The sequence below is a fragment of the Streptomyces avicenniae genome, from assembly GCF_000719135.1.
GTDB lineage: Bacteria > Actinomycetota > Actinomycetes > Streptomycetales > Streptomycetaceae > Streptomyces > Streptomyces avicenniae.
This window is the reverse complement of sequence record NZ_JOEK01000007.1, coordinates 1-56,749: the sequence shown is the minus strand read 5'-3', so window position 1 is coordinate 56,749 and position 56,749 is coordinate 1. Positions and strand designations below refer to the sequence as shown.

Here is a 56,749-nt window from a genome sequence, read left to right as displayed (position 1 = left end):
AGCGCCTCGGCCACCAGCCGCCTGTCGTCCACCACCACCACGCGTACGTTCATGGCCTCCACCCCGCCCCGGTCGTCGCGCTCAGCTCTCCGGCCGGTACGGCGGGAGAGCGCCGGCGCCCGTGCGCGGGCCGCGCGGAGCACGCCGTCCGCGCGTGTGGGCGTGCGGACGGGCCGCGGCGGGTGCCGGTCGTGCGGGAGACGGACGCTCGGCGGTCCCGACTCCTTCTCGCGCCCCCTCCGGCCGGACGCCGCCGCCACGGTCGGCTCGACGCCGCCCGGGACCCGGTGTCACGACCGGCCCCTCCGGATCGCGAGTGACGTACAGATAGGCCATGATCCCCCCGCGCGCCACCCCGGACGGCCGGTTCAGGCCATCCCCCGGGCGGGCCCTGTGAAGACGGGCCCTAGCGGTAGACGAGCAGCGCGGGCGTGCCCTCCGCCGCGTCGGTCGCGGAGAACGACTGGCCGAGGAGCAGCAGCGTGCCCTCGTGCCACACGGGGATGTGGTCCATGACGAACAGGCCGGACATGAGGGTCCACTCCGCCTCGCGGGCCGCGGGGTCGAGGGTCATCACCGTGGACACCTCCTCGGTCTCCGGGTCGATCGCCACCACCGTCCCGCCCGTCCGTTCTGTGGGCGGCTGGTAGGCGAGGACACGGCCGTCCACGACGCCGAACGGCTGGACGGTCCCGCCGCCCACCGCCGGTATCTCGTACTCGCCCTGACCGGTCGCCAGGTCGAACGAGACGACGGCGCCGTCACCGCCGGGCACGTCCGTCCCCAGGTACAGGTGGCCGTCCCTGACGACGCCGAGCGGGCACTCCGCCAGCGTGTTGATGCGGCACGGCGAGACGTAGCGGTCGCTGTCGTAGTCCAGCCGCGTGGCGACCTCCTGGTACGCGTCGTCCACGACGAGCAGTGCCTCCTCGCCGATGCCGACCTCGTCCTCGCCCAGCTCCACCGAGACGACCAGCGGGTCGATCGACAGCACGGAGTTGACGGAGAGGAGTTCGTCCTCGTAGGTGGTGCCGTAGTCCCAGCGCCACAACTCGTCGCCCGCCTCGTCGGTGGCGCGCAGGGCGCCGCCGTCGTCGCCGCCCGAGGCGTCGCGGCAGGTGAGCTGCGAGACGAACACCCCGTCCAGCACGGTGAAGGCGTGCTCCACGCACCGCTCGGTGGTCAGCGCCGAGCGCCATATCTGCGCGCCCTCCGAGACGCTGTACCCGCCCCCGCCGACGCCCCACCCCACGGCGAGCGTGTCGCCTATCAGGGCGGGATAGTCGTTCTCGCCAGGGGAGACGTCGCCGCCGCCGACGGGTATGGAGACGATCTCCTCGCCGGTCGCGAGGTCCACGATCCCGGCGGCCTCGCAGTCCCGGCCCTGGAGGACGGCGATGCGGCCCGCGTCGGCCGTCGGCGAGGCGTTGCACTGGCCGCCGGACCGTTCGAGCGGCATCTCCCAGCGCACCGCGCCCGTCTCCAGGTCGTAGGACACCAGCGCATCGTCCATGAGCCGGACGAAGGTGTCGTCCGTGAACCAGCCGCCGCGCGCGTTGACCATGTGCTCCTCGGCGGAGACCTCGGGCATCGGCAGGTCCCAGGCGAGGGACGCCGCCACCGGCTCCGAGGGCAGCCCCCCGGCGTCGGGCCCGCCCGACGGGCCGTCGTCCGCCGGGCTCCCGCCGCCGTCGCCGCCGAGGGACCACACGAGGCCGCCCGCCCCGAGGAGCACGGCCAGGACGGCCGTGACGATCAGGACGGTCCGCGCGCCGCCGCCGCGCCGTCCGCCGCCACCGCCCCGCGGCGGCGGCACGGCGGCGTACGGTGCGGCGGGCGTGTACGGCGTGGGCGCCGGTGGGGGAGCGGACGGCGGCGTGTGCGGGCCCGACGGCGACGGCGGTCCGAAGCTGCCGACCGCCCCCTGCCCGGCGGGGCCGTACCCGTCCGGCGCGGGCGGGACCTGCGGCACCCGCGGCGGGTAGGCGTACCCCTGCGGCCCGGCCTGCTCGTCCATGCGCGGCGGCGGCCCGAACGAGCCCTCCGGCGGCGGTGTCGGCTGCCCCATACGTCCCCCTGCTGACCCGCCGGGCACAGGGCCCGGCGGTCCGAATCCGTCGCTCACCTGTTTACCACCGGCCACCGACAGTCGCCGCGCCGGTCCCCGCGGGGCGGCTCAGCCCTCGTCGGACAGTTCGAGCCAGCGGTTCTCCAACTCGTCCCGCTCCTCGCCCAGTTGACGCAGCTCGGCGTCAAGGCCCGCCACGCGCTGGAAGTCGGTCGCGTGCGCGGCCATCTCGCCGTGCAGCTCGGTCTCCCGCGCCCCGACGCGGTCCAGGCGCCGCTCGATGCGCTGGATCTCCTTCTGCGCCGCACGCGACAGCTGCGACGGCTTCGCCGCCACGGGCGCCGCCTGCGCGACGGCCGCAGGGGACGGCGCGGCGACCGCGACCTGCCGCGCCCGCCGCTCCAGGTACTCGTCGATGCCGCGCGGCATCATCCGCAGCGTGCCGTCACCCAGCAGCGCGAACACCTGGTCTGTGACACGCTCCACGAAGTAGCGGTCGTGGCTGATGACGACGAGCGATCCCGGCCAGCCGTCGAGCAGGTCCTCCAGCTGCGTCAGCGTCTCGATGTCGAGGTCGTTGGTCGGCTCGTCGAGGAACAGGACGTTCGGCTCGTCCATCAGCAGCCGCAGGATCTGGAGCCGCCGCCGCTCGCCGCCCGACAGGTCGCCGACCGGCGTCCACTGCCGCTCCTTGCCGAAGCCGAAGCGCTCGCACAGCTGGGACGCCGTCAGTTCCCTGCCCCCGCCGAGGTCCACGCGGGAGCGCACGTTCTCGACGGCCTGGAGCACCCGCCACTCCGGGTCCAACTCGCCGACCTCCTGCGACAGGTACGCGAGCCTGACCGTCCTGCCGATCGTGACGCGCCCCGCGCTCGCCTCGCCCGTCGCCATGGCGCGCAGCAGCGACGTCTTGCCCGCGCCGTTCACGCCGACCAGGCCGACGCGGTCGCCTGGGCCGAGCTGCCAGGTCAGCTTCGTCAGCAGCTCGCGCCGCGCGCCGCCCTCGCCGACGCTCACGGTGACGTCCTCCAGGTCGTACACCGTCTTCCCGAGGCGTGCCCCGGCGAAGCGCATCAGCGCGGCGGTGTCGCGCGGCGGCGGGACGTCCTCGATCAGCGCGTTCGCCGCCTCGATGCGGAAGCGCGGCTTGCTGGTACGGGCGGGCGCGCCGCGCCGCAGCCAGGCCAGCTCCTTGCGCATGAGGTTCTGCCGCTTCGACTCCTCGGCGGCGGCGACGCGTTCCCGCTCGGCGCGCGCGAACACGTAGTCGGTGTAGCCGCCGTCGTACGCGTGGACCGTGGCCCGCTGCACGTCCCACATGCGGGTGCACACCTGGTCGAGGAACCAGCGGTCGTGCGTCACGACGACCAGCGCCGCGCGCCGCGTCCGCAGGTGGGCGGCGAGCCAGGCGATGCCCTCGACGTCGAGGTGGTTCGTCGGCTCGTCCAGGACGATCATGTCCTGCTCGGCGATCAGCAGCTTGGCGAGGGCGACGCGGCGCCGCTCGCCGCCGGACAGGGGCCCGACGACGGTGTCGAGCCCGGCGGGGAAGCCGGGCAGGTCGAGGCTCCCGAACAGGCCGGTGAGCACGTCACGGACGCGTGCGTCGCCCGCCCACTCGTGGTCGGCCAGCTCGCCGATGACCTCCTGGCGCACGGTGGCGGCCGGGTCGAGGCTGTCGGTCTGGGTGAGGACGCCGAGGCGCAGCCCGCCCGCGTGCGTGACGCGGCCCTCGTCGGCCGGTTCCTCGCGCGTCAGGATGCGGATGAGGGTGGTCTTGCCGTCGCCGTTGCGGCCGACGACCCCGATGCGGTCGCCCTCCCCGACGCCGAGCGACACCCCGTCGAGCAGGGTGCGGGTCCCGTAGACCTTACGGATGGACTCGACGCTGGCGAGATTCCGCTGTTCAGGCATGGGAGACGATGGTAGTCGCCCCGGGGGCGGGGGCTGTTGTCGCACGGGCGTCGCGGCAGGTGCCCGACGCGGACAGGGCCGCGGCCAGCGTCCGCGCGCCCTCGGCGTCGGCGGCGAGGAACGCGACGCTGGGCCCCGATCCTGAGACCAGGCCCGCCAGGGCGCCGCCGCGCCCGCCCGCGTCCAGGGTGTCGGCCAGCGAGGGGCGCAGGGACAGCGCGGCGGGCTGGAGGTCGTTCGCCCGGGGCAGCGCGGCGGCCAGGGCGTGCGGGTCGCCCGCCGCGAGGGCGGCGAGGAGCGCGGGGTCGGGCTCGGGCGCCGGCACGGGGGTGGAGCCGCGCAGCCGGTCGCACTCGCGGTAGACGGCGGGCGTGGAGAGGCCGCCGTCGGCGAGCGCGAAGACCCAGTGGAACGTGCCGCCGACCGGCAGTTCCGTCAGCAGTTCGCCGCGCCCGCGGCCGAGGGCGGCGCCGCCGACCAGGCTGAACGGCACGTCGGAGCCGAGGCGCGCGCACAGGCCGAGCAGGACGTCGCGCGGGGTGTCCGTGCCCCAGAGCGCGTCGCAGGCGAGGAGGGCCCCGGCGGCGTCGGCGCTGCCGCCCGCCATGCCCCCGGCGACGGGGATGTCCTTGGCGAGGTGCAGGTGGACGGCGGGCTTCAGGCCGTGGTGCTCGGCGAGGAGGACGGCGGCGCGTGCGGCGAGGTTGGAGCCGTCGAGCGGCACGACGTCGCTGCCGGGGCCCTCGCAGGTCAGCAGCGGTTCCGCGGTGTCGGCGGCGCGTGCGGTGACGTGGTCGTACAGCCCCACGGCGAGGAAGACGTTGGCCAGGTCGTGGAAGCCGTCGGGGCGCGGGGCGCCCACGGCGAGCTGGACGTTGACCTTCGCGGGCACGCGGACGGTGACGGCTGGTGCGGGCGGCATGGTGCGACTCACAGATCCCGGCCGGGAGTTCCCGGCGTGCTGCTTCCGGCGATTCCGGAGGACGGCCTCAGTCTACGGGCGGGCCCGCGGGCGTCATCGCGCGCGGGAGCAGCGTGAAGAACGCCACGGCGTCCGCGCGCCAGGTGCCCTCCCAGCCCGCCGCCTCCTCCGACGCGGCCCGCGCGTGGCGCAGCATGGCGGCGCGCAGCGCGGCGTCCACGCCCCGGCGCGCGGCGATCCCTCGTATCCGCGCGACCGTCGCGGGCCCGCAGCCGGGGTCGCCGAGCGCCGCCTCGACGACGGCGCGTTCCGCCGGGTCGGCGGCGGCCAGCAGCGCGCGGACGGCGTACGTACGGCGGCCCTCGCGCAGGTCGGAGCCCGCGGGCTTGCCGGTGGCCGACGCGTCGCCGAACAGGTCGAGCCAGTCGTCGCGGAGCTGCCCGAGGACGCCGACGGCGACGGCGTACCGGCGCAGCGTCGCGTCGTGCGCCGCCGGGTCCTGGCCAGCCGCGAGCAGCCCGAGCCGCAGCGGCGCCAGCACCGAGTAGCGCGCCGACTTGAACTCGGCGACGACGTCGAGCAGTTCCTCGTCGGGCAGCGGGTGGAAGTCGCGCTCCAGGTCGGCGATCTGCCCGGCGACGGTCTCGGCCCCGGCGCGCAGCAGCACACCGCCCATCGCCAGCCGCACCGCGTCCGGCAGCGGCGCGGTGAGCACGGCGTCGGCGGACAGGAACGCCGCGAGGTCGCCCGCGAGCACGGCGAGACCGAGCGCCGTGCGCTCCTTGCCGGGGAACTCGGCGCGGTAGGCGGCGTGGACGGACGGGGCGCCGCGCCGCGTGGGGGAGCCGTCGATGATGTCGTCGTGCACCAGCCCGTGCGTGTGGAGGAGTTCGACGGCGACGGCCGCCTCGTCCAGGCCCGCGACGTGCGCGCCGGTCACCAGGCCGGCGGCCTCGTACAGGACGGCCACCCGCAGGCGCTTGCCGCCGCGCAGCGACTGGTCGCGCAGCAGGTCGAGGGCGCGGCGTGGGAAGCGGGTGAGCGGGGGCACGTCGAAACGTTCCTCCACCTGCGAGAACCACCGCGCGAACAGCGCGTCGAACCGCTCCCGGTGCGCCGCGAGACGCGCCACGGCGTCCTGCGCGGGAGGCGTTCCCTGCGCCGTCACCGCCCCGCGTCCGGCCGGTGCTCCGCGAGCCGCGCGAAGTCCGTCACCGTCAGCGCCTCGCCGCGCGCCGTCGCCGGTACGCCCGCCGCCCGGCACGCCTCCTCGGCCGCCGCGGGCGAGCCCGCCCAGCCCGCCAGCGCCGAGCGCAGCGTCTTGCGCCGCTGGGCGAACGCCGCGTCCACCACGGCGAACACCTCCGCGCGGCTCGCCGTCGTCACGGGCGGATCGCGCCGCTCCAGCGCGACCAGGCCCGAGTCCACGTTCGGCGCGGGCCAGAACACCGTCCGCCCGATCGACCCCGCCCGGCGCGCCTTCGCGTACCAGGCGGCCTTCACCGACGGCACGCCGTACACCTTCGAGCCGGGACCGGCCACCAGCCGGTCGGCCACCTCCGCCTGCACCATGACGAGGCCGCGCTCCAGGCTCGGGAAGGCGGCGAGCATGTGCAGCAGCACGGGCACGGCGACGTTGTACGGCAGGTTCGCGACCAGCGCGCGCGGCGGCGGGCCCGGCAGGTCCATGACGCGCAGCGCGTCGTCGTGCACCAGCGCGAAGCGGTCCGCGCGCTCCGGCAGGCGCGCCGCGATCGTCGCGGGAAGCGCGGCGGCCAGCACGTCGTCGATCTCGACGGCCGTCACGTGCGCCGCCTCGGCGAGCAGCGCCAGCGTCAACGACCCGAGCCCCGGGCCGACTTCGAGCACCGTGTCGTCCGGCCCGACGCCCGCCGCGCGCACGATGCGCCGCACCGTGTTCGCGTCGATGACGAAGTTCTGCCCGCGCTGCTTCGTGGGGCGCAGGCCCAGCGCGGCGGCCAGCTCGCGGACGTCGCCCGGACCGAGCAGCACGTCGGCGGCCGTCACGCGAACACCCGCCGCGTGTTCTCCGCGACGTGCCCCGCGAGTTCGTCCTCCGACAGCCCCTTCACCACGGCCATCGCGCGCAGCGTCACCGGGACCAGGTACGACGCGTTCGGCCGCCCACGGAACGGCGCGGGCGTCAGGAACGGCGCGTCCGTCTCCACGAGCAGCAGCTCGGGCGGCGCGGCGGCGAGCGCGTCCCGCAGCGGCTGGGCGCTGGCGAACGTCACGTTGCCCGCGAACGACATGAAGTACCCGGCCTCCGCGCAGACCTCGCTCATCTCCGCGTCCCCCGAGTAGCAGTGGAAGACGGTACGGCGCGGCGCGCCCTCCTCGCGCAGGATGCGCAGCACGTCGGCGTGCGCCTCCCGGTCGTGGATGACGAGCGCGACGTCCCGCTCCTTCGCCAGCCGGATGTGGCGGCGGAACGAGCGCTGCTGCGCGGCCGTGCCCTCGGGGCCCGTCCGGTAGTAGTCGAGGCCCGTCTCGCCGATGGCGCGCACCTCGGGGTGCTCCGCGATCCCGGCGATCTCCTCCAGCGCCGCGTCGAGCGCCGCCGGGCCGTGCTCGGCCTCGATGCGGGCGGCCTCGTTCGGGTGCAGGGCGACCCCGGCCCAGATCGCGTCGTGCTCGGCGGCCGTCTTGACGGACCACCTGGCGCGCTCCACGTCGCAGCCGATCTGCACGAGGCGCGTCACGCCCACGGCGGTCGCCTTGGCCAGCGCCTCCTCGACGGTCGGGGACTGCATGTCGAGATGCGTGTGCGAGTCGGCGACCGGCACGGCCAGCGGCTCTGGCAGCGGCGGCGGGACGATCTCCTCGGCCTTGGCCTTGGCGGACTTGGGCATGCCCCGATCCTACGGCGGCCCGCGCGGGCGCCCGCCCGCCGCTCAGCCGCGCTTGGCCGCCACCACCGCGTCGAACACCGCGCGCTTCGGCAGCCCGGCCTCCCGCGCGACCTCGGCGATGGCCTCCTTGCGCGCCTGCCCCGCCTCCTCGCGCCCGGCGACCCGCCGCGCCAGCTCCGCCGGGTCGGCCGCCGCGCCGTCCTCCTCGGGGGCCGCGCCCGCGACGACGACCGTGATCTCGCCGCGCACCCCCTCCTCGGCCCAGGCCGCCAGCTCCGCCAGCGGCCCGCGCCGCACCTCCTCGTACGTCTTGGTCAGCTCCCGGCACACGGCCGCCGCCCGGTCGCCGCCGAACGCCTCGGCCATCGCCCCCAGCGTCGCCGCGAGCCGGTGCGGCGCCTCGAACCAGACGAGCGTCCGCCGCTCGTCCGCCACCTCGCGCAGCCGCGCCGCACGCTCGCCCGCCTTGCGCGGCGGGAAGCCCTCGAAGCAGAACCGGTCCACGGGCAGCCCCGACAGCGCCAGCGCCGTGAGCACGGCCGAGGGGCCTGGCACCGCCGTCACCCGTACGCCCAGCTCCACCGCCGCCGCGACCAGCCGGTACCCGGGGTCGGACACGGACGGCATCCCCGCGTCCGTCACCAGCAGGACGCGCGCCCCGTCCGCCAGCTCCTTGGCCAGCTCGGGCGTGCGCGCCACCTCGTTGCCCTCGAAGTAGGACACGACCCGCCCGCCGATCCGCACGTCGAGGCCCTGCGTGAGCCGCCGCAGCCGCCGCGTGTCCTCGGCCGCCACGACGTCCGCCTCCGCCAGCTCACGCGCCAGCCGCGGCGGCGCGTCCGCGAGGTCGCCGATGGGGGTTCCGGCCAGTACGAGAATGCCTGTCACGCCCCACATCCTCACCCATCGCCCGCCCCGGCCGTCACCCGCCGGGGCGCCGCCCCCTCCGCCGTGGAGCGGGCGGATGCCAAGATGGCCCGTGATGAGCAGCCAGACCGCGACCGGCACACCGCCGGAGACCCCCCGGAACCCAGCCCCCGGCCCCGCCACCGGCTGGGAGCGCAGGCTGCGCAGGTTCGGCTACGCCGCGCCGCGGGCCGCGGGGGTGCGCGAACGCCTCGTCCCCCCGTACCCGGAGCCCGGCACCCGGCTGTGGCAGTACTTCGGCCTCGCCACCGGCACGGCCGCCCGCCTCGCCAGGATGACGGGCTGGGGCGGCCCGCTGCTGGTCGCGCTGCTCGCGGGGATCCTGCGGTTCGTCGATCTCGGGTCCCCCGACGCGGTGATATTCGACGAGACGTACTACGCCAAGGACGCCTGGTCGCTGCTCCAGCACGGCTACGAGACCGACTGGCCCGACGACGCCGACGAGCGGATCATCGCGGGCGACATCCCGGCGGCCGACGCCGCCGCGTACGTCGTCCACCCGCCCGCGGGGAAGTGGATCATCGCCCTGGGGGAGTGGCTCTTCGGGCTCGACCCCTTCGGCTGGCGCTTCATGACGGCCGTGCTCGGCACGCTGTCCGTCCTCATGCTCTGCCGCATCGGCCGCCGCCTGTTCCGCTCCACGTTCCTCGGCTGCCTCGCGGGCCTGCTGCTGGCCGTGGACGGCCTGCACTTCGTGATGAGCCGCACGGCGCTGCTCGACCTGGTCGTCATGTTCTGGATGCTCGCCGCGTTCGGCGCGCTGCTGATCGACCGCGACGCGGCGCGCGCCCGCCTCGCCGCCGCGCTGCCCGAGGGCGGCGACGGGCTGCTGCGCCCCGACGCGGACATCGCCCGCCGCCTGCGGCTCGGCGCGCGGCCGTGGCGCGTCGTCGCGGGGCTGTGCCTGGGCCTGGCGTGCGCGACGAAGTGGAACGGGCTGTACGTGCTCGCCGCGTTCGGCATCCTCACCGTCCTGTGGGACGCGGGCGCGCGCCGGGTCGCCGGGGCGAGGAGCCCGCACCGCGCGATGGTCCGCAAGGACGCGCTGCCCGCGTTCTGCGCGCTCGTCCCCGTCGCGCTCGCCGTGTACGTCGCGTCGTGGGCGGGCTGGTTCGCCACCTCGGGCGGCTACTACCGCAACTGGGCGGACACCACGGGCGCGGGCAGCTCGTACGGCTGGATCCCCGCGCCGCTGCGCAGCCTGTGGCACTACTCGACCGAGGTGTACAGCTTCCACGTCGGCCTCACCTCGGAGCACAACTACCAGTCGAACCCGTGGAGCTGGCTGATCGCGTCCCGGCCGGTCACGTACTTCTACGAGTCGTCCGACCCCGGCCAGAACGGCTGCGCCCACGCGAGCGGCTGCTCCCGCGAGGTGCTCGCGCTCGGCACCCCGGTGCTGTGGTGGACGGCCTGCGCCGCGCTGGCGTACGCCTGCTACCGCTGGCTGTTCCGCCGCGACTGGCGGGCGGGCGCCGTGCTGTGCGCGGTGGCGGCCGGGTACCTGCCCTGGTTCATGTACCAGGAGCGGACGATCTTCTACTTCTACGCCGTCGTGCTCGTGCCGTTCCTGTGCCTGGCGGTCGCCCTGCTGCTCGGCGCGCTCCTCGGGCCGCCGGGCTCGACGGAACGCCGCCGCGTCGCGGGCATCGTGGCGGCGGGCGTCATCGTGCTGCTGATCGTGTGGAACTTCGTGTACTTCTACCCGATCTACACCGGTATGGAGATCCCGCGCGACGGCTGGCGGGCCCGGATGTGGCTCGACAGCTGGATCTGAGGCCACGGGTCCGCCCGGGTGTGACGAAGATGTGACGCGGGGCTGCCCTCCGGGCTACCGGGCGTAGCGGTTATGCTGCGGCCATGCCGCCGGATTCCGGGGCATCTCAGTGAGGCCCGCGGGGCCTCCTTCAGGGGCGGGACAGGGCGTAAGCGATGCGGAGCGGACAGCGGATCGCCGTCACAGCGGGTGTCTGTGCGGTAGTTGTCTCGGCGGTGGGGTTCGGCGCGTACAGCCTGCTGGGCGGGGGCGACGAGGGCGGGGGCACGGCCAACGTCGCGTCCACCTCGGACGCGACGCCGTCGCCCGAGGAGCAGGAACCCCTCACGGACGAGGAGGTCACGGCGGCGTCGGCGGCGTTCCTCGACGCCTGGGCCATGGGGGACACCGCCACGGCGGCCGGGCTGACGGACGACGCGCAGGCGGCCCGCCTCGTGCTGGACGCGCTGGTCGAACGGGCCGGGCTCGCCGACCTGGTGCTTGAGGCGTCCCCGGCGGACGGCGCGCGGGTGCCGTTCGCGGCGACCGCGACCGTCTCGATCGACGACGACGCGATCGACCCGGCGCCCTGGGAGTTCGCCTCGGCGCTTGAGGTCGTCCGCGAGGAGGGCACGGGCGACGCGGTCGTGGCCTGGGACCCGGCGCTGATCCACCCCTCGCTCGCCGAGGGGCAGCTGATCGAGACGGGCCCGATCGACGAGCTGCCGCCCGTCGAGGTGCTGGACGCGAACGGCGACGTCCTCACCGCCGAGGACCACCCCTCGCTCACGCCGATCCTGGACGACCTGCGCGAGCGGTACGGCGCGTCGTCCGGCGGCACCGCCGGGGGCGAACTGCGCATCGTGGACGCAGAGGGGGAGACGGTCGAGCAGCTCGCCGTCCTCGCCGAGCCCGCCGCGGGCGAGGTGCCCACCACCATCGACCCGGCGCTCCAGGCCGCCGCCGAGGAGGCCGTCGCCGCCCGCGACAGCGCCTCGGTCGTCGCCATCCAGCCGAGCACCGGCGCCATCCAGGCGGTCGCCAACTCCCCGGCCGACGGCTTCAACACGGCCCTCGAAGGCTCCTACGCGCCCGGCTCGACCTTCAAGATCGTCACCGCCTCGCTGCTCATCGACCGCGGCCTCGCCTCGGCGGGCGCCCCGCACCCCTGCCCGCAGTACTTCGAGCACGGCGGCTGGCGCTTCCAGAACCTGGACGAGTTCGAGATCGAGGGCGGCACCTTCGCGGACAGCTTCGCCGCGTCCTGCAACACCGCCTTCATCAGCCAGGCGCCGGAACTCGCCGACGAGGACCTGGGCGACCAGGCGCGTGACGTCTTCGGCCTGGGCCTCACCTGGTCGGTCGGCACGACCTCGATGGACGGCGCGGTGCCCACCGAGGCCAACGCGCAGATGGCCGCGGCGCTCATCGGCCAGGGCGGCGTCCGCATGAACCCGATGACCATCGCCTCGGTCTCCGCCACCGTGCAGAGCGGCGTCTTCCGCCAGCCCTACCTGATCCCGCCGGACTTCGACGGCCGCCAGCTCGCCACCGCGCCGCGCGGCCTGTCCGCCGCGACCGGGCAGGAGCTGCGCGCCCTGATGAGCCGCACCGCGACCAGCGGCACCGCGGCGGAGGCGCTGGCCGGTCTCGGCGGCGACCTCGGCGGGAAGACCGGCTCGGCCGAGGTGGACGGGCAGGAGCTGCCCAACGCCTGGTTCACCGCCTACCGGGGCGACCTCGCCGTCGCCGCCCTCGTCCCCGAGTCGGGCCACGGCGGCACCAACGCCGGGCCCGTCGTCGCCGAGGTCCTGCGCTCACGGGGCTGAGCCCCGCCACCGGGCCCGCGACACCACACGGCGGCGCGGGCCCGTAGTCTGGCGCCGTAACGGCGCCAGGCGAGGAAAGGCCGGACGACCATGCGGGAGATCGCCGTCTTCACCGGCAGCGCGCATCCGGAACTGGCCGCGGAGGTCTGCGCCCACCTGGGCGTGCCCCTGCTGCCGACCAGGATCGACCGCTTCGCCAACGACTGCCTCCAGGCGCAGTTGCAGGCCAACTGCCGTGAGCGCGACGTCTACCTGATCCAGCCGCTGGTGCGGCCCGTGCAGGAGAACCTGGTCGAGCTGCTGCTCATGCTGGACGCGGCGCGCGGCGCGTCGGCGGCCCGTACGACCGTGGTGCTGCCGCACTACGCGTACGCGCGCTCCGACAAGAAGGACGCCCCACGCATCTCCATCGGCGGGCGGCTCATCGCCGACCTGATGGTGACGGCCGGGGCGAGCCGCGTCCTCGCGATGACGCTGCACTCGCCGCAGGTGCACGGCTTCTTCAGCATCCCCGTGGACCACCTGCACGCGCTGCGCGAACTGGCCGCGCACTTCCGGCAGTACGACCTGGGCAACGCCGTCGTCGTCTCGCCCGACCTCGGCAACGCCAAGGAGGCCGCCGCGTTCGCCCGGCTGCTCGGGGTGCCGGTGGCGGCGGGCGCGAAGCAGCGGTTCAGCGACGACCGGGTGCAGATCAGCGCCGTCATAGGCGAGGTCGCGGGGCGGGACGTCATCGTGCTGGACGACGAGATCGCGAAGGGCAGCACCGTCGTCGAACTCCTCGGGAAGCTGCGGGAACTGGACGCGCGCTCCGTCAGGCTCGCCTGCACGCACGGCCTGTTCTCGGCCGGTGCGCTGGGGCGGCTGAGCGCCGAGCCCGACGTGCTGGAGATCGTCTGCACCAACACCGTGCCCATCCCGGCGGCCGAGCGCACGGACAAGCTGCGCGTCCTGTCGATCGCGCCCGCGCTCGCCGAGGCGATGCGGCGCATCCACAACGGCGAGTCGGTCAGCGCCCTGTTCGACGCCTGACGCGCGGCGGTCAGCCGCAGACGCCGCTCACGGTGGTCGCCGGGCCGTTCACCAGCGTGCGGCTCGTGGTGGCGGTCCAGGTGACGACAGGACCCGAGGCGGACGGGACGGTCAGCGCGGTGATGTCGGTGCTGTTCCAGGTGTGGGCGAACGCGCCGCGCGCCGTGAGGCCGCCGCAGGCGCCCGTCCCCTCGAAGACCAGGGCCGAGCGGCCCGTCGCGACGTCGGTGTCGGTCGCGGAGACCTGCGCGTCCATCAGGAAGCCGATGCCGTAGGGGCCTTCGAAGGCCGTCGCCTCGGTCGAGACGTTGGGGTACTGCGGGGTGACGCCGCTGCGGTGCATCACGCGCGTGATCGCGGTGACGGGCCGGTCGAACCAGGTGACGACGCCCTGCGCGCCCGCCATCGGGTACGCGGGCGGCACCGTCGTGAAGTCCCAGTCGGTGATGGCGACCCACCGGTCGTGGCCGTTCACGGTGGCGATCCGGTAGACGTCGGGCGCCGCCACGGCGACGGGCCCGGTGGCGGCCGTGCCCACGGCGCCGCCCGCCCGTACCAGGCAGGCGTCCTCGGCGAGGACGCGGTCGGCCGCCGCCTCGTCGGGCGCGGCGGCCACGATGTCGAGCACCCGGTCGGCGCCGGCCTCGGTGTCGGCGCGCACGCGGGGTACGCACCCGGCCGGTTCCGCCGCCACGGCGGGCGCGGCGGCCGACGCGACGAGCAGGGTCACCAGGACGAACGCGGCGTATCCCGTACGGCGCACCACGGTTACCTCCCGACTCACCCATCGACAAAGCCACATTGTGCTCCCGTTGGTAGGGTCCGCGCCAGGAGGGCGCATGGACGAACCATCAGGAAATGTCACGGTAACCCCCTGGGAGACGGTCGGACGGCTCGTCGCGTGGCTGGACGCGCACGACCCGACGTCCCCCGAGGTGTCCCGGCTGCTGCGGCTGTACAAGATCGCGGAGGAGGCGGGCGAGGTGGCCGAGGCCGTCCAGGGCGTGATGGGCACCAACCCCCGCAAGGGACACAGCCATTCGTGGGGCGATGTCGAGGACGAGGTCTGCGACGTCATCGTCTCGGCCATGGTCGCCCTCGCCTCGATCACGCCGGACGCGGGCGCGGTGTTCGCCCGGCGGCTCGGGGCCGTCGCCGGGCGGGTGCTGGACGGCTGAGCGGCGCGGCAGGTCAGGGGCGGCCGGTCGTCAGCGGCGGGTGGTCCTGGGGTCGAAGCCGAAGGGCAGTTCGAGGCGGTGGGCCCGCAGCAGCGCCTCGTCCGCCAGCAGGTCGGGCGTCGGCCCGTCCGCGGCGATGACGCCCTCGCTCAGCACGACCGCGCGCGGGCACAGCTCCAGCGCGTACGGCAGGTCGTGCGTCACCATCAGCACGGTCAGGTCGAGCGACAGCAGGATCTCGGCCAGTTCGCGCCGGGCCGCCGGGTCGAGGTTGGCCGAGGGCTCGTCGAGGACGAGGATCTCCGGGTCCATGGCGAGGACGGTCGCGACGGCCACGCGCCGCCGCTGCCCGAACGACAGGTGGTGCGGCGGCCGGTCCGCGTACCCGGCCATCCCGACGCGGTCGAGCGCCCGCGAGACGCAACGCTCCAGCTCGGGCCCCCGCAGCCCGGCGTTGGCCGGGCCGAAGGCGACGTCCTCGCGGACCGTGGGCATGAACAGCTGGTCGTCCGGGTCCTGGAAGACGATCCCGACGCGCCGCCTGACCTCGGGCAGTGTGTCCTTGACCACCGGCGTCCCCGCGACGCGCACGGTGCCCGCGCCCGGCGTGAGGATGCCGTTCAGGTGCAGGACGAGGGTGGTCTTGCCCGCGCCGTTCGGCCCGAGCAGCGCGACGCGTTCGCCGCGCCCCACGGTCAGGTCCACGCCGAACAGCGCCTGGTGGCCGTCGGGGTAGGCGTAGGCGAGGCCGGACACGTCGAGGGACGGGGCCTGGCCCGGTGCGGGGTCGGGGCGGGTCACAGGGTCCATCCCAGCACACACACCACGAGCGCGGGCACGGGGAGTGCCGCCGCCCGCGCCCACTGGGCGCCGCCCGCCGTGAGCCGGTCGATGACGGGCATGCCGCCGTCGTACCCCCGGCTGAGCATGGCGAGATGGACGCGCTCGCCCCGCTCGTAGCAGCGGATGAACAGCGCCCCGGCCGTCTTCGCGAGGACGCTCCAGTGCCGGGGCCCGCGCGCGGTGAAGCCGCGGGACTCGCGGGCGATCCGCATGCGCGTCAGCTCGTCCGCGATCACGTCGGCGTAGCGCAGCATGAACGACGCGATCTGCACGAGCAGCGGTGGCAGGCGCAGCCGTTGCAGCCCGAGCAGCACCTGCCGCAGCTCGGTCGTCGCGGCGAGCAGCACGGACGCGGCGACGCCCAGGGTCCCCTTCGCCAGGATGTTCCAGGCGCCCCACAGCCCCGACTCGCTCAGGGACAGCCCGAGCCACTCGACGCGCGGCCCCGTCGCGATGAACGGCAGCAGGAACGCGAAGGCGACGAACGGGACTTCGATGACGAGGCGGCGCAGCACGAATCCGGCGGGCAGCCGGGCCACCGCCGCCACGCACGCCAGGAACGCCGCGTACGCCCCGAAGGCCCACACGGCCTCCCGGGGCGTGGCGACCACGGTGAGGACGAACGCCAGGACGGCGACCAGCTTGCAGTGCGCGGGCAGCCGGTGCACGGCGCTGGTGCCCGGCCGGTACAGGCGGGCGGCGGGGCCGTGGGAACCGCTCACGGGGCGACGGTCTCGCGGCGCCCTGACGTGCCCGTGGTGGCGTCGTCGGCACCACCGGGGCGGCGGCGCACGGCGAGGAAGACGGCCGATCCGGCGGCCAGCGTCACCGCGACCCCGGCGGCCCCGGCGAGGCCGGTGGACAGCCGGGCGTTGTCCACGTCGCGTACGCCGTAGTCGGCGAGCGGCGAGTCGGCCAGGTCGTGCGCGCGTGCCTCCTCGGCGATGCCCTCGTCGGTCGCGACGCGCTCCAGGCCGTCCGGCTCGGCCGAGGCGTAGAAGCTGACGAACGCGGCGAGGACCACGGCGACGCCGAGGCCGCCGAGCCACAGCGGGCGCAGCGGGCGGGCCGGTGCGGCGGCCGGTTCGGGCGCGGGCGTCGGGGTCACGGCGCCCGAACCGCCGCGGATCACGAGCGCAGGGCGCGTGAACGAGCGGGCGGCGCGCACCAGGTCGGGCCGCACGGCGAGGACGGCGCCGACCGTCGCCGTCGTGATGACGGCCTCGCCTATGCCGATGAGGACGTGCACGCCGACCATGGCGGCGAAGACGCGGCCGAGCGACACGTCGGCCGTGCCGCCGATCGCGTACAGCCCGGTGAAGGCGATCGCGGACGCCGGGACGGAGACGAGCGCGGCGGCGAACGTCGCGACCGCCACCGGGACGCGTGCCCCGCCCCGGCGCGGCAGGACGCGCAGCAGGCCGTGGAAGACGAGCAGGGCGACGAGCGCCGTGACGACGCCCATGACCGTGATGTTGGTGCCGAGCGCGGTCAGCCCGCCGTCGGCGAACAGCAGGCCCTGCATGAGCAGGACGACCGCCAGGCACAGCACGGCGGTGTACGGGCCCACCAGGACGGTCGCCAGCGCGCCGCCGAGGAGATGGCCGCTCGTGCCCGCCGCGACGGGGAAGTTGAGCATCTGGACGGCGAAGATGAACGCGGCGACCAGCCCGGCCAGGGGAGCGGTGCGCTCGTCCAGCTCACGCCGGGCGCCGCGCAGCGAGACGGCGACCGCCCCGGCGGCGACGACTCCGGTCGCCACCGACACCGGGGCGTCGAGGAATCCGTCGGGGACATGCATGCCGGTCTCACTCTCGTGGGGATAACAGGGGACTTTTCGAGCGACGTTCGATCATAGAGCCCTGTTGCGAAGGCTTCGCAAGAGCGCGTCGGTGACAACTGGTCGAACGGGAGCGGGCGGAACGTCCTCCCGTGCGCCCCCCGGCGCCTCTTCCCACCCCCCCCGGAACGCCGCGGAGCCCGGCCCCGCGCCACCGCTCACGCGGTGGTCACGGGACCGGGCTCCGTCACACGACACCCGGTGCGGCCCTTCGGCCGGGGGTCGGTTCAGCCCACGGACGCGGTCTCGGTCTCCCGTTCCGGTTCCAGGCTGTCGCGGCCCTTGCCGTTCGCCTTGAGGTAGCGCTCCAGCGACTCCCCCTCCACATCGACGTTGGGCAGCGCCCGGTTCAGCCACTTCGGCAGCCACCAGGCACGCTCGCCCACGAGCCCCATCAGCGCGGGGACGATCGTCATCCGGACGACGAAGGCGTCCAGCAGGACGGCGGACGCCATGCCGAGACCCATCATCTTGATCATCGCCTCGGCGGAGACCGCGGCGAAGGCGCCGAACACGCTGATCATGATGATCGCGGCGGCGGTGACCACCCGCGCGTTCAGCCGGAAACCGGTGACGATCGCCTGGTGCGCGTCCTCGCCGTGGACGTGCGCCTCGCGGATGCGGGTGACGAGGAACACCTCGTAGTCCATCGCGAGACCGAAGATCACACCGATCATGAAGATCGGCATCATGCTCATGATCGGGCCGGTCTCCTCGACCCCGATCAGGCTCGCGACCCAGCCCCACTGGAAGACCGCGACGACGATGCCGAGCGCCGCCAGGACGGACAGCAGGAAGCCGAGCGCCGCCTTCAGCGGCACCAGGATCGAGCGGAAGACGAGCACCAGCAGGATGAACGCCAGGCCGACGACCAGGGTGAGGTACGGCACCAGCGCGTCGTTCATCACCGTGGAGAAGTCGCTCTGCGCGGCCGTCTGGCCGGAGACCAGCAGCTCGGCGCCCGTCTGGTCGGCGAACGTGTCGGCGAAGTCGCCGCGCAGGGAGGTCACCAGGTCGGTGGTCTCCTGGCTGGCCGGGCCCGACTCGGGGAAGACCGTCATCGTGCCGACGTTGCCCGCCTCGTTGAACACCGCGGGCGCGGTGGCCACGACGTCGTCGTAGCCCTCCAGGTCGGCCGTCAGCGTGTCGGCGGCGGCCTGGAGGTCCACGCCGTCACCGCCTTCGAGGACGAGCAGCAGCGGGCCGTTGAACCCGGCGCCGAAGCCGTCGCTCAGCATGTCGTACGCCTTGCGCTGCGTGGTGTCGGGAGCCTGCGTGCCGTCGTCCGGCAGGCCGAGCTCCATGTCCGCGACCGGCAGGGCGAGCACGCCGAGGCCGAGCACGGAGCCCGCCAGGACGAGGCCCGGGCGGCGCAGGACGCCGCGCGCCCAGCGCACGCCCATGGTCTCCTTGCCGTTGCGCGACAGGGTGGCGGGGACGTGCGTCTCCGGGTTCTGCTTGCGGTGGGAGCGGCCGAAGATCCGCTTGCCGACCATGCCGAGCGCGGCGGGCACCAGCGTCAGGGCGATCAGGACGGCCAGGGCCACGGCGGCACCGGCGGTGACGCCCATCTTGGTGAGCAGCGGCACGTTCACGACCGCCAGGCCGCACAGCGCGATGATCACCGTCAGACCCGCGAAGACCACGGCGGAACCGGCCGTGCCGACCGCGCGTCCCGCCGCCTCCTCCCGGCTGTGCCCCTCGACCAGCTCCGCGCGGTAGCGGGAGACGATGAAGAGGGCGTAGTCGATGCCGACCGCCAGGCCGATCATCGTCGCGAGGATGCCGGTGGTGCCGGACAGGCCCAGCGTGGCGCTCAGGGCGGCGATGCCCAGCGTGCCGACGCCGACACCGATCAGCGCGGTGAACAGCGACAGACCGGCGGCGACGATCGAGCCGAAGGTGATGACCAGCACGAGCGCGGCCACGAGGATGCCGATCGCCTCACCGCCGCCGACCTCGGCCTCGCCCATGGCGATCATGCCCGACGCCTCGACGTCGATGCCCTGCGCGCGCCCGTCCTCCATGGTGTTCATCAGGGCTTCGTGCATGTCCGGCAGGTCGTCCTCCATGTGGAGGTCGTCGCTGTAGACGATCGTCGCGTAGGCGGTGGTGCCGTCCGGGCTGACGGAGCCGCCCTCCTCGGCGAACGGGTCGGTCACGGAGACGACGAAGTCGCCGTTCCCCGCCTCGTTCAGCACGCTGTCCACGGCGGAACGGTTGGCGCCGGTGGATATGTCACCGCCGTCCGGCGCCTGGAAGACGATCCGCGTCTCCACGGCGTCGGCGTTCGACTGCGGGAACTCCTCCTCCAGCACGTCGAACGCCTGCTGGGCCTCGGTGCCCGGCAGCGTGAATTCGTCCTCGGGCGCGTCACCGGCGGTGGCGGCGCCGGCGCCGATGCCGATGAGAATCGCCAGCCAGGCGAGGCCCACCAACCAGCGGCGCCTGAAGGCCAGGCGGCCGAGTTTGTACAGGAACGTGGCCACGGGGCAGGTTCTCCTGTCCGGATGTCGTGTCGTGTCATGGGGCGAGAAGAGCGTGAAACCGGGAAGTTCACGACTCGTACGGCGAGACGCCCGGCCGGTGCCCGGAAGATGAGCCACCGGTTGTGATTGTGACTTGAATCACAAAGGCTCGGGTCCAAGGACTTGCCGGTGCAATCGGGGAACCGAAGCATGGGACCTGTGAGCCACACATCCGAGCCATCCGCCCATGACCTTGCCGCCGCGTCCCCCGTCGATCCAGGGGCAGGTGGGTCCGATCCCGACGGATATCTTCGCTTTCCCCACGTCAACGGCGAGCTGCTGTGCTTCGTCGCCGAGGACGATCTCTGGCTGGCACCGTTGCCGAGCCGGAGCCGCGGCACGGTGGAACGCGCCTGGCGGCTGACTGTCGATCGTACCCGGCTCGGTGTTCCCCGCTTCTCTCCCGACGGACGCGCCATCGCGTTCACGAGCTGGCGCACCCACGACCCGGAGATCCACCTGGCGCCCGTGGACGGCGGCCAGGTCAGGCAGCTCACCCACTGGGCGTCCTACGACACCCGGGTCTGCGGCTGGACGCCGCCGGACGCCTCGGGCGCGAGCCGCGTCCTGGCCGTCGGGTCGCACGGGCAGCCGTTCGCGTACTTCACCTGGGCCTACACCGTGCCGGTCGGCGGCGGTCCCGGCGACCAGCTCCCCTGGGGGCCCGTCGCCGACCTCGCCGTGGCGGGCACGGGCGGCGACCGTCGCACGCTGCTGCTCACCGGCAAGGCGCCGCTCGAACCGGCGGCGTGGAAGCGCTACCGGGGCGGCGCCATGGGCAAGCTCTGGTACCACGGCAGCCGCGTCCTGGCCGAGCTGGGCGGCCACCTCGACAGCCCGATGATCGTCGGCGACCGGATCGCGTTCCTCTCCGACCACGAGGGGATCGGCAACCTCTACTCCTGCCGCCCCGACGGCTCGGAGCTGTGGCGCCACACCGACCACGACACGTTCTACGCCCGGCACGCGTCCACGGACGGGCGGCGCGTCGTCTACCAGTGCGCGGGCGAGCTGTGGGCCGTGGACGAGCTGGTCCCCGGGTCCGTGCCGCGGCGGCTGCCGCTGCGCCTCGGCGGCCCGCGCACCGGCCGCCGCCCGTACCAGGTGCACACGGCCGCGCACGTGGACTCCCTCGCCGTGGACACCACGGGCCGCGCCAGCGCGGTGTGCGTGCGCGGCGGGCTGTACTGGCTGACGCACCGCGACGGGCCCGCGCGGGCCATGGCGGTGACGGACGGCGTGCGGGTGCGGCAGCCCGAGATGCTGGGCGACACCGGCCGGGTCGCGTACCTCACGGACGCCGAGGGGGAGGACGCGATCGAGATCGCCTACCTGCCGCGCGCGGGCGGCGGGCGTGACCCGGTGCGCGTGGCGCGGGGCGAGCTGGGGCGGGTGCGGGAGTTCGTCTCGTCCCCCGACGGCACGGTGATGGCGGTGGCGACCCACGACGGGCGGCTGCTGGTCGTGCGGGTGCCGCAGGAGGAGCCGTCGGACGAGGAGGGCCCCGAGGAGGCCGAGGAGTCGGCGGAGACGGAGGAAGAGGAGTCGGAGGAGACGGCCGAGGAGTCGGCGGAGGAAGAGACGGAGGAAGAGACGGAGGAGACCGAGGAGGAAGAGGAGGCCGAGGACGTGGGCGTCGATGCCGGGGAGGTCGCCGAGGGCGTCGTCGAGGTCATCCGCTCCGTCAACGGCCCGGTCCGCGACCTCGCCTTCTCGCCCGACTCGCAGTGGCTCGCCTGGGCCCAGCCCGGCGTGGGCCGGACGCTCACCCAGATCAAGATCGTGCGGCTCGCCCCCGGCGAGCGGACCGTCCTGGACGTGACCGACGGCCGCTTCGAGGACGAGGAGCCCGTCTTCACGAGCGACGGCCGCTACCTCGCGTTCCTGTCCTGGCGCGGCTTCGACCCGGTCTACGACGTCCACACCGGTGACCTCTCCTTCCCCCTCGGCTGCCGCCCCTACCTGGTGCCGCTGTCCTCCGCGACCCGCTCGCCGTTCGCGATCACCCCGGAGGGCCGCCCGGCCGCGGGCGGGCTCGACCCGGACGACACGGGCAACGAGGACGGCACCGTGCACGTCGAGGCCGAAGGGCTCGGCAGCCGCGTCACGCCGTTCCCCGTCGCCGCCTCGAAGTACTCCTCGCTGCGGCCGGTCTCCGGCGGCGGCCTGGTGTGGCTGCGCTGGCCGATCTCCGGCGCGCTCGGCGAGACGTTCGTGAACCCCGACCACACCTCGGGCAGGCCCACCCTGGAGCACTTCGACCTGGCCAAGGCCAAGCGCACCGAACTCACCGACGACGTGGACTGGTTCTCCGTCAGCGGCGACGGCTCGCGGCTGGTCGTCAGCGAGGACAACGACCTGCGCGCCGTGCCCGCCACCGAGTCGGGCGACGGCGACTCGACGGTCCACGTGGACCTGCGGCGGATCGTGCACGTCGCCGATCCAGGGGCCGAGTGGCGCCAGTCGTTCGACGAGGCGGGCCGCATCGTCCGCGACCACTTCTGGGACCCCGGCATGTCGGGCGTGGACTGGGAGGCGGTCCTCGCGCAGTACCGGCCGCTGGTGGAACGCGTCGCGAGCCCCGACGAGTTCGCCGACCTGCTGTACGAGACGGTCGGCGAGCTGGGCACCTCGCACGCGTACGTCACCCCGGCCCGGCGCGACGAGGGCCCGCCGCACTACCAGCGCGCGCAGGGCCTGCTCGGCGCGAACCTGTGCCGCACCAAGGAGGGCGCCTGGCAGCTCCAGCGCATCCTGCCCGGCGACTCGTCCGACTCCCGGGCCCGTTCCCCGCTCGCGGGCACCGGCGTGCGCGAGGGCGCGCTGCTCACGCACGTCGGCGGGCGGCCCGTCGATCCGGTGACCGGGCCGTGGCCGCTGCTGGCGGGGACCGGCGGCACGAGCGTGGAGCTGACGTTCGCCGAGGAGGCCAACCCCGGGGCCCGCCGCCGCATCGCCGTCGTGCCGCTGATCGACGACCGGTCGCTGCGCTACCAGGACTGGGTCGTCAGGCGGCGCGAGGTCGTGCGCGAACTGAGCGGCGGCGCCTGCGGGTACGTGCACATCCCCGACATGGGCGGCTCGGGCTGGGCCCAGTTCAACCGGGACCTGCGCCTGGAGTTCGCGCGGCCCGCGCTCATCGTGGACGTGCGTGGCAACGCGGGCGGCAACATCAGCGAGCTGGTCGTCGAGAAGCTGACCCGCACCATCCTCGGCTGGGACCTGACGCGCAACGAGCAGCCCGTCTCGTACGCCTCCAACGCGCCGCGCGGCCCTGTCGTCGCCGTCGCGGACGAGGCCACCTCGTCGGACGGCGACATGATCACGGCGGCGTTCCGGCTGCTGGGGATCGGCCCGGTCGTCGGCACCCGCACCTGGGGCGGCGTCGTCGGGATCACCGGCGACCACCGCCTCGGCGACGAGACGGACATCACCGTGCCGATGAACGCCGCCTGGTTCGCCGGGTACGGCTGGGGCGTCGAGAACCACGGCGTCGAGCCCGACATCGAGGCGGTGCGCGGCCCGCTCGACTGGGCCGAGGGGCGCCCGATGGTGCTCCAGACGGCGGTGCGGGTCGCGCTCGACCTGCTGGAGCGGAAACCGGCCGCCGAGCCGCCGGGCTACGAGGGGGTGCCCGACCGCAGCCGCCCGCCGCTGCCGCCGCGCACCGTCCGGTGAGCGTCGTATGCCGGAAATGCGGCATGTGTCGCGTCGTGGGACGCTGGTGCTCCCGACCGTATCCCCCCGTGGAGGAGTGCAGCGCATGGGCATCTCAGACCAGTTCCGGGACAAGGCCAAGGAGCTCCAGAACCGGGCCAAGGAGGCCATGGACGAGCGGGACGAGAACCGCGGCCAGCGGCGCGGCGAGAGCCGTGACAAGCGCGGCGAGGGCCGCGACGAGCGCGGCGAGGGCCGTGGCAAGGCGGACGACACGCTGAAGCGCGGCAAGGAACAGGCCCGCAAGGCGCGCGAGCGCGCCAAGCAGATGCGGGACGAGCGCCGCGACGACGGCCAGTCCCACTGACCTCGCCTCCCGTGGGGCGCGTCCGCTCAGGGCGCGCCCCACGCGCACGTCCGCGCCCGCCCCGGCCTGTGTCCCTCGGTGACGGATACGGGTACGGTCTGCACCGTGAGCGATATCCCCGCCCCGCGGCCGGGCGACGCCGCCGAGCTGCGCGCCTCCGTCGCCCAGGCCTGCGCCGACCTCGACGACATCCGCGAGACGCTGGCGGACACGCCGGACGCCTCCGCGCTCGACGCCCTGACGGCCGCCGTGCGGGACGGCACGCAGGCCGACCGCGCCGCCGCCGTCGAGGCGCTGGACGCCGCCCTCCGGCGCGCGGGTGACGCCGTCGGCCTGCCAGGGGCCGTGGACACGGCCAGGCACTGGGGCGCGGACCGCTCGCCGGGGCCGTACGGCGGCGCCGCCCCCGGGTACGCCCAGGCGCCGATGACGCCGCGCCCCGCCGCCGTCGTCTTCCTGTGCCCGACCGACAGCTGCTCGCGCCGATGGGTGCCCACCGCGTCCGAGCCCCGGCCGCCCGCCTGCGACCTCGCCGGGGCGCCGCTGCGCTGGGAGCGGCTCTGACATGGGCGGGCTGCTGACCGAGCTGGGCAAGCACCTGGCCGAGCGCTGGCTGTCGCTGCTGGTGCTGCCGGGCGCCCTCCTGCTCGCCGCGCTGGCGGCTGCGGACACGCTCGGTCACGCCGACCCGTTCGCCGTCGGGCGGCTCGCCGACCGGCTCGACGCCTTGGCCGCGTCGCCCCGCCTCGACGGGACCGGCGGCCCGGCGCTCGTCCTGCTGGCCCTCCTGCTCGCCGCCGCGGGCGCCGGGCTCGCCGCCCAGGCCCTCGGCTCCCTCGCCGAACGCTGGTGGCTCACGCCGGGCTCCGCGCCCCGGCGGCTCACCGCCGCGCGGCTGCGGCGCTGGACGGAGCGCGCCGAGGCGTACGACGCGCGCGTCGTCGAGCTGGCCGACGCCCGCGCGGACGGCGTCGCCCCGCCGCCGGGCCCCGACCTGGCGACGGCCCGCGCGCGGCGGGACGCGATAGCCCTGGAACGTCCCGACCGCCCCACCTGGATGGCGGACCGCGTCAACGCGCCCGCGGTCAGGCTCGACCGCGAATACGCGCTCGACCTCGCCAGCGTCTGGCCCCAGCTGTGGCTGATCCTGCCCGACACGTCGCGGGCCGAGCTGACCGCGGCCCGCGAGGCGTTCAGCCGCGCCGCCACCCTGGCGGGCTGGGGCGTCCTCTACCTCGCCGTCGCCGCGCTGTGGTGGCCGGGACTGCTCGTCGCGGCCGGGACGGTCCTCACCGGCTGGCGGCGCGGGCGCGCCGGGGTGGACGCGTACGCGGCGTTGCTGGAGGCGACCGCCCGCCTGTACACGCCCGAGCTGGCCGCGCAGCACGGGTTGACGCCCGAGCCGGAACGGCTGACGGCCCGCACCGGCTGGGAGCTGACCTGCCTCGCCCAGGGGCAGGGCCACCTCATCGCCCTGACCGACCGCGCGCCGACGGGCGGAGCCGTGCCCCGCCCGGACCGGTGACGTCCGTACCGATGACTTCCGCGCGGCGCGCGGGTCCTACCTTTCGGACATTCCCGCCGTCCGGCCCGGCAGGGCCTGGCGGCGCGGACCGGCGGACGGAAGGAGTCGGCGCATGGCGCGGGACGACGAGCGGGGAGCAGGACCGGTGGGCGGGGACGGGCCGGTGGGCGGGCGCGAGCCGGTGACGGAACTGGACGCCAGGTACAGCGCGCCGGGCGCGGCCCCGACCCCCTGGCCCGAGGCCCGCGCCCTCCTGGCGGCGGCCGAGATCTCCTGGCTCTCCACCGTCCGCCCGGACGGGCGTCCGCATGTGACGCCGCTGCTGACCGTCTGGCTGGACGACGCCCTGCACTTCACGACAGGCCCGCACGAGCGCAAGGCGCACAACCTCACGGCCAACGCGCACTGCGTCCTGACCACCGGCGGGAACGCGCTGCTCACCGGGCTCGACCTCGTCGTGGAGGGCATCGCGCGCCTCGTCCGCGACGACGCGGAGCTGCGGCGGATCGCGGACGCCTTCGAGGCGAAGTACTCCGCCGCGTGGCACTTCGACGTGGCGGACGGCACGCTGCGCCACGAGGGCGTCACCTCGGTCGCCTACCGGGTGGCGCCGGTGACGGCGTTCGGGTTCAGGAAGGGTGAGTACGCGCAGACGCGCTGGCGCTTCGCGCCCGCCCGCGCCTGAACCGCCGCGCCAGGTGCCCGGCCGCCTGACCGCCCGGCCGCTCAGCCCGTGGGCGCGGCCGGGGCGTTCATCGACATGATGCCGCGCAGCCCCTCCACGACGACGTCGGTGTCGAGGGGGCCGACGAGGGCCGACTGGAGCAGATAGCCCTGCGCGCAGGCCGCCAGGGTCCTGGCGACGTGCTGTGCCGGGACGTCGGCGCGCATCCAGCCGTTGCGCTGGTAGGTCTCCACGATGACCTGCCAGTGCCCGACGAGACCGGTGAGCCCCTCGCGCATCACCTCGGCCAGTTCCGGGCTGCGCACGGTCTCGGCCCAGACCTGGACGACCAGGCTGGGCGGGAAGGCGAGCAATTCGGTGGCGCGGGTCAGGGCGTTCGCCAGGATCGCGTCGGGCAGGGGCGGGCGTTCGGCGAGCGACGCGTCCTCGAAGACCTCGCCGACCGCCCGCAGGACGCTGTGGGCGAGATCGACGATCATCGCCTCCTTGCCGGGGAAGTAGCGGTAGACCGCCCCGGCCGACAGGCCGGTCTCCTTCAGGACGTCCTGCATCGACGTCGCGTGGAAGCCGTCCCGGGCGAAGCAGCGGGCGGCGCCCTCCAGGATCTGACGCCTGCGGGCCTCAAGGTGTGCGGCGGATACGCGGGGCATGGGCGGATAGTAAAACGAACGTTCGTTTCTTGACAAGCCCGGGAGGCGTGCCGCACGGTGGGGCTCGCAAGAAAAACGAACGATCCTTCTTTTTGGGGAGGCAGCTGTGCCCGCATCACCCCACCCCACCCTGTCCCGCCGCGCGCTCATCGCGGTCGTCGTGGGGCTCCCGGTGTTCGTGGCCTTCGCCCTCTGGGCCTTCGCCTGGCCTGCGGCGCGCACCGCGCCGAACGATCTTCCGGTGGGTGTCGCCGGTCCGCCCGCGGCGACGAGCCAGGTCGCGGACGCCCTACGCGCCACGGACGGCGCGTTCGACGTCCACGTCTACCCGGACGAGGACGCGGCCCGCGACGCCGTGCAGGACCGCGACGTCTACGGCGCCTTCGTGCTGTCGGGCGACCCCGCGGGCGGCACCGAGGTCCTCACCGCCACGGCGGGCGGCCCCGTCGTGGCCCAGCTCCTCACCCAGGCCGCCCAGGAGCAGGCGCCGCCAGGCACCGAGGTCACGGTCACCGACGTCGTGCCCGCGCCCGAGGGCGACCCGCGCGGCAGCGCGTTCACCGCCAGCGTCCTCCCGCTCGCCCTCGCGGGCATCGCGGGCGGCGCGCTCGTCACCCTCGGCCGGTTGCGCGGCGCGCGTGCCCTGGTGGCGCTCGCCGGTTCCGCCGTCCTCCTCGGCGGGGTGGGCGCCGTGCTCGCCCACAGCTGGCTCGGCGTGCTGGAGGGCCCCTGGTTCACGGTCGCCGGGGTGCTCGCCCTGACGGTCGCCGCGGGCGGCGCCACCGTCGCGGGCATCGCCGCCCTCGTCGGCAAGGCCGGTATCGGGCTCGGCGCGCTCGTCGTGATGCTGCTCGGCAACCCGTGGTCGGGCGCCGGGGCAGCCCCCGAGATGCTGCCCGATCCGGCCGCGACGCTCGGGCAGTTCCTGCCGACGGGCGCCGGGGCGACGCTGCTGCGCTCGGTGGCGTTCTTCGACGGGGGCGGGGCCGCCGCGCCGGTCGCCGTGCTGGCCGTGTGGACCGCGCTCGGCGTGGGGGCGATCCTGCTCGGCGCCCGGCGTCAGGCCAGGAGCGACTTGGCGAAGAAGACGCTCAGCGGCGTGCCGCGGTAGACGCCGAAGCCCGCCTCCGCGGGCAGTTCGGTGAAGCCGCTGCTGCGGTAGAGCCCGATCGCCTCGGGCTGCCGCGTCCCCGTCTCCAGGACGAGCCGCGTCCGCCCGGCGGCCCGCGCCTCGTCCTCCAGCCGCGCGAGCACCTTCCTGGCCAGGCCGCGCCCCCGGGCCTCCCGAAGAACGAACATCCGTTTTACTTCGGCGTCCCCGGGGGCGTAGCCCTCCTCGACGTCCTCGTGGGCGCGCCAGGCGCCGGTGCCCACCGGACGGCCCGCGTCGTCGTAGACCAGCAGGTACAGGCCGCGCGGCGGCACGAACATCTCCGCGTCGAGCGGCGTCACGTCGCCCTCGCCGTCGTACCGCTCGGCGTACTCCGCCTGCACCAGATCGTCCAGCATGCGCGCGTCGGGGTCGTCGAACCGGGCGGTCACTATGGTCATGCGGCCATGGTACGAACCTGTCGCCACGCCGCCGCACACGCCGTGCGAACGGCCCACGGGGAGGGCGGCGCGTGCGCCCACCGCCCCACCCGCCCGTCGTGACGCGCGTACTTCCCGACGAGACGTACGGGTACGTCGCGCACCCGCACGCCCCCTCCACCCCGCACGACCGCCGCCGACAGGCCGGAGCTGCCCGCGCCCCACTCCGCCGCGGCCGTGTCGCCCGGCGACAGGTCGGTGGCTCCACGAGCCGGCGGCCCAGCCCCCGGCTCCCCCTGTGAACCCGCCGTCCGCCGTCCGCCGACGCTCTACGGCGCGTCGCCGTCGCCCCGCAGGTCGGCGAGCGCCAGCTCGATCCGCCGGTCGGCGGCCGACACGCGGGCTCCCTCGCCCGCCTCGGGGAACAGGTACTCGGCGCCCGCCGCGACATGCCCCGCCGCCCGCTCGTACGGCCGCGCCTCGGCGCTGCCGGGCTCCACCCCGGCCGGGACCGCCGTGCCGTTCTCGATCAGCAGCGCCGGGCCCGCGCCGTCCGCCCAGGGCAGGTCGAGCACGCTGTCCCGGAAGCCACGGTCGGCGAGCAGCCCGGCGGACACCTCGCCGCTCTCGGAGACCGCGCGGAGCATGCCGTCGGGGCCCGTCACCTCGATCGGCGGCAGGTTGTGCTTCCCGAAGTCGAAGGAGAAGTCGTTCAGTTGCGTCTGGACGCGCGTCGCCGCCCCGGCCAGGTCACGGCCGAAGTGCTCGCCGGGGCCGACGCTCGCGGTCGCCATGAGGCCGCCGAAGCCGTTCAGGTCGTTCAGGTCGCCCCAGCGGGCGTCCACCTCGGACTCGGTGACCGGCTCCCTGGCCCACGCGACCGCGGGTTCGTCGTAGACGAAGCGGCGTACGGCGAGCGGCACGTCGTCCGCGTTCGCCGGGTCACGCGGGTCGATGCCGCCGAGCTGCGGGTTCAGCAACAGGGACACCCCGTCGGCCAGCCGCTGGAGCGTCGCGGTGTGCCGCCCCTGGTCCCCCGGGTCCTCCAGCAGCGGCTGGTCGCCGCCGAGGCCCGAGAGGATGTCGGCCCGGCCGCCAGTGGGTTCCTCGTCCAGGGCGCGGAAGAAGGCGACGAGGAAGGCGCGTTCCTCCTCGGTCATGTCCCGCGCGGCGGCGCCGGGGTCGCCGTTCGTGCCGAACACCGACCGCACGAGCGCGTCGAGGCCCTCGCTGAAGTAGAGCAGCTTCTCCGTGTCGGGCCTCCCCCCGCCGTCGATGAACTCGCCGAGCAGCCCGCGCGCGGACCAGGCCGCCATCTCGGGTGTGGTCCACAGCCCGAGCGGTCCGCCGGTGAGGTCGAAGCCGTACGGGTCCAGCTCGGCCGACATGCCGATGAGTTCCCGCCGGTACACCTCGACGGCCTCCCGGATGTCGAGGCCGGTGTCCGTGGCGTCCGCCCGCGCCGCGTCCAGGTGGCGCTGCCTGATGCCCGCGACGACGTCCTCCCCGAGCCGGTAGACGCCGCCCGGCGCCTCGACGCGGAACGTGTCGCCGCGCACGGTGAGTTCCCAGACCGGCGGCTGCTCGTCCCCCTGCGGCACCTCGGCGTTGAGGGCCGCCACCGCGGCCTGCGCCGCGTGGTACTCGTCACGCACCCCGGCGAGGTGCTCCTCGAAGCGCTCGTCGAGCGCGCCGGGGCCGTGGACGAGGGCGCGGACCTCCTCCTCGGTGCTCACGGCCAGGTTCATGGACCGGACGAGGAGCCTGACGGTCTCCTGCACCTCGCCCTCGCCCAGGTCGCGTTCCGTCACCTCGATGCGGCCCTCGGCGTCCACGAGGGCGTCGCCGTCGAGGGCACCGGCGTCGGCCGACAGCTCCGTGGCCCTGCGGGAGAGGTCGCCCACGGTCGAGACCTCGGTGGCGGCCCGCAGGTAGGCCGCGGCCGTGTCGCCCATGTCCTCGACGTCCAGTTCGTCGGCGAAGGCCGCGCTGTCCGTCCACGGGGCCCAGCCGCCCCGTTCGACGTCGGCCCTCCCGAAATCGGCAGGTGTCTTCTCGTCCATGTCGCCCCCGCAAAGTGCGATGCCACGGTGATCCGCGCAGCCTACTCGCCAAGTGGCCTGCCCATAAGCCGGATCACGTGACGAGGGCCGGAAGGTCCCGCGGCTGACCTGGTGTTGTGAACAGCAAATTTCGAGGAGGTCGCCCTGGTGTGGGACGCGACACGTCCCCACCGCCGTCCCCCCGCCCCGGCGTAGGCTCACGGCATGTTCACCGTGACGACCGCGAACGTGAACGGCCTGCGCGCCGCGGCCGGGAAGGGCTACCGCGCGTGGCTGGACGCCACCGACGCGGACGTGGTCTGCCTCCAGGAGGTACGCGCCCTGGAGGAGCAGCTGCCCGAGGCCGTCCGCGCCCCCGACGGGTGGCACGCCGTCTGGGCCCCGGCGCAGGCGAAGGGCCGCGCGGGCGTCGCCCTGCTCACCCGCCGCGAGCCCGAGGCGGTCAGGATCGGCTTCGGCGCCCCCGAGTTCGCCCTGTCGGGCCGCTACGTCGAGGTGGACCTGCCGGGCGTGACCGTGGCCAGCCTCTACCTGCCGTCGGGCGAGGTCGGCACGGAGCGGCAGGCCGAGAAGGAACGCTTCATGGCGGCCTTCCTGCCCTATCTCACGGGCCTGCGCGCCCGCGCCGCCGCCGGGGGCCGCGAGGCGCTGGTCTGCGGCGACTGGAACATCGCGCACCGCGAGGCCGACCTGAAGAACTGGCGTGCCAACCGCGACAGGTCGGGCTTCCTCCCCGAGGAGCGCGCCTGGCTCACCCGCGTCCTGACGCCGGACGACGGCGGCTGGACGGACGTGGTCCGCGCGCAGCACCCGGGTCAGGACGGCCCGTACAGCTGGTGGTCCTACCGGGGCGGGGCGTTCGACCGCGACACGGGCTGGCGCATCGACCTCCATGTCGCGACGCCCGGCCTCGCCGCCCGCTGCGTCAAGGCGTACGTCGAACGCGCCGCGACCCACGCCGAGCGCTGGTCGGACCACGCCCCCGTCACCGCCGTCTACGACCTCTGACCCCGCCGGGCGCCGCCGTCGCGCACGAGGTGCCCGGCGGACGACGGCCCTCGCGCCCGGCGCGCGGTGGGTGTCCGTTTTGGCGTGAACACCCTCTTCCCGGCGCTCCCCGGCGGGCGGGACACTGGTCACGACAGGGGAGGGGCCGGGACGCCCCTTGACCGCCCTCTGCCGACTCCATCCGCACCCGGCCCGCCGTGGCCTTTCGTCGTGCCCCAGAGGAGTTCCGCATGAGCACGAGGCCCCTCCCGCGCACGGACACGTCCGTGTCCGCCCGATCCCGCCCGCGCGCCCGCGCCGAACAGGCCGCAGCCGCGCGCGAGTAGCGGTCGCGTCAACGGCCGCGCGCCGCGCGTCAGGGCATCGTCAGCGCCCGGCCGTCACCCCGGAACGCCGCATAACGTCGCTTTCGCGCCGTCGCCGACGACGGCGAGCACCGGCAGTACCGCAGCACGGCGGCACCGGCCGTCCGTGACGGAACCTGGGAGCGCACCATGACCCACCGCACGTCCCCCGGCGAAGCGGCCGGGGACCCGGAGGAGGCGGACCCCTGCGACGGGGGCCCGGCCGGACCACTGCACGTACCCGTCCGGCCGGGCCCGGCAGGGGTCACGGTCCGCCTGTTCCGTGACTCCCTCGGCGCCCGCACCGCGGTCGCCTTCACCACCCAGGACCGGCTGGTCGCCGTCCTCGGCCCCTGGCAGCAGTGGGTCCGCCTGTCGGAACCCGCGCTGCGCGCGCTCACCGCGCCGCTCGGCGCCGTCGCACTCACCCTTGACCCGCAGCTCGTCGCCCCGGCCGCCGACCGTACGCCGCGCCGGGCGCTCACCGCCGCGTGACGGGAAGGCACCCCGCATGACCACACAGACCCGCACCAGCCCTCGTTCAGGCCCGCAGTCCGGCCCGCAGTCCGACACCCCGCCCCGCTCGCAGCTCCCCCCGGCCACCCCGCGCGTCCCCGCGCAGGCGAGGTCCGCGGGCCCGCTCCGCGTCCCCGACCTGGCCGTCTGGCCGCGCTCCGCGCAGTTCGCGGCGGACGGCGGGGACATGCTCGTCGGCGGCGTCAGGCTCGCCGAGCTGGCCGACCGGCACGGCACGCCCACGTACGTCCTCGACGAGGCGGAGGTCAGGCACCGGAGCCGCGCCTACCGCGCGGCCTTCCCCGACACCGACGTGTACTACGCGGCCAAGGCGTTCCTGTGCCGCGCCCTCGTCCACTGGATCGAGGAGGAGGGACTCGGCCTCGACGTCTGCTCGGCCGGTGAGCTGGAGCTGGCCGCCGCCGCCGGATTCCCTGCGGAGCGGATGGTGCTGCACGGCAACGCGAAGAGCCCGGACGACCTGCGCGCCGCGCTGCGCCTGGGCGTCGGCCGGATCGTCATCGACAGCACGTCCGAGATCGTGCGGCTCGCGGCGCAGGTCCCGCGCGGGTCCCGACAGAAGGTGCTGCTGCGGGTGGCCCCCGGCATCGCGGCCGGGGGGCACGAGAAGGTCCGCACGGGCACCCTCGACCAGAAGTTCGGCCTCGCGCTGCCCGACGGCTCGGCGCAGCACGCCGTCGGGCGCGTCCTCGCGCAGCCGCGTCTCGAACTCGTCGGGCTGCACTGCCACCTGGGCTCGCAGATCACGTCGCCGAAGCCCTACCTGTCGGCGGTCCGCCGCCTCGTCGGGCTGCTCGCCCGGGTGCGCGACCAGTACGGCGCCGTCCTGCCCGAGCTGAACCTCGGCGGCGGCCACGGCGTCGCCTACCGCCCCGGGGACGAGGAGCTGGACGTCCGCGCCCTGGCGCCGCGCATGCGCGCCGAACTCATGGAGAGCTGCGCCGCGAACGGGCTGCCCGCGCCGCGCCTGGCGATCGAGCCGGGCCGCGCCGTGACGGGCCCGGCGGGGGTGGCGCTCTACCGGGTGGTGACGGTCAAGCGCGGCCCCGGCGAGCGGACGTACGTGGCCGTGGACGGCGGCATGAGCGACAACCCGCGGCCCGCGCTGTACGGGGAGCGGTACGCGCCCCGGCTCATCGGCCGCCGCCCGGAGAGCGGCCCCCGGCCGGTCACGGTCGTCGGCCGTCACTGCGAGGCGGGGGACGTGCTGGCCCGCGACGTGCCGCTGCCGGGCGACATCCGGCCGGGCGACCTGCTGGCGCTGCCGGTCGCGGGGGCGTACCACCTGTCCATGGCGTCCGCCTACAACATGGTCGGGCGCCCGCCCGTCGTGGCGGTGGCGGACGGGCGCGCGCGGCTGCTGGTGCGGCGTGAGTCGCTGGCGGACCTGGCCAGGCGCGACGTCGGCCTGTAGCCGGGCGCCGCCGGGGGCGCGCTCAGATCGGGATGTTGTCGAACGGCGCGGTCAGGACGCGCAGCAGCGCGGCGAGCTCGCGCCGCTGCCCCGCGGTCAGGTCGCCGAGGAGGGCGCGTTCCTGCTCCAGCAGCCGGGCCAGCGCCTCGTCGGCCTGGCGCTGTCCGGCGCCGGTCAGCCGCACGAGGACGCCGCGCCGGTCGCTCGGGTCGGGCAGCCGCTCGACGAGCCCCTTCTTCGCGAGGCGGTCGATGCGGTTGGTCATGGTGCCCGAGGTGACCAGGGTCTGGGTCAGCAGCTGGCCGGGGGAGAGCTGGTAGGGGTCGCCCGCGCGGCGCAGCGCGGTGAGCACGTCGAACTCCCACGGTTCGAGGTCGCGCTCGGCGAACGCCAGCCGCCGCGCGCGGTCCAGGTGCCTGGCCAGCCTGCTGACGCGGCTGAGCACCTCCAGCGGCTCGACGTCCAGGTCGGGGCGCTCGCGCCGCCAGGCCGCCACCAGCCGGTCCACCTCGTCCTCCATGCGCACAGTCTAGTTGTTGTGTCGATATGAAGTCTCACGACATGGAGTCTCATCACATCAAGTTTCTTGACGTCGAGAAATGAAGGGGGCAGCATGCGCCCATGACGCCTCGCCCCCCTGCCCCGGCCACCTGGGACCCCACCCAGTACCAGCGCCACAGCGGCCACCGCACCCGCCCGCTCCACGAGCTCCTCGCCCGCGTCCCCCCGCCGCGCCCCGCCGACGGGCAGACCCCGCGCGTCGCCGACCTCGGCTGCGGCCCCGGCAAGCCGAGCCTCGTCGTCGCGGACCACCTCCCCGCCGCCCGCATCACCGGCTACGACAACTCGCCCGCCATGCTCGCCGAGGCCCGCCACCACGCCGGGGCGCTCACCGGTGGCGGCACGCTCGATTTCGCGCAGGCCGACCTCGCCACCTGGCGGCCCGAGGAGCCGTTCGACCTGATCCTCTCCAACGCGGCCCTCCAGTGGGTCCCCGGCCACCTCGACCTGTTCCCCGACTGGATCGACGGGCTCGCCCCCCACGGCGTCCTCGCCTTCCAGGTCCCCGGCAACTTCGACGCGCCGAGCCACGTCCTCCTGCGCGAGCTGTGCGAAAGCCCCCGCTGGCGCGACCGCCTCGGCGACGTCCTGCGCCATCAGGGCGCCTCGCACCCCGCCACCACCTACCTGGACGCGCTGACCCGCCTCGGCTGCGCCGTGGACGCCTGGGAGACCACCTATCTCCACGTCCTGCCGGGCGACGACCCGGTCCTCGACTGGGTGAAGGGCACCGGCCTGCGCCCCGTCCTCACCGCGCTGGACGACGACCGCGAGGCGCACGACGCCTTCCTCGCCGCGTACCGCGACGCCCTGCGCGCCGCCTACCCGGCGGGGCCGCACGGCACCGTCCTCCCGTTCCGGCGGATCTTCGCCGTCGCCCTGCGGCTCTGAGCGGGCGGTTCCCCCACGGGCGTGAGGCGGTCATCCCGGTATGACAGCAGGTCAACGAGCGGCTGAAAGAGCCCCGGGATTGGTCGGAACGGGTGAACGGCGGCAACCGAATCCCTCCGTACGCGTTGTTCAGGTCGCTCCAAGAACAGGGCACCCCGTCATTCGGAAGGACAAGCCAGTGATCAAGAAGACGCTTGCCACGGTTGCCGTCGCGGCCTCCGCCCTCGGCGTGGCCGGTGCCGTGGCCTCCCCGGCCATGGCCATCGGCGGCGACGCGAACGGCCCGCAGACGGTCAACGGCAACGGCGCCGGGCAGGCTTACGGCAACACCACCACCGGTGGCTACATGAGCCCCAACATCGGCCTGATCAACGGCTCGCTGAACAAGCCCTGCATCGCCGTTCCGCAGATCGAGGCCCAGAGCCTGGTGGCGCTCGTCAACGTCGGTGTTCAGGACCTCCTGAACAACAAGGCGTTCCAGACCTGCTCCGACAACTCCACCCAGGTCCAGGGCGACGCGCCGCTGTCGCACCTCCTGTCGGACCTGTCGGTCCTGTCGGAGAACGGCGTCTCGCGCCACTGAGGCCCCGCGGACCCGGCTTCTTCGGCCTTCTGACCGGTGCTCCGCAAGCGGCGACCCCCTCCCCACACCACCCCGGGGAGGGGGTCGCTCGTGTCTGTGCCGCGCTCGTGCCCGCGCCGGGCTCGCGTCGGGGCCCGGCGTACGTCACGCCCGGCGGCGGCCCATGAGCCTCGGGTCGTGCTCCAGCCCCTGAAGGCCGTGCCAGGCCAGGTTCACCAGGTGCGCGGCGACCTCGCCCTTCTTCGGGCGGCGCACGTTCAGCCACCACTGCCCCGTCAGCGCCACCATCCCGACGAGCGCCTGCGCGTACATCGGCGCCAGCTTCGCGTCGAAGCCGCGGCTCTTGAACTCGTGTCCGAGGATGTCCTCGACGCGGGTGGCGATGTCGCCGATGAGCGACGCGAACGTGCCGGTCGCCTGCGCCACCGGCGAGTCGCGCACGAGGATGTGGAACCCGTCGGTGGACTGCTCGATGTAGTCGAGCAGCGCGAACGCCGCCTGTTCCAGCAGCTCACGCGGGTGCCCCGCGGTCAGCGCGCCCGTCACCATCTCCAGCAGCCGGGACATCTCGCGGTCCACGACGACCGCGTACAGCCCTTCCTTGCCGCCGAAGTGCTCGTACACGACGGGCTTGGAGACCCCGGCCTTCGCCGCGATCTCCTCCACCGACGTGCCGTCGAAGCCGCGCTCGGCGAAGAGCGTGCGCCCGATGTCCAGCAGTTGCTCCCGGCGTTCCGTGCCGGTCATGCGCCGACGCGCCCGCCTCGCGGGGCGGGCGGGCCGGTCCTTGCCGTCGTCTCTGATGCTGTTGTCGGTCGCCACGCTCTCCATCATGCCGCGTGGGCTGTGGTCGTCTCCTTCCGGTTTTGTTCCGCTTCGGCCTCATCCATGTCCGGCTTGTGGCGCTTCGCGTCGATACGTTCCGCCTTCGGCCAGCGGACGTCGTAGACCCAGCCCGCCTTCTCGAACCAGCGGATCAGCCGCGCGCTGGAGTCGAACTGCCAGCGGTCCACGCCGTGCCGTGCGCAGGTGGGGTCCGCGTGGTGCAGGTTGTGCCAGGACTCGCCGCACGACAGGATCGCCAGCCACCACACGTTCCCCGAGCGGTCACGCGACTTGAACGGGCGCTTGCCCACCGCGTGGCAGATCGAGTTGATCGACCACGTGACGTGGTGCAGCAGCGCGATGCGCACCAGCGACGCCCAGAAGAACGCCGTCACCGCCCCCTGCCACGACCACGTGAGCAGCGCGCCGAGCACGGCGGGGGTCGCCACCGACACCACCGTCCACAGCACGAACTGCCGCGAGATCCGCCGGATGTCCGCGTCCTTGATCAGGTCGGGCGCGTACTTCTGCTGGTTCGTGTGCTCGGTGTCGAACATCCACGCCATGTGCGCCCACCACAGCCCCTTGAGCAGGGCGGGCAGCGTCTCGCCGTAGCGCCAGGGCGAGTGCGGGTCGCCCTCCGCGTCCGAGTGCTTGTGGTGCTTGCGGTGGTCCGCGACCCAGCGGACGAGCGGCCCCTCCACCGCCACGGACCCGGCGATCGCGAGCGCGATCCGCATGGGCCGCTTTGCCTTGAACGCGCCGTGCGTGAAGTAGCGGTGGAACCCGATCGTGATGCCGTGGCAGCCGATGAAGTAGAAGACGGTCATCAGCGCCAGGTCCACCCAGCTCACCCCCCACCCCCAGGCCAGCGGCACCGCCGCCACCAGCGCGAGGAAGGGCACGACGATGAACAGGAGCAGCGCCACCTGCTCGACCGAGCTGCGCTGTTCGCCACCCAGCGTGGCGGCGGGCGGGGTGTCCGGTTCGTGCAGGGGCTGGCCGGGCGGGAGGGGTGGCACCAGATCAGGGGAAGAGCTCATGAACGTCCTCGGGTGGAGCGTCGCCGGACGATGTCCGGTTGCGGATCTCAAGGAATGGGATGGGCGGTCGGAGAGGTTTGAGGGGGGAGGCCGCGTGGGAATCCAGGGCGCGGTCACGGACGGCCGGGCCGACCACACGGCCGTAACCTACGGTGTCGTCAGTATTGCAGTAAGCGACGACACCGCACGGCCCCCGACCGCATCCGACCGCGCCCTGCCGGTCGCGTGACCGGGGCTGACTACGATTGACCCGTCGGACAGCGCGGTCCGCCCACGTGCAACGACCTGCCAAGAGAATGAGCTGCGAGGAGCCGCACCCGTGAGCAGTCCAGACAGCAAGAGAGCGCCGGAACCCCTGGGCGCGACGGACATCCAGGACACGAAGGGCGCCCCGGAAAGCGGTACCGCGCTGCGCGCCGACATCCGCCGTCTGGGCGATCTTCTCGGCGAGACCCTGGTCAGGCAGGACGGTCCCGAGCTGCTCGACCTCGTCGAACGCGTCCGGCTCCTGACCCGCACCGACGGCGAGGCGGCGGCCACGCTGCTGGGCGACACCGACCTCGCCACCGCGGCCAAGCTGGTCCGCGCCTTCGCGACCTACTTCCACCTCGCCAACGTCACCGAGCAGGTCCACCGCGGGCGCGAGGTGCGCGAACGCCGCGCGGCCGAGGGCGGCGTGCTGTCCCGCACCGCCGACATGCTGAAGGACGCCGACCCGGCCCATCTGCGCCAGACGGTCGCCAACCTCGGCGTACGCCCCGTCTTCACCGCGCACCCCACCGAGGCCGCCCGCCGCTCCGTCCTCACCAAGCTCCGCAAGATCGCGGAACTCCTCGACCGCCCCGCGTCGGAGGCCCGCTCCACCGACCTGCGCCTCGCGGAGTACATCGACCTCATCTGGCAGACGGACGAGCTGCGCGTCGTCCGCCCCGAGCCCGCCGACGAGGCCCGCAACGCCGTCTACTACCTGGACGAGCTCCAGGCCGACGCGGTCGGCGACGTGCTGGAGGACCTGACGATCGAGCTGGAGCGCGCCGGTGCCCCCCTGCCCGCGGGCAGCAGGCCGCTGACCTTCGGCACCTGGATCGGCGGCGACCGCGACGGCAACCCGAACGTCACGCCCACCGTCACCTGGGACGTCCTCCTCCTCCAGCACGAGCACGGCATCAACGGCGCCCTGCACCACATCGACCAGCTCCGCAGCGCCCTGTCCAACTCCATCCGCAACTCCGGCGCGAGCCAGGAGCTGCTGGACTCGCTCGCCGCCGACCTGGAGCGCCTGCCGGAGATCACGCCGCGCTACAAGCGGCTGAACGCCGAGGAGCCCTACCGGCTCAAGGTCACCTGCATCCGCCAGAAGCTCCAGAACACCAGGACCCGCCTGGCCGACGGCACCCCGCACACCGAGGGCCGCGACTACCTGGGCACCGGCGAGCTGCTGGCCGACCTCGCGATCGTCCAGACGTCGCTGCGCGAGCACCGGGGCGGGCTCATCGCCGACGGCCGGGTCGAGCGCGTGATGCGGACGCTGGCCGCGTTCGGCCTCCAACTGGCCACCATGGACGTGCGCGAGCACGCCGACGCGCACCACCACGCCCTCGGGCAGCTCTTCGACCGGCTGGGCGAGGAGTCCTGGCGGTACGCCGACATGCCGCGCGACTACCGCACCAAGCTGCTGGCCCGCGAGCTGCGCTCCCGCCGCCCGCTGGCGCCGACCCCCGCGCCGCTGGACGCGGCAGGGGCCAAGACGCTCGGCGTCTTCGAGACGGTCCGCAGGGCGCTGGACACCTTCGGCCCCGAGATCGTCGAGTCGTACATCATCTCCATGTGCCAGGGCGCGGACGACGTGTTCGCCGCCGCCGTCCTGGCGCGCGAGGCCGGGCTCGTGGACCTGCACGCGGGCTGGGCGCGCATCGGCATCGTGCCGCTCCTGGAGACCACCGACGAGCTGAAGATCGCCGACGAACTCCTCGACGCGATGCTGTCCGACCCCTCCTACCGCCGCCTCGTCTCGCTGCGCGACGACGTGCAGGAGGTCATGCTCGGCTACTCGGACTCCTCCAAGTTCGGCGGCATCACCACCTCGCAGTGGGAGATCCACCGCGCGCAGCGCCGCCTGCGGGACGTGGCGCACCGGCACGGCGTGCGGCTGCGGCTGTTCCACGGCCGCGGCGGCACCGTCGGCCGGGGCGGCGGCCCGACGCACGACGCGATCCTCGCCCAGCCCTGGGGCACGCTTGAGGGCGAGATCAAGGTGACCGAGCAGGGCGAGGTCATCTCCGACAAGTACCTGGTCCCCGCGCTCGCGCGCGAGAACCTGGAGCTGACGGTCGGCGCGACGCTCCAGGCGTCCGCGCTGCACACCGCGCCGCGCCAGTCCAGCGAGGACCTGACGCGCTGGGACGCGGCGATGGACACCGTCTCCGACGCGGCGCACGGCGCGTACCGACGGCTGGTCGAGGACCCCGACCTGCCCGCGTACTTCTTCGCCTCCACGCCGGTGGACCAGCTCGCCGAGCTGCACCTCGGCTCCCGGCCGTCGCGCCGCCCCGACACGGGCGCGGGGCTCGACGGGCTGCGGGCGATCCCGTGGGTCTTCGGCTGGACGCAGTCGCGGCAGATCGTGCCCGGCTGGTTCGGCGTCGGCACCGGCCTGGCGGCGGCCAGGGAGGCGGGGCTCGAAGACGTCCTCGGTGAGGCGTACGGGCGGTGGCACTTCTTCCGGAACTTCCTGTCGAACGTCGAGATGACCCTCGCCAAGACGGACCTGCGCATCGCCCAGCACTACGTGGACACCCTCGTCCCCGACGAGCTGAAGCACGTCTTCGACGTGATCAGGGCCGAGCACGAGCGCACGGTCGCCGAGGTGCTGCACATCACCGGCGAGCGGGCGCTGCTGGACGCCGATCCCGCGCTCCAGCGCACGCTGCACACCCGTGACGCCTACCTCGACCCGATCTCGTACCTCCAGGTGACGCTGCTGCACCGGCAGCGGGAGGCGGTCGCGCGCGGCGAGGAGCCGGACCAGCTGCTCTCCCGGGCGCTGCTGCTGACCGTCAACGGCGTCGCGGCGGGGCTGCGCAACACCGGCTGAGGCCGCGGGCCCGTCCGGTCCCGCCCGGCCTCAGCGCCAGCTCATCTCGCCCGTCGCCACCTTGGCGCCGAGGTCGAGGCTGAGCATGCCGTCGAGGCCGGGGAAGCGCCGCCGCATCGCGTCCACGAGCGCGGCGGCGCCGTCCGCCCGCGCCAGCTCCTCGTCGAAGGCGGCGAGGTAGGCGCGGGTGAACGTGAGCGCGGAGGCGTCGGTCGCGGTGTCCGCCGTGCGGTGGCCGGGGACGACGTAGCCCGGCTGGAGTTCCTGCGCGTCGGCGAGCGCGCGGTCCCAGGCGGCCCGTTCTGCGGGGGAGCGGGTGTCGGCCGTCCAGACGTGCAGACCGGCGAAGACCAGCACGCCGCCGAGCAGCGCGCGGTCCTCCGGCTGCCACAGGTACTGCGTCCTGGCGGCGAGCGCGGGGTCGGCCGGGTCGCCGCCGCGCACCTCGAACGTCCGGCCCTCCAGGTCGAGCGTCGTGCCGGACATGACCTCGGGGACGACGATCTCCTCGGCCAGGTTGGGGCCGAGGTTGCGCCAGGTCTCCCGTTTCTCCGCCCAGCTGGCGGCGATGCGCTCGACCGTCCCCGGCAGGGCGACGACGCGCGCGCGGGGGAAGGCGGCGCGGACGACCTCCAGGCCGAAGTAGCAGTCGGGGTCGGGGGCGCTGACGAAGACGGTGGTCAGCTGCTTGCCGCTGTCCAGCACGGCGGCGACGACCCGGTGCTGTTCCGCGACGGTGAACTGGCCGTCCACGAGGAGCGCTTCGCGTTCGCCCATGACCAGCACCGACGCCTTGTTGAGACCGGGTCCGCCCGCGGTGTGGACGGCGTAGGAGAGCGAGGAAGGCGGCACGTGACCAGCACATCACGGGGTGGGGGCACGCGCATTCCGGCGGCGGGCAGGCGGGCGGGTCGGCGGCCCGGCCGGGCTCAGCCGACCGCGGTGTCGATGCCGCGGAAGGTGCGGCGGTAGGCGCTGGGGGAGACGCCCAGGGCGCTCGCCATGTGCTGCCGCAGGGAGGCGGCGGTGCCGAAGCCCGCGCGTTCGGCGACGCGGTCCACGGGCAGGTCGGTCTCCTCCAGCAGCCGCCTGGCCCGTTCGAGGCGCCGCAGGGTCAGCCAGCGCTGCGGGGACAGGCCGGTCTCCTCGCGGAACCGCCGCGTGAACGTCCGCACGCTCATGCCCTCAAGGCCCGCCAGCTCGCGCAGGGTCAGGGGGCGGTCGAGCCGGTCGAGCGCCCACGCGCGGGCCCGGCCGGTCGCGTGGGTGCCGGGGCGGGGGAAGGGGAGTTCGACGTACTGGGCCTGGCCGCCCTCGCGGTGCGGGGGGACGACGGTGCGGCGCGCGACCCGGTTGGCCGCCGAGGCGCCGAAGTCGGAGCGGACCAGGTGGAGGCACAGGTCGATGCCGGAGGCGACGCCCGCCGACGTGAGGACGCGGCCGGTGGCGGTCGTCTCGTCGGTGTAGAGGATGTCGGGTGCGACGTGGACGGCCGGGTGGAGCGTGGCGAGGTGGTCGCACAGGCTCCAGTGCGTCGTGGCGCGCAGGCCGTCGAGCAGCCCGGCGGCGGCGAGGACGAAGGCGCCGGTGCAGATGGAGGCGATCCGGGTTCCCGGCCTGATGTGGGCGAGCGCGGCGGCGAGCGGCGCGGGGAGCGCGCCGGGCGCCAGCTCCTCGTCCACGCCGTGGGCCGCCGGGAGGATCACGGTGTCCGCCTCGGCGAGCAGCGCGGGGCCGTGCGCGACGTTGACGGTGACGTCGGTGTCGGTGCGCACCTCGCCGGGGACGAGCGCGCACGTCAGCACCTCGTACAGCGGCTCGCCAGAGGGACCGGCGGCCCGGCCCAGGATGCGGTGGACGATGCCGAGTTCGATGGGCAGCATCCGGTCGCGGACGAGGACGGCGACGCGGTGCCGGTCCCGGTGGGAGAACGAAGGTTCGTTTTCTTTAAGGTCGCGCGGCCGGGGCATGGCCCGATCCTTGCACATGATGGCCTCCGGGCCACTCGTTGCGCCCCGGGCCGCCCCGGGACGATCGTCGGGTGACCACATCGACGAACGTCTCCGCGCCGCCCGCCGCGCGACGGCCGCCCCGCGTCCACCCCGCCTGGTGGGTGGCCGCCGTCGCGTTCCTGGTGCTCATCGGCGCGGCGGGCTTCCGCGCGGCGCCCGGCGTGCTGATCGACCCGCTGCACGACGAGTTCGGCTGGTCGCGCGGCAGCATCTCGTTCGCCGTCTCCGTGAACCTCGTCCTCTACGGCCTCACCGCGCCGTTCGCCACCGCGCTCATGGAGCGCTACGGCATCCGCGTCGTCGTCACCGGCGCCCTCCTCCTCATCTCGACCGGCAGCGGCCTCACGGTGTTCATGACGAGCCAGTGGCAACTGATCCTGTTCTGGGGCGTGTTCGTCGGCCTCGGCGCGGGCTCGATGGCGCTGGCCTTCGCCGGGACCATCGCGAACCGCTGGTTCGTGGCCCGGCGCGGCCTGGTGACCGGCATCCTCACGGCGGGCGGCGCGGCGGGCAACCTCGTCTTCCTGCCGGTCGTCGCCGTCCTCGCGGACGGCCCCGGCTGGCGCGCCGCCTCCCTCACCGTCTCCCTCGCCGCGCTGGCCGTCGTCCCCCTCGTCCTGTGGCGGATGCGCGACCGGCCCGAGGACCTGGGCACCCTGCCCTACGGCGCGGGCCCCGACCACGTCCCGCCGCCCGCCCCGCCCCCCGGCGCCGCCCGGCGCGCGCTCGGCGCCCTCGCCACCGCCTCGCGCAGCGGCGTCTTCTGGCTGCTCGCCGGAACGTTCGCGATCTGCGGCGCCTCCACCAACGGCCTGATCGGCACCCACTTCGTGCCAGGTGCGCACGACCACGGCATGGACGTCACGGTCGCCGCGTCCCTGCTGGCCGTCATCGGCGTCTTCGACCTGGTGGGCACCGTCTTCTCCGGCTGGCTCACCGACCGCTACGACTCACGGCGCCTGCTCGCCGTCTACTACGGCCTGCGCGGCGTCTCGCTGCTGCTCCTGCCGCTGCTGCTGAGCGACAGCGTGCACCCGCCGATGCTGTTCTTCATCGTCTTCTACGGCCTCGACTGGGTCGCGACCGTCCCGCCCACCATCGCGCTGTGCCGGGAGCACTTCGGCGCGGACGGCGGCGTCGTCTTCGGGTGGGTGCTGGCCTCCCACCAGATCGGCGCGGCGGCCGTCGCGTTCGCCGCCGGGGCGATCCGGGACACCACCGGCTCCTACGACCTGGCGTGGACGTCGGCCGGGGTGCTGTGCGCGCTGGCCACCGTCATGGTCATGGTGATCCGCCGCCCCCGCGCCGCCGCGCCGTCCGCCGTCACATCCCCAGCGCGAACGTGACGCCGAGGGCCGTCAGCGACAGCAGGGCCAGCGACCACGCCGTCCGCGCCCAGCGCAGGCCGCCCCCGACGACGATGGCGGCCAGCAGCAGGGCGCCGGTCAGCGGCAGCCAGGCCAGCAGGATGCCCGCCGCGTCCGACCGCACCGCCAGGGTGCTGTCCGGCTTCAGCACGACGGGCAGCGTCTCGCCCGCCTCGCGCCCGACGGTCTGCTCCAGCACGACGGTCCTGCCGCCGGGCGAGAAGGTGCCGGTGCACGCGTCGCGGTCGCAGGCGGTGAGCAGCATGTCGCCCTGCTCGCGATCGCCCGGGAACATCGCGTGCGGCGCCAGGTCCCACGACTCGCGGACGCCACCGGCGACCAGCAGGGCCGCGACGAGAAGGAGCAGCAGGTTGCGCGCGAGCAGCAGGGCGCCGAAGGCGCTGTCGCCCGTCCGGCGGGCGGCGCCGCGGCGTGTTTCAGCCATGACCGAGATCCTTGGCCACGGCCGTACGCGCGGTCAAGCCCCGGCGCCCGAACGGTCACCGGCGACGCGGCGCCCGTCCCGCGTCAGCCGTTGTACGTGCCCTGGGCCCGTTCGAGCCCCTGCGTGACCAGCGCCTCGACGGCGTCGGCCGCGCGGTCCACGAAGTAGTCCAGCTCCTTGCGCTCCACGGAGGAGAAGTCCTTCAGCACGAAGGCCGCGACGTCCATCCGCCCCGGCGGCCTGCCCACGCCGAACCGCACCCGGAAGTAGTCGGGGCCGAGCGAGGCGGTCAGGGACTTGAGACCGTTGTGCCCGTTGTCGCCGCCGCCGCGCTTCAGCCGCAGCACGCCGTACCCGATGTCGAGTTCGTCGTGCACGACCACCAGCCGCTCGGGCGGCACGCGGTAGAAACCGCCGAGGGACGTCACGGGGCCGCCCGACAGGTTCATGAACGTCTGCGGCTTCGCCAGCACCACGCGCGGCGCGCCCGTGCCCGGCGCGCCGAGCCGTCCCTCCAGCACGCTGGCGCGCGACTTGTGCGCCTTGAACGAGCCGCCGATCCGCTCGGCGAGCAGGTCCACGACCATGAAGCCGACGTTGTGCCGGTTGGCGGCGTACTGCGGCCCGGGGTTGCCGAGCCCGGCGATGAGCCAGGGTTCGTCGTTCACACCGCGCATTCTCTCAGGCGCCGGTGGGCGCCCGGCCCCGGCCCTGACGCGCGGACGGGCCGCCGAGGGGGATCGGCGGCCCGTCACGGGTGGAGCTGCGACGCGGGGGCGCGTCAGGCGTTCGCGGCCTCCTCGGCACCTTCCGCGGGCGCCTCGGCGGTCTCGGCGGCGGGCTCCTCGGCCTGCGCCTGGAGCACCTGGATGACGACGTCGTCGCCGTCCACGGCGAGGGTGGTGCCCTTCGGCAGCGCGACGTCCTTGGCCAGGATGGACGCGCCGGGCTCAAGGCCCGCGACCGAGACCGTCACGGACTCGGGGATGTTGGTGGCCTCGGCCTCGACCGGCAGCGCGTTCAGCACGTGCTCCAGCAGGCCGCCGCCCGGGGCCAGCTCGCCCTCGGTCAGGATCGGGATCTCGACGGTGACCTTCTCGCCGCGCTTCACGACCAGCAGGTCGAGGTGGACGAGGAAGCCGCGGATCGCCTCGCGCTGCACGGCCTTGGGGATCACCAGCTCCTCGCGGCCCTCGATGTCCAGGGTGATGAGGACGTTCGAGGTCTTCAGGGCGAGCATCAGCTCGTGGCCCGGGAGCGTGACGTGCACCGGGTCGGAGCCGTGGCCGTAGATGACGGCGGGGACGCGGCCGGACGCGCGGACGCGTCGCGCCGCACCCTTGCCGAACTCGGTACGGGTCTCGGCGGCGAGCTTGACGTCAGCCATGTGTGCACTCCTTGTGACGGGACCTTCGGTCCTGGGGGTCATCGGTCACCCGGCCCGGCACGGACCTGCTACAAGGAGCGCGCGTCGATAACGGTCGGGCCACCGGGGCCCTTCCCTCGCCGAGCAACCCTCCCAGACTACCCCGCCGCCCGGGGCGCCTCGTCCGTGCCCAGCGTGAGGCGGCGGGTGCCGGGGGCGAAGGCGGCGAACGACTGGGCCCAGCTCTCGGTGGGCCAGTGGTACGTGACGCGGCCCTCGGCCGGGCGGTAGGCGGCCGTGTAGAGGGTGCCCCAGCCGCCCGTGAAGTCGCCCCCGTACAGCGGCGGGCGCAGCAGCGCGGCGACGACGGTGTCCGGCTCGTCCCCGGCGGCGGCGACGGCGCGCAGCCGCTGCCCGGTGCGGGTGGCGCGCTCCTGCTCGTCGGAGACGGGCAGGAGCTGGTGGTTGGCGGCGCAGGCGCCGGTGCGGGCGTCGGCCTCCGTGCCGACGACGGGCTCGATGTCCGGGCCGACGTGGACGACGGCCGTCCGTTCCCGATCGACCAGGACCACGTTCTGCACCGTGCAGACCGGCACGCGGCGCAGGACGGCCACCGCCTGGTCCACCGTCGCGCACGTCTCCAGCAGGTAGCGCTGGACCAGCGGTATGCCGAAGCCGGGGCCGCGCACGTCGCGTCCGCCCCAGGTCAGCGCGACGGCCAGCCCGGCGTCGTTCATCCCGTCGAGCAGCCCGAGCACCCCCTCGCGCAGCCCGATCACGGGGCGGAGGAAGGCGGAGCGGACGATCGCGCGGTCCGACGCGTCGAGGGCCCAGTCGTAGTTGCGCAGCAGCGCGCCGCGGACGGTCCGTACCGTGCAGCCCGCCGTGGCCGGGAACTCGCCTGACGTCGTCCACAGCGCCATCGCCGCCTCGTGGTCCAGCGGCGAGGTGAGGCGGTCGAGGAGCGGCGGCAGCTCGGGCATGTGCCGGGCCAGCGCGGCGCGGACGGCGGCGGCGCCCTCGTCGTCCGTGACCCGGGAGGGCTCGGGGACCCACCGTTCGATCACCTGCCGGGCGCCGGGCAGCGATGCGGCGGCCTCGCCGGTCCAGCGTCCGTCGGTCCCGTCGCCCAGATCGACGGCGCGCAGTGTCATCTCGGCCTGCATGTCTTCCTCCCCCATCCATGGCGCCGCGTGCGCGACGCCCGCGCAGCCTAGAGACATTTCAGGCCGGATTTCGAGCGCGGCGGCGGCCGGACGCGCTGATCTGGTGCAGCGTCCCGCCGGTGGCGCGCTTGCACAGGTACGCGGCCCGTTCGTACGACAGCCGTCCGCGCCCCGTCTCAGGGCACAGGTCGGCGGGGCGCGGCATCCGGGCGGGGACGGGCCTGCGGTCGGCCAGGAACACGGGCCCGCGCGTCCGGTCCGCGACGAGCCGCGCCAGCAGCGCGGCGGTCCCCTCGCCCCAGCGCAGGGCGACGGGACCGGCGCCGGTGGTCGCCGTGCCGCCGCGCAGGCCGGGCGCCAGCGACTCGACGTCCAGCGCGAGCGCCGCCCTGGCCGCCGCGCCCGACTCGGCGAGCAGCCGCCACAACGTGCGTTCGCGCAGCGCCACCTCCGGCCGGTCCGTCAGGGCGTCGAGCCGCCGGGGCGCGAGCGGCGGGAGACGGACGCGGTCGTCGTGGCGGCGCGGTATCCCGGCGGCCAGCTCCGCCGCGCCCGCCCAGGCGGCGAACGAGCGGACGGCGGCCCGGTGCCGGTTCCACGTGCGGGGCGCCACGTCGGCCCAGGCCACCGCGAAGCGGCGCGCCACCAGGGCCTCCGTCATCGCCGTCAGCGGCCTGTCCTCGCCCAGGTCGAGGCGCAGCCGCCGCAGCGTCTGCCCGTACGACCGCGCCGTTCCTGCGCGCAGACCTGCCTGTGCCAGGTAGGCGTCCGTGGCGGCGCCCAGCGTGCGCCCCGCGGCCGGTGCGGGGCCGCCCCTGGCGGCCCGTCGCAGGAGGAACGCGCGCTCCGCCTCGTTGCGCGTCAGCCGCGCGGCGCGCTCGAACTCGGGCCGCGCCTCGGCATGCCGCCCGGCCAGGGCCAGCAGGTCGCCGCGCACGCCGGGCAGCAGGTGGTAGTCGCGCAGCACCGGGTCGGCCGACAGGCCGTCCACCAGGGCGAGCCCCGCGTCAGGACCCTGCGCCCGGCCGACCGCCACGGCGCGGTTGAGCCGCACGACGGGCGTCGGCAGGAGCCGTTCGAGCGCGCCGTAGAGCGCCGCGATGCCCGGCCAGTCCGTGGCGGCGGCGGTCGGCGCCCGCGCGTGGCTGATCGCGATGGCGGCCTGGAGGACGTACGGGCCCGGCGGCCCGCCGCTCTCCCGCGCCCGCAGCATGGCGGCGAAGCCGCGGCGGATGTGCGCGCGGTCCCACAGGCCGCGGTCCTGCTCGTGCAGCGGCACGGGCGTGCCGTCCGGCGCCGTACGGGCGGCCGACCGCGACGCCTGGACCTCCATCAGGGCCAGCAGCCCGTGCGCCTCCGGCTCGTCGGGCGCGGCCCCGGCGAGCAGCCGTCCGAGGCGCAGCGCCTCTTGCACGAGGTCCTGGCGTATCAGGGCGTCGCCCGCTGTCGCGGCATAGCCCTCGTTGAACACGAGGTACAGCACGTCGAGGACGGACGCGAGCCGCCCGGCGGGACCGTCCGGCTCCGCCGTGAGCGCGCGGCCCTGCGCGGCCAGGGTGCGGCGGGCCCGCGCCAGGCGGCGGGCGACGGTCCGCTCGGGCAGCAGGTACGCGCGGGCGATCTCCCCCGTGCTCAGCCCGCCGACCAGCCGCAGCGTCAGCGCCGTCCGTTCCCCGGCCGGGAGCGCCGGATGGCAGGTGAGGAACATCAGCCGCAGCACGTCGCCCTCGGCCTCGGGCGCCGCCCCGGGGGTGCGGCCCGCCTCCTCGTGCGCGCGCTCCGCCCGTTCCCCGCGCCTGAGCCGATCGACGGCACGGCGCCTGGCGACCGCCGTCAGCCAGGCTCCCGGGGCGTCGGGGACACCCTGGACCGGCCACTGTTCGAGCGCGGCGACGAGCGCGTCCTGCGCCAGTTCCTCGGCCAGGCCGACGTCACGGACCAAGGCCACGAGCCCGGCGACGATGCGCGCCGACTCCGCCTTCCAGACGGCCCCGATCCGGTGGCGGACGTCAGCGGCGCCGGTCACCGCTCCGGCTCACCCGTGGACCTGCCGTATGCGGCCCTCGCCTTCGCCGATGAGTGCGAAGAAGCGGCGCGCCAGCTCGATCGCCGCGTCCCTGGACGGGACGTCGATCAGCGCGAAGCCCCCGGCCGCCTCCTTGGCCTCGGTGAACGGCCCGTCCGTCACGGTCAGTTCGCCGCCGGAGAAGCTGATCAGGCTGCCGCCCGGCTCCATGCCCCCGGTGGCGAGCAGCGTGCCCGAGGCCGTCAGCTCCTCGATGAACGCGCCCATCTCGGCGAACAGGCTCTCGTCCGGCGCCTGTTCGCTCTTGTGTGTCAGCAGGAACCGCATGGTTCTTCCTTTCGTGCCGTACCGCCAACGACCGGCCGCGCCTCTGCGTTCCCTGTCACATCGCCCGGACGACGTACGGGTGGAAGAAGGAACCGCACGCGAAGCACGGAGGAACGCACCATGCGGAAGATCACCGCCGGACTGTTCATGTCGCTCGACGGCGTCGTGGAGGCCCCGGAGACCTGGCACTTCCCCTATATGGACGAGGAGCTGGGCGCCGCGGTCGGTGCGCAGCAGGCGAGCGCCGACACGCTGCTGCTCGGCCGCAGGACGTACGAGGAGTTCGCCGCCGTCTGGCCGGGGCGGTCGGGGCCGATGGCGGACGGCATCAACGGCATCCGCAAGCTGGTCGTCTCCGGCACGCTGGAGCGGGCGGACTGGGCCAACTCGACGCTCGTCCGCCCCGACGCGACCGCCGAGCTGACGCGCCTCAAGGCCGGGCCCGGCGGCGGCATCGCCGTCACGGGCAGCATCACCCTCACCCGCGCCCTGCTGCGCGCCGGTCTCCTCGACGAGCTGAACCTGTTCGTCCACCCCGTGGTCCTCGGTGCGGGGCGGCGCCTGTTCGACGCCGACGGGGACCGGCTGCCGCTCGCCCTCGCCGGCTCGACGGCCTTCGGCTCAGGCGTCGTCCACCTCACCTACCGCCCCGCGTGACCTGCCCGCCTTCGCCCGACCACCACGAGAACGGATCGCACCATGCCGAAGCCCACCACCGTCGCCGAGTACACCGCCGCCCTGCCGGAGGAACTGCGGGCCGTCACCGACCGCCTCGTGCCGCTGATCGACGCGGTTCTCCCCGGGGCGGGGAAGGTCTGGCACGGGCACCCCGTGTGGGGCCCGGCGACGCCCCCGGTCGCGTACCTGAAGGCGTACGGCGCGTACGTCGCCTTCGGTTTCTGGCAGGGGCAGCGGCTGACGGACCCCTCCGGCCGTCTGGAGGCGGCTGCCCGGGAGATGGCGGCCGTGAAGCTGCGCACTCCGGCCGACATCGACGCCGCGCTGTTCACCGCCTGGCTCGAACAGGCCCGCGACCTGACCTGAGCGCGGGGCGGCCGTGTCCGCACCGGGGGCGCCGGTGACGTCCCGTTCGCAAGCGACACCGGCGCGCGGCCGTTCACGCGGGCGGCTGCCCGCATACGGAGCCGAACGGGCTTCCGTTGACGGGCTGTTCGCCCGGAGGCCACCTCCCCGACATGATCATGTTTGCAGCCGTTACGTGTCGCGCGGCACTCTCCTGGGGCATGACACCTCCTTCCCGCCGCGGGCGTCCGGCGTTCGTCGCCGCGTTCGCCGCGCTGCTCCTGGTCTGCTCCGGCGCCCTCTCCACGGCGAACGCCGCGCCCACCTACTGGACGTTCAAGAGCCAGGGCAACGGCAAGTGCCTGACCGCCTCCTCCAGCAGCTCGGTCTGGGTCGCCTCCTGCTCCGGCGCCACGAGTCAGCAGTGGGACTGGGTCGGCCCGGGCGTCGGCGCCTACCACCAGCTCAAGAACAGGGCCACCGGCCAGTGCCTGCGCACCGACGGCAGGACCGCCCGTAACGCCGTCTGGACGACGGTCTGCGACCACTACCAGGGGGAGGGGCAGCACTGGTCCTACCAGTCGGGCGTGCTGTTCACCTACTCCTACAACACGCAGCTGCGGACGACCCCTTCGGGCACCGCGGCCGTCTACACCTCGGACATGACGTCGGCCACCGACGACATCCCGCTCGCGCACTACGAGTGGAGGGGCACCCACAACTGACGGCGGCGTACGTCCGTGCACGTTCCCCGGCGGGGCCCGCCCCGCCGGGGGGCGCGCTCAGCGCGTGGCGGCGAGGCGTTTGTCCGCCCAGTAGTTGTCGTAGCGGCCGATCTCCTCCGCCGCCACCGGGCGGTTGAGCAGGGCGGCGTGCAGCACGCCGTCGCTGCCGGTGTTGGCGTGCTGGGAACGGATGCCGACGACGGCGGACGAGACCAGGTCCTCGACCATGCGCCGTGACGGGGTGGCCGTCGCGTAGCCCAGCACCTCGCCGAACTTCTCGAAGTCGCGCCAGGCGGAACCGCTCTCGCGCCACGAGTACACCTTGAACAGGTGCGCCATCGAGTCGGGCATCCACACCGTGTCGTGGCCGTAGGCGGTGAGCATCCCGTCCGCGAATCCGGCCGCGATGCCGCTGAGGCGGTCGTCGTCGGCGGGGGACAGGCCGAGGTCGTCGCGCTCCTGGAGGAGCCGCCCGAGGTTGACGAACGCGTCGCCGCCGCCGACGTGTTCGTAGAACGCGTCCAGGTACGCGTAGTCCTCCGGCGTCAGCTCGGCGTTCGGCGGCGAGGTGTCGGCGCGGCGGACGACGGCGAGCAGCTGCTCCATGTTGCGGAGCATGAAGTCCCAGTCCACGTCCTCCGGGCTGTCCTGCGCCTTCTCCAGTTCGAGGCGTACCCCTTGGGCGACGAAGGCGGCGTTGCCAGGCGCGAGCCACAGGTCGAGCGCGCCGTCCGTCACGTCGTAGCCCAGTGCGCCGAGTTCGCCCGCGCGGCCGACCATGCGGGTGCGGTAGGCGTGGATGGCGTCGGTCACGTCCTCGGCGACGGGACGGGCGTCCCCGACCGCCGCCCGCAGGTGCTTGTCCCTGATGGTGGCCGCCGCGTCGTCGGGGAGGTCCACCTGGCAGATGGCGAACGACCATTCGTTTTCCGCGGCGGCGATATGGCGGCGCACCGTCGCGTGCAGACCGTCGGGACCGTGCAGCAGCGTGGAGACGGCGCCCCGGGTGTCCATCGCGTCGGCCATGGTCAGGCGCAGCATGTCCACCACCGTGTACACGCCCTCGGCGCCACGCCCCTGGAGCGCGCGCGCCGTCTCGGCGAGGCGCTGCTCCGCGTCCGTGAAGGGGATGCCGTCGGCCGCGCCGGACGCGCCGCCCAGCGCGTCGGAACGCTCCGCGAGCTGCATCGAGTTGACCGACTCGGCGGCGGCGCGCGCGTAGACGACTGCCGTGTCGCTCATCTCCTCCGGGTCGATCTCCCGCAGGAAGGCGGGCCCGCCCGCCCAGGCGTCGTCCGCGCCGCCCTCCGTGACGGCCCGCCTGACGTCCTCCTCGGTGAAGCCCTCGTACTCCATCGCCGCCGCCTCCCGACCGGAACATACTCGGCCGTATGGTAGCGTCCGCGGCCCCACGCGCCACCGACCGCGAGGCCCGGCCCGTCAGGAGCGCCCGAGCACGTCCTCCAGCGCGTGGGCGTACGCCCGCGTCCACACCCGCGCCTCCTCGGGCGCGGGCGAGTCGGGCCGCAGCACCCCCGGCAGGTGGGCCACGCGCCACATGCGGAACGTGTCACGCAGCGCCGCGTCCCCCTCCCGCCCCAGCAGCCCGGCGACCGCGCGCACCGCCTCGGCGATGAGCGCCGTGGTCGCGGCGACGTCCCCGCCACCCGTCCCCGCCGCGCCCACGAGCGCGTCGAGGAACGCCGTCAGCTGGAGGTCACCGCCCATCCCGAGCAGGCGGTCCACGACGGCCGGGTCGGCCATGTCCGGCGGGAACGCCTCGATCGCGCCCGCGTACAGCAGCAGGTAGAGCCCGGTCTCCGCCGCGTCCCGGTCGGGCTGCGGCCCAGGCTCGTCGAAGACGGCCAGCGTGCCGGGCGTGAAGTCACCGATGCGCGCGACCAGTTCGAGCACGCGCGCCAACGTGTCGCGGTGCGCGTCCGCGAAGGCGGCGGGCGAGGTGACGGTGAGGGGACGCGCGGCGGCGCGCGCGCTCCCGAGGTCCACGACGGCCCACAGGGGGCCGAGGACGCCGTGGGCGAGCGAGGTCTCCGAGCGGGGCGGGCGGGCGTCCGTCATGGTGTCGGGCCGGTCTCTCTCGTGCGGCGGTCAGAAGGTACCGGCGAAGTGCCGACCGATCGCCTGGGTCGTCGGCAGGATCTCGGTGATGCCCGCGTTGACGCGCTGCACCCCGGTCAGCGTGTTCACGAAGAACTCCGGCTGGTCGCCGTTCGGCCCGCCCAACTGGCGGATGGAGGCCGCGAAGTCCTCGGGAACCTGGATGCGCACGACGTGTCCGCCGCGCCCGTACCCGGTGGCCGCGCGCGTGAAGTCGTCCGTCATGTAGACGCCCGCCTCCGGCGTGCCGGGCCGCCGCGCGGACTGGGACAGGTCGAGCGCGAACTCCGTGCCCTGCCAGTTCATCGAGCCATGGTACAGAATCACGTACGGGCCCAGGCCGAGCGGATCGGTCTGCTCCAGCGGGTTGCGCACGTAGGTGCGCGGGTTCGGCGCCGGGTCGAGCCCCAGGGGGTCCTGGGAGAGGTAACGGGCGGTCTGCGGGTCGTAGTAGCGGTGGTAGTTGTAGTGGAGGCCGCTCTCCGCGTCGTGGTACTGGCCGGGGAAGCGCAGCGGCGTGTGCGCGGCGCTGTCCGGCGGCCAGGCCGTCAGGCCCCACAGGGTGCGGTGGCCCTGCCAGACGATCCGGCCCGCCGTGTCCACCAGTTCTGTCGGTGTGCCGACGAGGTCGGTCACGATGGCGAAGAACCGGGCGTCGATGTCCGCCTGGTCCGCACGGTCGGCACGGTCGGCACGGTCCGCCTGGTCCGCCGCCCCGGCGCGGCGTTCGGTCTGCGTGAGGGGCGCGAGGCCGTCGTGCTCCCACGTCAGGCTCACAGGACACGGCAGGCCGCCGCCGCTCGTGGTCTGCTCGACCAGCGTCGTGCCGTCCCAGGTGAACACCGTCTCCTCGGCGACGCCCACCCCGTCCGCCGCGAGCCGCTGCTTGGCGGTGCGGCGGCCGAACGGGTCGTAGAGGTAGCGCCAGACCGTGCCGTCCGGCGTCGTCACCGCGACGAGGCGGTCCTCGGCGTCCCAGGCGTAGCGCCACACGTCGGGCTTGCGCGACAGCCGGGTCCTGCGCCGCAGGGTGACGCGGCCCGCCTTGTCGTACTCGTGGTGCACCGACCCGGCGCGGCGCAGGCCCGTGCCCCGGTAGGTGCGGTCGCCCTGGGCCTCGACGCCCGGCGTGCGGCCCCACCAGGAGGCGTGCGTCTGGTTCCCCGACAGGTCGTACGCGTACGACTCGACGCCGTGACGGCCGTGCACGTCGGTGACGCGTCCGGCGGCGTCGTGGGTGAGGCGGGTGTCGCCGCGCAGCGCGTCCCGCAGGCCCGCCAGGCCGCCGCCCGGCCCGTACGTCCAGCCGTGACGCTGGAGTACATCGTTGTCCTTCGTCACGGTCAGGTCCGTGGGGCGGCCCGCCCGGTCCCAGGCGTGGGTCAGCGCGACGGCGCCGTCCACCACGCGGCCGGTCTCGCGGCCGACCGGGTCGTGGGCGAACGTCACGGTGTGGCCCGCCGTGTCGAGGCGCACCGTCCGCCCGGCCGCGTCCCTGCCGTACGTGCTGACCGCGCCGGACGGCGTACGGCGCCACCTGCGGTGCCCCGCCGCGTCGTACGCGAACGCCAGCGTCCGGCCGTCGATCGTCTCGGACGTGACGCGGCCCAGCGCGTCGCGCTCCCAGGACATCGCCAGCCCCGGCCCGGTCACGCGGACCGTCCCGCCCGCGCGGGCGTGCTCGAACGTGTAGGCCACGCCGTCCAGCGTCTTGCGCGCCAGGCGGCCCAGCGCGTCGTAGGCGAACGTGACGGTCTGACCCGCCGCGTTGGTGCGGGCGAGCAGCCGGTCGGCGGCGTCGCGCCGGTAGGAGGTGGTGCGGCCGTCGAAGTCCTTCTCCGCCGAGAGGCGGCCCGCCGCGTCGTAGGTGTAGTCCCAGGAGCGGCCCCGCGGGTCGGTGACCGACGTGAGCCGCAGCGAGGCGTCGTAGGCGAAGGTGTGGCGGGCGCCGTCGGGGCCCGTGCTGGCGGTGAGGGTGTCGAAGTGGCCGTACTCGTGGACGGACGCGCGGCCCTCCGTGTCGGTGTGGCGGACGCAGTTGCCCTCGCCGTCGTACTCCCAGACCTCGGTGGCGCCGTCGGCGCCCTGCCTGCGGGCGAGCTTGCCGTCCACCGTCCACCACGCCCTGACGGTGCCGCCGAGCGCGTCGGCGTACTCCTCGACGCGGCCGAACGCGTCGTGGCGCCGCGTGCTGCTGTGGCCCAGCGGATCGGTGATCACGACGGGCAGGCCCGCCGCGTCGCACCGGACGCGCGTCGTCGCGCCGAGCGGATCGGTCACGGCGGCCAGCCCACCGCGCGCGTCGTACGCGTACCGGGTGGTGGCGCCCGACGGGTCGGTGACGGCCACGCAGTTGCCGCGCTCGTCGAACGCGCGCAGCCAACTCCCGGCGGGCAGGTGGGCGGTGGCCGTCCGCGTCGCGCCGTCCCACACCGAGCGGGAGACCGTGCCGTCGGGGTGGGTGACCTCGACGGGCCGCCCGGCCGCGTCGAGCGTGACCCGGGTCGTGCGGCCGAGGGCGTCGCTCCAGGCGGTGATCCGGTGGTGGGCGTCGTACGCCGTGCGGACGGTGTGGCCGAGCGGGTCGGTCTCGGCGACGACCTGCCAGGCGTCGTTGACGACGAAGCGCGTGACGGCGCCCTGCGCGGTGGTCAGGGTCGTGACGCGGTGGCCCGGCCAGGCCGGGTCGGTGCCGTCGTACGCCAGCGTGACGGCGATGTGCCCGGCCTCGCCGCCTTCGGAGACGCAGCGGTCCTGGGCGTCGTAGGCGTAGACGTAGCGGCGGTCGTTGGAGTCCGTCCAGGAGGTGACGCGCAGGCGGTGGTCGTAACTCAGGCTCAGCAGGCGGCCGGTGGCCCCGTGGACCTCGGTCAGCGACCCGTCGTCGTACCGGTAGCGGCGCACGGGGACGCGGCTGCCGTCGGCCTGGAGGAGGTCGAGGGCGGTGACGCGGCCCTGGTCCGTGGTCAGCAGCAGGTGGTAGCCGCCCGAGTGGCGGATGGCCGTGGGCGCGCCGTCGGCGTCGCGGTCGAACTCGACTCGGTTGCCGTTGGGGTCGGCGACGCACGCCAGCGGCGCGACGCCGGACCTGTCGGGCGGGGGGAAGTGGCGGACGAGCCCGGTGGCGGGGTCGGTGAGCGTGTACCCGCCGTCCGGGGTGCGGGTCAGCGGGTGGCGGGGCCCGATCTCCGGCAGGACGGGGGGACCGGACGGCGAGGGGTGCGGGTAGGCGAGGATCATGCCGTCCTCGGCGAGGTGGACGACGCCCTCGCGGTCCGTCTCCAGCCGTTCGTCCACGGTGGACGACCAGGTGGGGCCGAACCAGCGTCCGGCCCGGTAGCCGGAGTCCACGCGCCGGGTGAACGCGAACGGCAGGGTGCCGGGCAGCGTCAGGTCCGTCTGCGGCAGGAACATGCGGCCGGTCGCCATGTCCACGGGGTCGCTGCCGGTCGTGCGGATGATGCCGCGCATGCGGGACTGGAGCGCCTGGGCGCCGTTCGTCAGCATGCCGCGGCCCCGGGTCGCGAGGCCGCGGGCACCTTGGGCGAGGCCGCGGAGCCCCGTGGTGGCAAGTCCTCGCATGCCGCGGGCGAGTCCGCCGAGGGTGGTGAGGCCTTTCATGCCGGGGATGCAGTCGAGGGCGGCGAAGGCGACGTCCCAGAGGGATGCTTCGCCGCGCGCGTATTT

General features: G+C 74.6%; 50 protein-coding genes (1 of these 50 cut by a window edge). 20 read left to right on the top strand and 30 right to left on the bottom strand.

What is annotated here, in order from left to right; genetic code table 11:
- The 8 genes from IF27_RS12790 to rsmI form a co-directional block, all read right to left on the bottom strand.
- On the bottom strand, positions 1-53 hold the 5' end (the start) of the coding sequence (locus IF27_RS12790; RefSeq protein ID WP_052849820.1) for a response regulator transcription factor. 619 nt of this gene lie to the left of the window's left edge; the window shows 53 of its 672 coding nt (coding positions 1-53); its start codon is at positions 51-53; its stop codon lies beyond the left edge, outside the window.
- Between the two features lie 353 nt (positions 54-406).
- Positions 407-2,068 (bottom strand): outer membrane protein assembly factor BamB family protein, encoded by a 1,662-nt coding sequence (locus IF27_RS12785; RefSeq protein ID WP_190232927.1) that lies wholly within the window; start codon positions 2,066-2,068, stop codon positions 407-409.
- Positions 2,069-2,176: 108 nt separating this feature from the next.
- Positions 2,177-3,982 carry an ABC-F family ATP-binding cassette domain-containing protein gene (locus IF27_RS12780; protein WP_052849636.1) on the bottom strand — a complete coding sequence of 602 codons (1,806 nt, stop codon included), beginning with the start codon at positions 3,980-3,982 and terminating at the stop codon, positions 2,177-2,179.
- A complete protein-coding gene (locus IF27_RS12775; RefSeq protein WP_052849635.1) occupies positions 3,975-4,904 on the bottom strand; it encodes a 4-(cytidine 5'-diphospho)-2-C-methyl-D-erythritol kinase in 930 nt (309 codons plus the stop codon). Before IF27_RS12775 ends, IF27_RS12780 begins: the two co-directional genes overlap by 8 nt.
- A 67-nt stretch (positions 4,905-4,971) precedes the next feature.
- A complete protein-coding gene (locus tag IF27_RS12770; RefSeq protein WP_223291034.1) occupies positions 4,972-6,072 on the bottom strand; it encodes a polyprenyl synthetase family protein in 1,101 nt (366 codons plus the stop codon).
- Positions 6,069-6,932 carry a 16S rRNA (adenine(1518)-N(6)/adenine(1519)-N(6))-dimethyltransferase RsmA gene (gene rsmA, locus IF27_RS12765; RefSeq protein WP_052849634.1) on the bottom strand — a complete coding sequence of 288 codons (864 nt, stop codon included), beginning with the start codon at positions 6,930-6,932 and terminating at the stop codon, positions 6,069-6,071. Before rsmA ends, IF27_RS12770 begins: the two co-directional genes overlap by 4 nt.
- Positions 6,929-7,777, bottom strand: a complete 849-nt coding sequence (locus tag IF27_RS12760) for a TatD family hydrolase (RefSeq protein WP_052849633.1) — start codon at positions 7,775-7,777, stop codon at positions 6,929-6,931. The genes rsmA and IF27_RS12760 overlap by 4 nt, the downstream gene beginning before the upstream one ends.
- 42 nt (positions 7,778-7,819) lie before the next feature.
- On the bottom strand, positions 7,820-8,665 hold the full coding sequence (rsmI, locus tag IF27_RS12755) for a 16S rRNA (cytidine(1402)-2'-O)-methyltransferase (RefSeq protein ID WP_190232926.1): 846 nt from the start codon (positions 8,663-8,665) through the stop codon (positions 7,820-7,822).
- 94 nt (positions 8,666-8,759) lie between these two features.
- On the opposite strand from rsmI, the gene IF27_RS12750 reads away from it, so the two are divergent.
- The 3 genes from IF27_RS12750 to IF27_RS12740 all read left to right on the top strand — a co-directional run bounded on the left by IF27_RS12750 (position 8,760) and on the right by IF27_RS12740 (position 13,321).
- Positions 8,760-10,481, top strand: coding sequence for a dolichyl-phosphate-mannose--protein mannosyltransferase (locus IF27_RS12750; protein ID WP_052849631.1), 1,722 nt, complete (start codon positions 8,760-8,762; stop codon positions 10,479-10,481).
- 155 nt (positions 10,482-10,636) lie between these two features.
- A complete protein-coding gene (locus IF27_RS12745; RefSeq protein ID WP_190232925.1) occupies positions 10,637-12,289 on the top strand; it encodes a penicillin-binding transpeptidase domain-containing protein in 1,653 nt (550 codons plus the stop codon).
- 90 nt (positions 12,290-12,379) lie between these two features.
- Entirely contained in the window at positions 12,380-13,321 is a 942-nt protein-coding gene (locus tag IF27_RS12740) for a ribose-phosphate diphosphokinase (RefSeq protein WP_052849630.1), read from the top strand.
- Between the two features lie 10 nt (positions 13,322-13,331).
- Here IF27_RS12740 and IF27_RS12735 read toward each other — a convergent pair whose 3' ends face one another.
- The gene (locus IF27_RS12735; protein ID WP_190232924.1) at positions 13,332-14,084 is read right to left on the bottom strand and encodes a hypothetical protein; all 753 of its coding nucleotides are present in this window, start codon (positions 14,082-14,084) and stop codon (positions 13,332-13,334) included.
- A 76-nt stretch (positions 14,085-14,160) separates the two neighbouring features.
- Between IF27_RS12735 and IF27_RS12730 the strand changes: the two genes are divergently transcribed.
- Positions 14,161-14,499 (top strand): MazG-like family protein, encoded by a 339-nt coding sequence (locus tag IF27_RS12730; RefSeq protein WP_052849628.1) that lies wholly within the window; start codon positions 14,161-14,163, stop codon positions 14,497-14,499.
- A gap of 30 nt (positions 14,500-14,529) precedes the next feature.
- Here the strand turns inward: IF27_RS12730 and IF27_RS12725 are convergent, their stop codons facing one another.
- From IF27_RS12725 to IF27_RS12710, 4 genes are all read right to left on the bottom strand, one after another.
- Positions 14,530-15,309, bottom strand: coding sequence for an energy-coupling factor ABC transporter ATP-binding protein (locus IF27_RS12725; RefSeq protein WP_052849627.1), 780 nt, complete (start codon positions 15,307-15,309; stop codon positions 14,530-14,532).
- Complete coding sequence (cbiQ, locus tag IF27_RS12720) at positions 15,297-16,064, bottom strand: cobalt ECF transporter T component CbiQ (protein WP_052849626.1); 768 nt, start codon at positions 16,062-16,064, stop codon at positions 15,297-15,299. Before cbiQ ends, IF27_RS12725 begins: the two co-directional genes overlap by 13 nt.
- Entirely contained in the window at positions 16,061-17,143 is a 1,083-nt protein-coding gene (locus tag IF27_RS12715) for an energy-coupling factor ABC transporter permease (RefSeq protein WP_052849625.1), read from the bottom strand. Before IF27_RS12715 ends, cbiQ begins: the two co-directional genes overlap by 4 nt.
- A 266-nt stretch (positions 17,144-17,409) precedes the next feature.
- The gene (locus IF27_RS12710) at positions 17,410-19,671 is read right to left on the bottom strand and encodes an MMPL family transporter (protein WP_052849624.1); all 2,262 of its coding nucleotides are present in this window, start codon (positions 19,669-19,671) and stop codon (positions 17,410-17,412) included.
- Positions 19,672-19,986: 315 nt separating this feature from the next.
- On the opposite strand from IF27_RS12710, the gene IF27_RS12705 reads away from it, so the two are divergent.
- The 5 genes from IF27_RS12705 to IF27_RS12685 all read left to right on the top strand — a co-directional run bounded on the left by IF27_RS12705 (position 19,987) and on the right by IF27_RS12685 (position 25,944).
- Positions 19,987-23,388, top strand: a complete 3,402-nt coding sequence (locus tag IF27_RS12705) for a S41 family peptidase (protein WP_052849817.1) — start codon at positions 19,987-19,989, stop codon at positions 23,386-23,388.
- 85 nt (positions 23,389-23,473) lie between these two features.
- Positions 23,474-23,734: a hypothetical protein gene (locus IF27_RS12700; RefSeq protein WP_052849623.1), complete on the top strand. Its 261-nt coding sequence runs from the start codon at positions 23,474-23,476 to the stop codon at positions 23,732-23,734.
- 105 nt (positions 23,735-23,839) lie between these two features.
- Positions 23,840-24,298: a hypothetical protein gene (locus IF27_RS12695; RefSeq protein WP_052849622.1), complete on the top strand. Its 459-nt coding sequence runs from the start codon at positions 23,840-23,842 to the stop codon at positions 24,296-24,298.
- Position 24,299: 1 nt separating this feature from the next.
- Positions 24,300-25,259: a hypothetical protein gene (locus tag IF27_RS31015; protein WP_052849621.1), complete on the top strand. Its 960-nt coding sequence runs from the start codon at positions 24,300-24,302 to the stop codon at positions 25,257-25,259.
- 112 nt (positions 25,260-25,371) lie between these two features.
- Positions 25,372-25,944: a pyridoxamine 5'-phosphate oxidase family protein gene (locus IF27_RS12685; RefSeq protein ID WP_110945820.1), complete on the top strand. Its 573-nt coding sequence runs from the start codon at positions 25,372-25,374 to the stop codon at positions 25,942-25,944.
- A 41-nt stretch (positions 25,945-25,985) separates the two neighbouring features.
- Here the strand turns inward: IF27_RS12685 and IF27_RS12680 are convergent, their stop codons facing one another.
- The gene (locus tag IF27_RS12680) at positions 25,986-26,594 is read right to left on the bottom strand and encodes a TetR/AcrR family transcriptional regulator (protein ID WP_052849620.1); all 609 of its coding nucleotides are present in this window, start codon (positions 26,592-26,594) and stop codon (positions 25,986-25,988) included.
- 106 nt (positions 26,595-26,700) lie between these two features.
- On the opposite strand from IF27_RS12680, the gene IF27_RS12675 reads away from it, so the two are divergent.
- Complete coding sequence (locus IF27_RS12675) at positions 26,701-27,705, top strand: ABC transporter permease (RefSeq protein WP_223291033.1); 1,005 nt, start codon at positions 26,701-26,703, stop codon at positions 27,703-27,705.
- Here the strand turns inward: IF27_RS12675 and IF27_RS12670 are convergent.
- Positions 27,654-28,145 (bottom strand): GNAT family N-acetyltransferase, encoded by a 492-nt coding sequence (locus IF27_RS12670; protein ID WP_052849814.1) that lies wholly within the window; start codon positions 28,143-28,145, stop codon positions 27,654-27,656. The two genes, IF27_RS12675 and IF27_RS12670, sit on opposite strands and share 52 nt — an antisense overlap.
- 308 nt (positions 28,146-28,453) lie before the next feature.
- Positions 28,454-30,187 carry a hypothetical protein gene (locus IF27_RS12665; RefSeq protein ID WP_052849619.1) on the bottom strand — a complete coding sequence of 578 codons (1,734 nt, stop codon included), beginning with the start codon at positions 30,185-30,187 and terminating at the stop codon, positions 28,454-28,456.
- Positions 30,188-30,391: 204 nt separating this feature from the next.
- Here IF27_RS12665 and IF27_RS12660 point away from each other — a divergent pair, with 204 nt between their 5' ends.
- From IF27_RS12660 to lysA, 3 genes are all read left to right on the top strand, one after another.
- Positions 30,392-31,195 (top strand): exodeoxyribonuclease III, encoded by an 804-nt coding sequence (locus IF27_RS12660; RefSeq protein WP_052849618.1) that lies wholly within the window; start codon positions 30,392-30,394, stop codon positions 31,193-31,195.
- Positions 31,196-31,689: 494 nt separating this feature from the next.
- Positions 31,690-32,034: an SAV_915 family protein gene (locus IF27_RS12655; RefSeq protein WP_052849617.1), complete on the top strand. Its 345-nt coding sequence runs from the start codon at positions 31,690-31,692 to the stop codon at positions 32,032-32,034.
- A 16-nt stretch (positions 32,035-32,050) separates the two neighbouring features.
- Positions 32,051-33,490, top strand: a complete 1,440-nt coding sequence (gene lysA / locus IF27_RS12650) for a diaminopimelate decarboxylase (protein WP_110945819.1) — start codon at positions 32,051-32,053, stop codon at positions 33,488-33,490.
- Positions 33,491-33,512: 22 nt separating this feature from the next.
- On the opposite strand, the gene IF27_RS12645 is transcribed toward lysA, so the two are convergent.
- The gene (locus IF27_RS12645; RefSeq protein WP_052849616.1) at positions 33,513-34,010 is read right to left on the bottom strand and encodes a MarR family winged helix-turn-helix transcriptional regulator; all 498 of its coding nucleotides are present in this window, start codon (positions 34,008-34,010) and stop codon (positions 33,513-33,515) included.
- Positions 34,011-34,111: 101 nt separating this feature from the next.
- On the opposite strand from IF27_RS12645, the gene IF27_RS12640 reads away from it, so the two are divergent.
- Positions 34,112-34,942, top strand: a complete 831-nt coding sequence (locus tag IF27_RS12640; protein WP_052849615.1) for a trans-aconitate 2-methyltransferase — start codon at positions 34,112-34,114, stop codon at positions 34,940-34,942.
- A gap of 178 nt (positions 34,943-35,120) precedes the next feature.
- Positions 35,121-35,525, top strand: coding sequence for a rodlin (locus IF27_RS12635; RefSeq protein ID WP_052849614.1), 405 nt, complete (start codon positions 35,121-35,123; stop codon positions 35,523-35,525).
- Between the two features lie 144 nt (positions 35,526-35,669).
- Here IF27_RS12635 and IF27_RS12630 read toward each other — a convergent pair whose 3' ends face one another.
- A complete protein-coding gene (locus IF27_RS12630; RefSeq protein WP_110945818.1) occupies positions 35,670-36,359 on the bottom strand; it encodes a TetR/AcrR family transcriptional regulator in 690 nt (229 codons plus the stop codon).
- The gene (locus IF27_RS12625; RefSeq protein WP_052849612.1) at positions 36,356-37,393 is read right to left on the bottom strand and encodes an acyl-CoA desaturase; all 1,038 of its coding nucleotides are present in this window, start codon (positions 37,391-37,393) and stop codon (positions 36,356-36,358) included. The genes IF27_RS12630 and IF27_RS12625 overlap by 4 nt, the downstream gene beginning before the upstream one ends.
- Before the next feature lie 319 nt (positions 37,394-37,712).
- Between IF27_RS12625 and ppc the strand changes: the two genes are divergently transcribed.
- Entirely contained in the window at positions 37,713-40,487 is a 2,775-nt protein-coding gene (gene ppc, locus IF27_RS12620) for a phosphoenolpyruvate carboxylase (protein ID WP_052849611.1), read from the top strand.
- Between the two features lie 30 nt (positions 40,488-40,517).
- Here the strand turns inward: ppc and IF27_RS12615 are convergent, their stop codons facing one another.
- Together IF27_RS12615 and IF27_RS12610 are read right to left on the bottom strand one after the other, a co-directional pair.
- Entirely contained in the window at positions 40,518-41,339 is an 822-nt protein-coding gene (locus IF27_RS12615; RefSeq protein WP_052849610.1) for an MBL fold metallo-hydrolase, read from the bottom strand.
- A 77-nt stretch (positions 41,340-41,416) separates the two neighbouring features.
- Positions 41,417-42,457, bottom strand: coding sequence for a GlxA family transcriptional regulator (locus tag IF27_RS12610; RefSeq protein ID WP_052849609.1), 1,041 nt, complete (start codon positions 42,455-42,457; stop codon positions 41,417-41,419).
- A 71-nt stretch (positions 42,458-42,528) separates the two neighbouring features.
- Between IF27_RS12610 and IF27_RS12605 the strand changes: the two genes are divergently transcribed.
- Positions 42,529-43,845 (top strand): MFS transporter, encoded by a 1,317-nt coding sequence (locus tag IF27_RS12605; RefSeq protein ID WP_052849608.1) that lies wholly within the window; start codon positions 42,529-42,531, stop codon positions 43,843-43,845.
- On the opposite strand, the gene IF27_RS31010 is transcribed toward IF27_RS12605, so the two are convergent.
- The 6 genes from IF27_RS31010 to IF27_RS12575 form a co-directional block, all read right to left on the bottom strand.
- Positions 43,823-44,311 carry a hypothetical protein gene (locus tag IF27_RS31010; protein WP_052849607.1) on the bottom strand — a complete coding sequence of 163 codons (489 nt, stop codon included), beginning with the start codon at positions 44,309-44,311 and terminating at the stop codon, positions 43,823-43,825. The genes IF27_RS12605 and IF27_RS31010 overlap by 23 nt on opposite strands.
- Positions 44,312-44,394: 83 nt before the next feature.
- Positions 44,395-44,988 (bottom strand): aminoacyl-tRNA hydrolase, encoded by a 594-nt coding sequence (gene pth, locus IF27_RS12595; protein WP_110945817.1) that lies wholly within the window; start codon positions 44,986-44,988, stop codon positions 44,395-44,397.
- A 104-nt stretch (positions 44,989-45,092) separates the two neighbouring features.
- On the bottom strand, positions 45,093-45,698 hold the full coding sequence (locus tag IF27_RS12590; protein WP_052849606.1) for a 50S ribosomal protein L25/general stress protein Ctc: 606 nt from the start codon (positions 45,696-45,698) through the stop codon (positions 45,093-45,095).
- A gap of 137 nt (positions 45,699-45,835) precedes the next feature.
- Complete coding sequence (locus tag IF27_RS12585) at positions 45,836-46,843, bottom strand: C45 family peptidase (protein WP_052849605.1); 1,008 nt, start codon at positions 46,841-46,843, stop codon at positions 45,836-45,838.
- Between the two features lie 58 nt (positions 46,844-46,901).
- Positions 46,902-48,869, bottom strand: a complete 1,968-nt coding sequence (locus tag IF27_RS12580) for a DUF6596 domain-containing protein (RefSeq protein ID WP_052849604.1) — start codon at positions 48,867-48,869, stop codon at positions 46,902-46,904.
- Positions 48,870-48,878: 9 nt separating this feature from the next.
- Positions 48,879-49,196, bottom strand: a complete 318-nt coding sequence (locus IF27_RS12575; RefSeq protein ID WP_052849603.1) for a YciI family protein — start codon at positions 49,194-49,196, stop codon at positions 48,879-48,881.
- 120 nt (positions 49,197-49,316) lie between these two features.
- Between IF27_RS12575 and IF27_RS12570 the strand changes: the two genes are divergently transcribed.
- From IF27_RS12570 to IF27_RS12560, 3 genes are all read left to right on the top strand, one after another.
- Positions 49,317-49,853, top strand: a complete 537-nt coding sequence (locus IF27_RS12570; RefSeq protein WP_052849602.1) for a dihydrofolate reductase family protein — start codon at positions 49,317-49,319, stop codon at positions 49,851-49,853.
- 42 nt (positions 49,854-49,895) lie between these two features.
- Complete coding sequence (locus tag IF27_RS12565) at positions 49,896-50,240, top strand: DUF1801 domain-containing protein (protein ID WP_052849601.1); 345 nt, start codon at positions 49,896-49,898, stop codon at positions 50,238-50,240.
- A 200-nt stretch (positions 50,241-50,440) separates the two neighbouring features.
- The gene (locus IF27_RS12560; protein WP_052849600.1) at positions 50,441-50,944 is read left to right on the top strand and encodes an RICIN domain-containing protein; all 504 of its coding nucleotides are present in this window, start codon (positions 50,441-50,443) and stop codon (positions 50,942-50,944) included.
- Positions 50,945-51,001: 57 nt separating this feature from the next.
- On the opposite strand, the gene IF27_RS12555 is transcribed toward IF27_RS12560, so the two are convergent.
- The 3 genes from IF27_RS12555 to IF27_RS12545 all read right to left on the bottom strand — a co-directional run.
- Positions 51,002-52,300: a hypothetical protein gene (locus IF27_RS12555; RefSeq protein ID WP_052849599.1), complete on the bottom strand. Its 1,299-nt coding sequence runs from the start codon at positions 52,298-52,300 to the stop codon at positions 51,002-51,004.
- Positions 52,301-52,384: 84 nt separating this feature from the next.
- Positions 52,385-53,023, bottom strand: coding sequence for a hypothetical protein (locus tag IF27_RS12550; RefSeq protein ID WP_052849598.1), 639 nt, complete (start codon positions 53,021-53,023; stop codon positions 52,385-52,387).
- A 30-nt stretch (positions 53,024-53,053) separates the two neighbouring features.
- A partial coding sequence (locus IF27_RS12545) for a DUF6531 domain-containing protein (RefSeq protein ID WP_052849597.1) occupies positions 53,054-56,749 on the bottom strand: 3,696 nt, incomplete at its 5' end.

Excerpts from the sequence above, each read along its gene's own strand:
- IF27_RS12785 (WP_190232927.1), bottom strand. The coding sequence starts at position 2,068 with ATGGGGCAGCCGACACCGCCGCCGGAGGGCTCGTTCGGGCCGCCGCCG.
- IF27_RS12780 (WP_052849636.1), bottom strand. The coding sequence starts at position 3,982 with ATGCCTGAACAGCGGAATCTCGCCAGCGTCGAGTCCATCCGTAAGGTC.
- IF27_RS12775 (WP_052849635.1), bottom strand. The coding sequence starts at position 4,904 with ATGCCGCCCGCACCAGCCGTCACCGTCCGCGTGCCCGCGAAGGTCAAC.
- IF27_RS12760 (WP_052849633.1), bottom strand. The coding sequence starts at position 7,777 with ATGCCCAAGTCCGCCAAGGCCAAGGCCGAGGAGATCGTCCCGCCGCCG.
- IF27_RS12750 (WP_052849631.1), top strand. The coding sequence starts at position 8,760 with ATGAGCAGCCAGACCGCGACCGGCACACCGCCGGAGACCCCCCGGAAC.
- IF27_RS12745 (WP_190232925.1), top strand. The coding sequence starts at position 10,637 with ATGCGGAGCGGACAGCGGATCGCCGTCACAGCGGGTGTCTGTGCGGTA.
- IF27_RS12740 (WP_052849630.1), top strand. The coding sequence starts at position 12,380 with ATGCGGGAGATCGCCGTCTTCACCGGCAGCGCGCATCCGGAACTGGCC.
- IF27_RS12730 (WP_052849628.1), top strand. The coding sequence starts at position 14,161 with ATGGACGAACCATCAGGAAATGTCACGGTAACCCCCTGGGAGACGGTC.
- IF27_RS12725 (WP_052849627.1), bottom strand. The coding sequence starts at position 15,309 with ATGGACCCTGTGACCCGCCCCGACCCCGCACCGGGCCAGGCCCCGTCC.
- IF27_RS12715 (WP_052849625.1), bottom strand. The coding sequence starts at position 17,143 with ATGCATGTCCCCGACGGATTCCTCGACGCCCCGGTGTCGGTGGCGACC.
- IF27_RS12700 (WP_052849623.1), top strand. The coding sequence starts at position 23,474 with ATGGGCATCTCAGACCAGTTCCGGGACAAGGCCAAGGAGCTCCAGAAC.
- IF27_RS31015 (WP_052849621.1), top strand. The coding sequence starts at position 24,300 with ATGGGCGGGCTGCTGACCGAGCTGGGCAAGCACCTGGCCGAGCGCTGG.
- IF27_RS12685 (WP_110945820.1), top strand. The coding sequence starts at position 25,372 with ATGGCGCGGGACGACGAGCGGGGAGCAGGACCGGTGGGCGGGGACGGG.
- IF27_RS12680 (WP_052849620.1), bottom strand. The coding sequence starts at position 26,594 with ATGCCCCGCGTATCCGCCGCACACCTTGAGGCCCGCAGGCGTCAGATC.
- IF27_RS12670 (WP_052849814.1), bottom strand. The coding sequence starts at position 28,145 with ATGACCATAGTGACCGCCCGGTTCGACGACCCCGACGCGCGCATGCTG.
- IF27_RS12665 (WP_052849619.1), bottom strand. The coding sequence starts at position 30,187 with ATGGACGAGAAGACACCTGCCGATTTCGGGAGGGCCGACGTCGAACGG.
- IF27_RS12660 (WP_052849618.1), top strand. The coding sequence starts at position 30,392 with ATGTTCACCGTGACGACCGCGAACGTGAACGGCCTGCGCGCCGCGGCC.
- IF27_RS12655 (WP_052849617.1), top strand. The coding sequence starts at position 31,690 with ATGACCCACCGCACGTCCCCCGGCGAAGCGGCCGGGGACCCGGAGGAG.
- lysA (WP_110945819.1), top strand. The coding sequence starts at position 32,051 with ATGACCACACAGACCCGCACCAGCCCTCGTTCAGGCCCGCAGTCCGGC.
- IF27_RS12645 (WP_052849616.1), bottom strand. The coding sequence starts at position 34,010 with ATGGAGGACGAGGTGGACCGGCTGGTGGCGGCCTGGCGGCGCGAGCGC.
- IF27_RS12640 (WP_052849615.1), top strand. The coding sequence starts at position 34,112 with ATGACGCCTCGCCCCCCTGCCCCGGCCACCTGGGACCCCACCCAGTAC.
- IF27_RS12630 (WP_110945818.1), bottom strand. The coding sequence starts at position 36,359 with ATGATGGAGAGCGTGGCGACCGACAACAGCATCAGAGACGACGGCAAG.
- IF27_RS12625 (WP_052849612.1), bottom strand. The coding sequence starts at position 37,393 with ATGAGCTCTTCCCCTGATCTGGTGCCACCCCTCCCGCCCGGCCAGCCC.
- IF27_RS12610 (WP_052849609.1), bottom strand. The coding sequence starts at position 42,457 with ATGCCCCGGCCGCGCGACCTTAAAGAAAACGAACCTTCGTTCTCCCAC.
- IF27_RS31010 (WP_052849607.1), bottom strand. The coding sequence starts at position 44,311 with ATGGCTGAAACACGCCGCGGCGCCGCCCGCCGGACGGGCGACAGCGCC.
- pth (WP_110945817.1), bottom strand. The coding sequence starts at position 44,988 with ATGCGCGGTGTGAACGACGAACCCTGGCTCATCGCCGGGCTCGGCAAC.
- IF27_RS12590 (WP_052849606.1), bottom strand. The coding sequence starts at position 45,698 with ATGGCTGACGTCAAGCTCGCCGCCGAGACCCGTACCGAGTTCGGCAAG.
- IF27_RS12585 (WP_052849605.1), bottom strand. The coding sequence starts at position 46,843 with ATGCAGGCCGAGATGACACTGCGCGCCGTCGATCTGGGCGACGGGACC.
- IF27_RS12575 (WP_052849603.1), bottom strand. The coding sequence starts at position 49,196 with ATGCGGTTCCTGCTGACACACAAGAGCGAACAGGCGCCGGACGAGAGC.
- IF27_RS12570 (WP_052849602.1), top strand. The coding sequence starts at position 49,317 with ATGCGGAAGATCACCGCCGGACTGTTCATGTCGCTCGACGGCGTCGTG.
- IF27_RS12565 (WP_052849601.1), top strand. The coding sequence starts at position 49,896 with ATGCCGAAGCCCACCACCGTCGCCGAGTACACCGCCGCCCTGCCGGAG.
- IF27_RS12560 (WP_052849600.1), top strand. The coding sequence starts at position 50,441 with ATGACACCTCCTTCCCGCCGCGGGCGTCCGGCGTTCGTCGCCGCGTTC.
- IF27_RS12555 (WP_052849599.1), bottom strand. The coding sequence starts at position 52,300 with ATGGAGTACGAGGGCTTCACCGAGGAGGACGTCAGGCGGGCCGTCACG.
- IF27_RS12550 (WP_052849598.1), bottom strand. The coding sequence starts at position 53,023 with ATGACGGACGCCCGCCCGCCCCGCTCGGAGACCTCGCTCGCCCACGGC.